The sequence below is a fragment of the Trichocoleus sp. ST-U2 genome (assembly GCF_039961875.1).
In the GTDB taxonomy this organism is placed as follows: domain Bacteria; phylum Cyanobacteriota; class Cyanobacteriia; order Cyanobacteriales; family FACHB-T130; genus FACHB-T130.
Genome location: NZ_JAMPJY010000018.1, coordinates 1 through 57,671 on the forward strand (window position 1 = coordinate 1; position 57,671 = coordinate 57,671).

Annotated in this window: 51 protein-coding genes, 1 tRNA gene and 1 pseudogene (1 of these 53 running past the window's edge); 21 read left to right on the forward strand and 32 right to left on the reverse strand. The window is 46.8% G+C overall.

Features of this window, described 5'->3' with window-relative positions; translation table 11 throughout:
* The 8 genes and pseudogenes from NC996_RS13830 to NC996_RS13865 all read right to left on the reverse strand — a co-directional run.
* A pseudogene (locus NC996_RS13830) lies at window positions 1–117 on the reverse strand (IS982 family transposase); the annotation flags it as partial.
* A gap of 112 nt (window positions 118–229) precedes the next feature.
* Complete coding sequence (locus tag NC996_RS13835) at window positions 230–1,375, reverse strand: ABC transporter permease (protein WP_190429182.1); 1,146 nt, start codon at window positions 1,373–1,375, stop codon at window positions 230–232.
* Between the two features lie 115 nt (window positions 1,376–1,490).
* The gene (locus NC996_RS13840) at window positions 1,491–2,372 is read right to left on the reverse strand and encodes an Npun_R2479 family HD domain-containing metalloprotein (RefSeq protein WP_190413028.1); all 882 of its coding nucleotides are present in this window, start codon (window positions 2,370–2,372) and stop codon (window positions 1,491–1,493) included.
* Window positions 2,373–2,943: 571 nt separating this feature from the next.
* Window positions 2,944–3,849, reverse strand: coding sequence for an alpha/beta hydrolase (locus tag NC996_RS13845; RefSeq protein ID WP_206753538.1), 906 nt, complete (start codon window positions 3,847–3,849; stop codon window positions 2,944–2,946).
* 121 nt (window positions 3,850–3,970) lie between these two features.
* Window positions 3,971–4,315 carry a DUF1815 family protein gene (locus NC996_RS13850; protein WP_190413027.1) on the reverse strand — a complete coding sequence of 115 codons (345 nt, stop codon included), beginning with the start codon at window positions 4,313–4,315 and terminating at the stop codon, window positions 3,971–3,973.
* Window positions 4,316–4,772: 457 nt separating this feature from the next.
* Entirely contained in the window at window positions 4,773–4,988 is a 216-nt protein-coding gene (locus tag NC996_RS13855) for a DUF2839 domain-containing protein (RefSeq protein ID WP_190413707.1), read from the reverse strand.
* Between the two features lie 123 nt (window positions 4,989–5,111).
* Window positions 5,112–6,740 (reverse strand): ATP-dependent DNA helicase, encoded by a 1,629-nt coding sequence (locus tag NC996_RS13860; protein WP_190438553.1) that lies wholly within the window; start codon window positions 6,738–6,740, stop codon window positions 5,112–5,114.
* A gap of 98 nt (window positions 6,741–6,838) precedes the next feature.
* Entirely contained in the window at window positions 6,839–8,419 is a 1,581-nt protein-coding gene (locus tag NC996_RS13865) for a pentapeptide repeat-containing protein (RefSeq protein ID WP_190413705.1), read from the reverse strand.
* 666 nt (window positions 8,420–9,085) lie between these two features.
* Here NC996_RS13865 and NC996_RS13870 point away from each other — a divergent pair.
* Window positions 9,086–9,931, forward strand: a complete 846-nt coding sequence (locus tag NC996_RS13870; protein WP_190688173.1) for a prephenate/arogenate dehydrogenase — start codon at window positions 9,086–9,088, stop codon at window positions 9,929–9,931.
* Between the two features lie 94 nt (window positions 9,932–10,025).
* Here the strand turns inward: NC996_RS13870 and NC996_RS13875 are convergent, their stop codons facing one another.
* Complete coding sequence (locus NC996_RS13875) at window positions 10,026–10,808, reverse strand: ion transporter (RefSeq protein WP_190688175.1); 783 nt, start codon at window positions 10,806–10,808, stop codon at window positions 10,026–10,028.
* Between the two features lie 185 nt (window positions 10,809–10,993).
* Complete coding sequence (locus NC996_RS13880; protein WP_190536637.1) at window positions 10,994–12,019, reverse strand: sodium:calcium antiporter; 1,026 nt, start codon at window positions 12,017–12,019, stop codon at window positions 10,994–10,996.
* Between the two features lie 498 nt (window positions 12,020–12,517).
* On the opposite strand from NC996_RS13880, the gene NC996_RS13885 reads away from it, so the two are divergent.
* A complete protein-coding gene (locus NC996_RS13885) occupies window positions 12,518–13,012 on the forward strand; it encodes a DUF427 domain-containing protein (RefSeq protein ID WP_190688178.1) in 495 nt (164 codons plus the stop codon).
* 62 nt (window positions 13,013–13,074) lie between these two features.
* Here the strand turns inward: NC996_RS13885 and NC996_RS13890 are convergent, their stop codons facing one another.
* The gene (locus tag NC996_RS13890) at window positions 13,075–13,371 is read right to left on the reverse strand and encodes a hypothetical protein (RefSeq protein WP_190438537.1); all 297 of its coding nucleotides are present in this window, start codon (window positions 13,369–13,371) and stop codon (window positions 13,075–13,077) included.
* 275 nt (window positions 13,372–13,646) lie between these two features.
* Here NC996_RS13890 and dapB point away from each other — a divergent pair, with 275 nt between their 5' ends.
* Both dapB and NC996_RS13900 read left to right on the forward strand, forming a co-directional pair.
* A complete protein-coding gene (dapB, locus tag NC996_RS13895) occupies window positions 13,647–14,477 on the forward strand; it encodes a 4-hydroxy-tetrahydrodipicolinate reductase (protein ID WP_190413020.1) in 831 nt (276 codons plus the stop codon).
* Between the two features lie 83 nt (window positions 14,478–14,560).
* Entirely contained in the window at window positions 14,561–15,265 is a 705-nt protein-coding gene (locus NC996_RS13900; RefSeq protein WP_190413019.1) for a phosphate ABC transporter permease, read from the forward strand.
* 40 nt (window positions 15,266–15,305) lie between these two features.
* On the opposite strand, the gene NC996_RS13905 is transcribed toward NC996_RS13900, so the two are convergent.
* The 7 genes from NC996_RS13905 to NC996_RS13935 all read right to left on the reverse strand — a co-directional run bounded on the left by NC996_RS13905 (window position 15,306) and on the right by NC996_RS13935 (window position 20,910).
* Window positions 15,306–15,935 (reverse strand): precorrin-8X methylmutase, encoded by a 630-nt coding sequence (locus NC996_RS13905; RefSeq protein WP_190413018.1) that lies wholly within the window; start codon window positions 15,933–15,935, stop codon window positions 15,306–15,308.
* A gap of 302 nt (window positions 15,936–16,237) precedes the next feature.
* Window positions 16,238–17,041 (reverse strand): TPM domain-containing protein, encoded by an 804-nt coding sequence (locus NC996_RS13910; protein WP_190688181.1) that lies wholly within the window; start codon window positions 17,039–17,041, stop codon window positions 16,238–16,240.
* Between the two features lie 271 nt (window positions 17,042–17,312).
* Window positions 17,313–17,960 carry a rhomboid family intramembrane serine protease gene (locus NC996_RS13915; RefSeq protein ID WP_190413016.1) on the reverse strand — a complete coding sequence of 216 codons (648 nt, stop codon included), beginning with the start codon at window positions 17,958–17,960 and terminating at the stop codon, window positions 17,313–17,315.
* A gap of 26 nt (window positions 17,961–17,986) precedes the next feature.
* Window positions 17,987–18,505, reverse strand: coding sequence for a DUF948 domain-containing protein (locus NC996_RS13920; RefSeq protein WP_190688183.1), 519 nt, complete (start codon window positions 18,503–18,505; stop codon window positions 17,987–17,989).
* Window positions 18,502–18,870 carry a YtxH domain-containing protein gene (locus NC996_RS13925; protein ID WP_190688185.1) on the reverse strand — a complete coding sequence of 123 codons (369 nt, stop codon included), beginning with the start codon at window positions 18,868–18,870 and terminating at the stop codon, window positions 18,502–18,504. Before NC996_RS13925 ends, NC996_RS13920 begins: the two co-directional genes overlap by 4 nt.
* Window positions 18,871–19,000: 130 nt before the next feature.
* Window positions 19,001–19,336 (reverse strand): hypothetical protein, encoded by a 336-nt coding sequence (locus NC996_RS13930; protein WP_190429730.1) that lies wholly within the window; start codon window positions 19,334–19,336, stop codon window positions 19,001–19,003.
* A 305-nt stretch (window positions 19,337–19,641) separates the two neighbouring features.
* Window positions 19,642–20,910, reverse strand: coding sequence for an HhoA/HhoB/HtrA family serine endopeptidase (locus tag NC996_RS13935; RefSeq protein WP_190688186.1), 1,269 nt, complete (start codon window positions 20,908–20,910; stop codon window positions 19,642–19,644).
* Window positions 20,911–21,285: 375 nt separating this feature from the next.
* Between NC996_RS13935 and NC996_RS13940 the strand changes: the two genes are divergently transcribed.
* The 3 genes from NC996_RS13940 (at window position 21,286) to NC996_RS13950 (ending at window position 25,263) form a co-directional block, all read left to right on the forward strand.
* The gene (locus NC996_RS13940; protein ID WP_347275882.1) at window positions 21,286–21,747 is read left to right on the forward strand and encodes a DUF2127 domain-containing protein; all 462 of its coding nucleotides are present in this window, start codon (window positions 21,286–21,288) and stop codon (window positions 21,745–21,747) included.
* A gap of 219 nt (window positions 21,748–21,966) precedes the next feature.
* Entirely contained in the window at window positions 21,967–22,704 is a 738-nt protein-coding gene (locus NC996_RS13945) for a hypothetical protein (RefSeq protein WP_190429733.1), read from the forward strand.
* A 297-nt stretch (window positions 22,705–23,001) separates the two neighbouring features.
* The gene (locus tag NC996_RS13950; protein ID WP_190688190.1) at window positions 23,002–25,263 is read left to right on the forward strand and encodes a fused MFS/spermidine synthase; all 2,262 of its coding nucleotides are present in this window, start codon (window positions 23,002–23,004) and stop codon (window positions 25,261–25,263) included.
* Window positions 25,264–25,299: 36 nt separating this feature from the next.
* On the opposite strand, the gene NC996_RS13955 is transcribed toward NC996_RS13950, so the two are convergent.
* The 5 genes from NC996_RS13955 to acpP form a co-directional block, all read right to left on the reverse strand.
* Complete coding sequence (locus NC996_RS13955; RefSeq protein WP_190688192.1) at window positions 25,300–25,560, reverse strand: hypothetical protein; 261 nt, start codon at window positions 25,558–25,560, stop codon at window positions 25,300–25,302.
* A 349-nt stretch (window positions 25,561–25,909) separates the two neighbouring features.
* The gene (locus NC996_RS13960; RefSeq protein WP_277877581.1) at window positions 25,910–26,041 is read right to left on the reverse strand and encodes a hypothetical protein; all 132 of its coding nucleotides are present in this window, start codon (window positions 26,039–26,041) and stop codon (window positions 25,910–25,912) included.
* 81 nt (window positions 26,042–26,122) lie between these two features.
* Window positions 26,123–28,135, reverse strand: coding sequence for a transketolase (gene tkt / locus NC996_RS13965; protein ID WP_190413004.1), 2,013 nt, complete (start codon window positions 28,133–28,135; stop codon window positions 26,123–26,125).
* A 287-nt stretch (window positions 28,136–28,422) separates the two neighbouring features.
* The gene (fabF, locus tag NC996_RS13970) at window positions 28,423–29,676 is read right to left on the reverse strand and encodes a beta-ketoacyl-ACP synthase II (protein ID WP_190425191.1); all 1,254 of its coding nucleotides are present in this window, start codon (window positions 29,674–29,676) and stop codon (window positions 28,423–28,425) included.
* 205 nt (window positions 29,677–29,881) lie between these two features.
* Window positions 29,882–30,133: an acyl carrier protein gene (gene acpP / locus NC996_RS13975; protein WP_190413002.1), complete on the reverse strand. Its 252-nt coding sequence runs from the start codon at window positions 30,131–30,133 to the stop codon at window positions 29,882–29,884.
* Between the two features lie 380 nt (window positions 30,134–30,513).
* On the opposite strand from acpP, the gene NC996_RS13980 reads away from it, so the two are divergent.
* The 5 genes from NC996_RS13980 to NC996_RS14000 all read left to right on the forward strand — a co-directional run bounded on the left by NC996_RS13980 (window position 30,514) and on the right by NC996_RS14000 (window position 35,087).
* Window positions 30,514–31,419: a CoB--CoM heterodisulfide reductase iron-sulfur subunit B family protein gene (locus tag NC996_RS13980; RefSeq protein WP_190413001.1), complete on the forward strand. Its 906-nt coding sequence runs from the start codon at window positions 30,514–30,516 to the stop codon at window positions 31,417–31,419.
* 220 nt (window positions 31,420–31,639) lie between these two features.
* A complete protein-coding gene (locus NC996_RS13985) occupies window positions 31,640–32,125 on the forward strand; it encodes a hypothetical protein (protein ID WP_190536626.1) in 486 nt (161 codons plus the stop codon).
* A gap of 548 nt (window positions 32,126–32,673) precedes the next feature.
* Window positions 32,674–33,381, forward strand: a complete 708-nt coding sequence (locus NC996_RS13990) for a response regulator transcription factor (protein WP_190412999.1) — start codon at window positions 32,674–32,676, stop codon at window positions 33,379–33,381.
* 1 nt (window position 33,382) lies between these two features.
* A complete protein-coding gene (locus NC996_RS13995) occupies window positions 33,383–34,480 on the forward strand; it encodes a HAMP domain-containing sensor histidine kinase (RefSeq protein WP_190675144.1) in 1,098 nt (365 codons plus the stop codon).
* Between the two features lie 406 nt (window positions 34,481–34,886).
* Entirely contained in the window at window positions 34,887–35,087 is a 201-nt protein-coding gene (locus tag NC996_RS14000; protein WP_190412997.1) for a hypothetical protein, read from the forward strand.
* Between the two features lie 495 nt (window positions 35,088–35,582).
* On the opposite strand, the gene NC996_RS14005 is transcribed toward NC996_RS14000, so the two are convergent.
* A tRNA-Phe gene (locus tag NC996_RS14005) sits at window positions 35,583–35,655 on the reverse strand.
* Window positions 35,656–35,877: 222 nt separating this feature from the next.
* Here NC996_RS14005 and NC996_RS14010 point away from each other — a divergent pair.
* On the forward strand, window positions 35,878–36,042 hold the full coding sequence (locus tag NC996_RS14010) for a metallothionein (RefSeq protein WP_190413885.1): 165 nt from the start codon (window positions 35,878–35,880) through the stop codon (window positions 36,040–36,042).
* Between the two features lie 114 nt (window positions 36,043–36,156).
* Here the strand turns inward: NC996_RS14010 and NC996_RS14015 are convergent, their stop codons facing one another.
* Window positions 36,157–37,035: a metal ABC transporter permease gene (locus NC996_RS14015; protein WP_190688195.1), complete on the reverse strand. Its 879-nt coding sequence runs from the start codon at window positions 37,033–37,035 to the stop codon at window positions 36,157–36,159.
* A 61-nt stretch (window positions 37,036–37,096) separates the two neighbouring features.
* Between NC996_RS14015 and NC996_RS14020 the strand changes: the two genes are divergently transcribed.
* Window positions 37,097–37,507, forward strand: coding sequence for a metalloregulator ArsR/SmtB family transcription factor (locus NC996_RS14020; RefSeq protein WP_190413889.1), 411 nt, complete (start codon window positions 37,097–37,099; stop codon window positions 37,505–37,507).
* Between the two features lie 31 nt (window positions 37,508–37,538).
* On the opposite strand, the gene NC996_RS14025 is transcribed toward NC996_RS14020, so the two are convergent.
* Complete coding sequence (locus tag NC996_RS14025; protein WP_190530118.1) at window positions 37,539–38,321, reverse strand: ATP-binding cassette domain-containing protein; 783 nt, start codon at window positions 38,319–38,321, stop codon at window positions 37,539–37,541.
* A 23-nt stretch (window positions 38,322–38,344) separates the two neighbouring features.
* Window positions 38,345–39,379: a zinc ABC transporter substrate-binding protein gene (locus tag NC996_RS14030; RefSeq protein WP_190688197.1), complete on the reverse strand. Its 1,035-nt coding sequence runs from the start codon at window positions 39,377–39,379 to the stop codon at window positions 38,345–38,347.
* Window positions 39,380–39,714: 335 nt separating this feature from the next.
* Here NC996_RS14030 and NC996_RS14035 point away from each other — a divergent pair, with 335 nt between their 5' ends.
* Complete coding sequence (locus NC996_RS14035) at window positions 39,715–41,739, forward strand: iron uptake porin (RefSeq protein WP_190688200.1); 2,025 nt, start codon at window positions 39,715–39,717, stop codon at window positions 41,737–41,739.
* Window positions 41,740–42,096: 357 nt separating this feature from the next.
* Here the strand turns inward: NC996_RS14035 and NC996_RS14040 are convergent, their stop codons facing one another.
* A complete protein-coding gene (locus NC996_RS14040) occupies window positions 42,097–43,917 on the reverse strand; it encodes an NFACT RNA binding domain-containing protein (RefSeq protein WP_190688203.1) in 1,821 nt (606 codons plus the stop codon).
* 137 nt (window positions 43,918–44,054) lie between these two features.
* Complete coding sequence (locus NC996_RS14045; protein WP_190688206.1) at window positions 44,055–44,867, reverse strand: PEP-CTERM sorting domain-containing protein; 813 nt, start codon at window positions 44,865–44,867, stop codon at window positions 44,055–44,057.
* A gap of 732 nt (window positions 44,868–45,599) precedes the next feature.
* Here NC996_RS14045 and NC996_RS14050 point away from each other — a divergent pair.
* From NC996_RS14050 to NC996_RS14060, 3 genes are all read left to right on the forward strand, one after another.
* Window positions 45,600–45,866, forward strand: coding sequence for a DUF370 domain-containing protein (locus NC996_RS14050; protein ID WP_190413898.1), 267 nt, complete (start codon window positions 45,600–45,602; stop codon window positions 45,864–45,866).
* Window positions 45,867–45,897: 31 nt separating this feature from the next.
* A complete protein-coding gene (gene gmk, locus NC996_RS14055; RefSeq protein WP_190413938.1) occupies window positions 45,898–46,461 on the forward strand; it encodes a guanylate kinase in 564 nt (187 codons plus the stop codon).
* 255 nt (window positions 46,462–46,716) lie between these two features.
* On the forward strand, window positions 46,717–47,412 hold the full coding sequence (locus tag NC996_RS14060; protein WP_190688209.1) for an SH3 domain-containing protein: 696 nt from the start codon (window positions 46,717–46,719) through the stop codon (window positions 47,410–47,412).
* 99 nt (window positions 47,413–47,511) lie between these two features.
* Here the strand turns inward: NC996_RS14060 and NC996_RS14065 are convergent, their stop codons facing one another.
* Window positions 47,512–47,883: a hypothetical protein gene (locus tag NC996_RS14065; protein ID WP_190688212.1), complete on the reverse strand. Its 372-nt coding sequence runs from the start codon at window positions 47,881–47,883 to the stop codon at window positions 47,512–47,514.
* Between the two features lie 240 nt (window positions 47,884–48,123).
* Window positions 48,124–49,833 (reverse strand): AarF/UbiB family protein, encoded by a 1,710-nt coding sequence (locus tag NC996_RS14070; protein ID WP_190668278.1) that lies wholly within the window; start codon window positions 49,831–49,833, stop codon window positions 48,124–48,126.
* Between the two features lie 656 nt (window positions 49,834–50,489).
* Here NC996_RS14070 and NC996_RS14075 point away from each other — a divergent pair.
* A complete protein-coding gene (locus NC996_RS14075; RefSeq protein ID WP_190688216.1) occupies window positions 50,490–51,746 on the forward strand; it encodes a Na/Pi symporter in 1,257 nt (418 codons plus the stop codon).
* 126 nt (window positions 51,747–51,872) lie between these two features.
* On the opposite strand, the gene NC996_RS14080 is transcribed toward NC996_RS14075, so the two are convergent.
* A complete protein-coding gene (locus tag NC996_RS14080; RefSeq protein WP_190688219.1) occupies window positions 51,873–54,524 on the reverse strand; it encodes a M1 family metallopeptidase in 2,652 nt (883 codons plus the stop codon).
* 477 nt (window positions 54,525–55,001) lie between these two features.
* Here NC996_RS14080 and NC996_RS14085 point away from each other — a divergent pair, with 477 nt between their 5' ends.
* Window positions 55,002–56,237, forward strand: a complete 1,236-nt coding sequence (locus tag NC996_RS14085) for a glycerophosphodiester phosphodiesterase (RefSeq protein WP_190668382.1) — start codon at window positions 55,002–55,004, stop codon at window positions 56,235–56,237.
* A 483-nt stretch (window positions 56,238–56,720) separates the two neighbouring features.
* Window positions 56,721–57,671 carry the beginning of a CHAT domain-containing protein gene (locus tag NC996_RS14090; RefSeq protein ID WP_339380431.1) on the forward strand. Its footprint extends 1,917 nt past the window's final position, so the window shows 951 of its 2,868 coding nt (coding positions 1–951); it begins with the start codon at window positions 56,721–56,723; its stop codon lies beyond the right edge, outside the window.

The following is a 57,671-nucleotide window of genomic DNA, read 5'->3' on the forward strand; positions in this document are numbered from 1 at the left end:
GCTCCGCTCTCGTTTGCGTAGCTGTAATCCATGCCCAAGCAGTTGGCGCTCCCACTGCGGTTCAAAGCTTTGGCAGAAGTCGTCGACACAGCAAAATAGTTCTTCTAGACTAAGCATGGGGTAATTCAGATGGATGAGAAGTTAGCACTTTCACCCTACCTGTTTTGCCCCTTCCTTATCCCGAACTCAGGTTAAATATGTCACACAAATTCGCAAAAAACTTTTAAAATTACCGCCGCAAACTCCGGGGATCGAGGGCATCCCGCAGCCCATCGCCTAGCAAGTTAAATGCTAATACAGTGAGGATAATCAATAGCGCTGGAGGCCAGATCAACCAAGGTTGTAACACCAAAATTGATGCATTTGTTGCTAGCGATAGCATATTCCCCCAAGACGGATCTGGCTGCTGAATTCCTAGCCCAATCAAACTCAGCACTGATTCCGCGACGATAAAACCAGGGATTGCCAAAGTTGCCGAGATAATCACGTAGGTAGCAGTTTGCGGCAACACATGACGAATGATAATGTACAGCGGTTTTGCACCCATTGCGCGTGCTGCTTGCACAAATTCCCGCTCTTTAATGGACAGCACCTGTCCCCGAATCACCCGTGCTAACCCAGCCCAGCCGACGAATGAGGTAATCAGGACAATTAATAAGAATCGCTGGGCACTCGTTAGTCCTGACGGTAGCACTGCGGCAAGGGCAACCAACAGATAAAGGCTGGGAATTGTCATCAGCACTTCCACAAAGCGCATTAAGATGCTGTCAGTTGTGCCTCCGAAAAAGCCAGAAATCCCTCCAACCAACAAACCTAGGGGGAAAGATATGGCAATTCCCACTAGACCAATGCTGAGGCTGATTCTGCCCCCGTGCAGTAGACGGCTGAACTGGTCGCGCCCCTGTTCATCGGTGCCTAACAAATTCAGTTTGCCTTCCCCAAGGGTGCCGAAGAGATGCCAATTAAAGGGAATACCGCTAAGAATTTCCACCTCATCAAATTTGGGTGGCAGCGGTAGGCGAAGCTGAAATAGTTGGTATTTCGGTCCCCGGACAAACAGGCGAACAGGTGAAGGTTTTTGGAAGTCTACAATCACTTTGCGATCGCCCGTCTCTAAATCTGTCGGCCCCTGAGTCGTCGGATAAACGTGCGGCCCAATAAATTGTCCCTCACGGTTGCGCCAGTAAATCTGAGTTGGTGGCAAAAGTGACGTATTTGGCTGTACATCACACAGTCCTTGAGACAGGTCATAAGAGTCACATGGACGATAAGGCGCAACAAAATCAGCTGCAATAACGCTAAGGTAAAAAATTAACAGGATTAAAGCGCCAAAACGAGCTAAGGGATTGTTTTTAAGCTTTTGCCACCAGTTCATAAAGTTAGTGCTTAGGAGTTATGAGTTAGGAGTTTTAAATTAAATCATAAGCTAGAATTTAGGATTTCCAAGCTTATTTGGATTGTTCGCTCCTAACTCCCCACTGGTTCCCTTTCTAAGCTCCAACTACTAACTGTTCTTCCAGTTGCCTCCGCTCATCTTCGGCACTTTCGTGCTCAACAACAAACACATTCGAGTAGAGGTTGGCAATGATTTGCTTACCCTGCTGAGTTAGCGACAGGTAGCGCAGCGCATCTTGAATATACGGAAATACCCCATGCCAGTAAAATTTGGGATAGTTCCGCCGCAAGTCTCCAGGATGCCGATAACCTAAGGCTTGATTGACACCAGTTTCTTCAAACTCATAGTACAAGGCACCAATTTTCTTCAGGTAGCGGGGATCGCTCAGCTGACCAATCAAGTCAGATGCCCGAACCAAGCCTGGATAATTAACCGTATCTTGATGATCCTCTGCTTTTGGGACTGGAAAACGAGTGAGTTCAATATTGCGCTTGATCAATTCCGCATCAATCAGCTTATGACCGCCAAAGCGCTCTTCAATAAAGAGTTTGGCTCGATCGACGTGATACGGTGTCAAGCTGGCATCTGAAGATCCACGAGGCACGGAAACCATTTCTGCATCCTGCCCCGTCGCATACAGTCTTTCGTAGTCTCTATCTAGGCGACACACGCCCTTCACGTAGCCAATGTCATGGCAAACCAAGGAGAGAATGAAGTGCAACCAGTCTTCACAGGACACCCCGCCCTCGCGGATATGTCTACCGCGCAAGATTTCTTGCCCGACCAGAGCGACTAAAATCGAGTGTTCAACATTGTGATAAAGGGCGTCGCTGTTGGCAATGTTTTCCAGAGCCATACCCCCCGCCCAGGCAATAATATCTTCGTAGTCGGGCTTGTAGCCGCCGTAAGTGCGTCGGTAGCCTTCACGAATTCTTTGAACAAAAGAGTCAATTAGAATTTCTGTAGCGTTAAACATCCTTAGTTCTCGCTGATACTGAGTGCAGTGAGGGGGCGTTGCTGATTTGGGAAATAATTGAGCATGAGGCGATTGCTCTCACGGTACCCAATCATTTTGCTGGTGGCGCTACGCCATAAATCGAGTTAATCCGAGGATACAACCTTGTCCTCTGTCGAACGAAATAGATACAACCCCTACCCTTCCAGGATGCAACAAAATTTGGCGACTGGGGTTGTTAATTGTCATGGTTGCTCTGTGTTTCGCATCACAATTCGTTCTTTGACCGCCAGATGGGGGTTTGATACTGCCTTATGACTTGAGTTTGTTGAAAAATTGGAAAATGAGTCTCAACGCGATCGCCTAAAATTCTGTAGTCGAAGAAACTGGGACTATAGGGCTTTTGGGCTATTCCGGTCAATCAGCTTAGTTTCTTCTAACTTTTGCTAAATTAACATTTCCAAAACCAATAGCGCCAATTAATTTGGCGCTATCAAGCGTGTTGTTAAAGATTGTTGACATGAGCGAAGTCGCCAGTTTTAAATCTCACCACACTGGCAGCAGTTTCTTCGATAGATTTTTACCAATAGATTTAGAAGTTTTTTTTGCCACCAGTTAATATTGGGGAGCGGAAAAAGTTTAAGAGTTCTCGATTGACGGTTTGAGGAACTTCTTGCTGCATCCAGTGACCGCAGTGACTAATAAATTTTAGGTTGAAAGGAGCAGCGATTAAGCGTTCCATGCCTTCGGTGAGTTTTCGAGTCAAAAAGGCGTCTTCTTCGCTCCACAAAATCAAGGTAGGCACAGTGACGGGATCGGGCGATCGTCCCCAGTGATGCAGCCAATTTTGAGGCGACAAAGACGATCGATAGTAGTTAATTGCCGCCGCCAAAACCCCAGGCTTTGCCAGTGCTGCCTGATACACTTGGGCATCCTCGGCAGAAAACGCGCCTTTGCGAACCGCCTGTCCCCGAAACACGTTATTTACAAAATCTTTTAAATTTTGCTGAATCAGCCACTCTGGCAAACCAGGAATCTGAAACGCCAGAACGTACCAACTGCGACGCAGGTGATCTAGGTTTCCCGTCAATTCCTGCCAAAACCTGTACGGATGCGGCGCATTCAAAATAGCCAGACGATTCAGAACGTCTGGAAATTTCTGCGCTAGATGCCATGCGATCAATCCGCCCCAATCGTGACCAACAATATGTGCCCGGACATACCCCAAATTCTCAATCAGACCCCGAATATCGGCGCTAAGAGTATCCAGGTCATAACCACTGAGGGGCTTATCCGAATCATTGTAGCCCCGCAAATCGGGAACCACCACCTTAAAATGGCGAGCCAGTGCTGGGATCTGATGCCGCCAGGAATACCAAAACTCTGGAAACCCGTGCAACAGGATAACTAGCTCTCCCTCTCCTTGGGTGACACAATGTAAGCGAATGTTGTTGGTCTCAATAAAATGGTGTTGCCATGCACAATCAAGGGCGGTCATAGACATCTCTTCCGGCATCCATCGCCAGGGGTTAGCACGTAGGTTTCTCACTTTTCAGATTAGCAGTCCTAGGAGCTAATCTGTCTAAAGAGAGTGGCGAAACCTTGCTACGCTAACTCCTTTAGCCTCGCTGGGGCACGGCAGGACGATACTCAGAAGGTTTGATTTGGTATTTAACTAGATTGGCTAGGTCTTGTAGCTGACAAATCGCTTCAGCGCCCTCTAGCTTCATTAATTCACGGTCATCCCGCATTTCTGTCCAGGTAATCCCATAATCCGATACTAAAAAGCGAATTAGATGGTTGTCACCAAGACTAACCATAAATGATGCGCTATTCATTTGGCCTCCGCAGGTATAGCAAGAAGCCAGATAGCCCCGCTGCTCTAGCACAATCGCCAGAGCTTGGAGGTTCATCACTAGATCCTGTACAAATTGACGGTGTTGCTCTGCAAGTCGTAGAAACACGGTTGTCCTCCAACCACCACACCTTAGTTTAAACCTTTTATACTTTCTTAAGATTTTGCTCCCCAGGCATGACGGTAAATTAATTGAGGAGCATAGGAAAATTTAGAACTTGACGGCTCCCTGATTTGCACCAGGTTAACTTGACTATTCAGAAAAGCCAAGTATCAACAATAACAGTTTGAATGATACTCCTGCATCCTAAACAGCAGTGCTAAAGGTTACTTCTAACTAAAGACGGACTTAGCAGTAAAGTGTTGCCAGGGGCAGAATCATCGCTGCATTTAAGGGGATCGCTCGCTAAGGATAAGAATAATCAATTAAATCTAGTCCTATGGGCGAAACTTACTTATAGATTTAGAGACAAAGCCTCTGATAGCTTTGGTTTACCTGTTGGCAAGACAAATCTATCAAATACTTTGTCTCTAAGCACTTCACCCAACCAGATTTTTAGGAAGGTCTAGTTGACGACCTGCCACCAACCAAAGGAAGGTCCGATGAAGCGGATAGTTATCCAAAAAAGGATCAGGAAACCGATACCGTACCAAGCCCCCTGACCGGAGATTTTCACAAACTGTTGTGCCTGAGTTTTAGTGATCGGCACCCAAGGAAGGATGTAGGTATCTTGACCATACTTCTCTTTGAGTGCTTCTTTCCGACGCTTGGATTCACCCATAATTTTTGGTGATGCCTTTAGACATTTGTTTATCATAACGCTGGCGTGGGAGCCGCAGCTGAATGATTGATTAAATTACAAGTATTGAGACAAAGCGATGAGCTGCGAGGGGTGTGGGAGAAGCTAGCGATCGCTTGTAAACCAGTTGCTGTCCAAATAGTTGATCCGAGCCAAAGGACTCAGTGCTTCCAGCACCTGAGAGCCGTAGCTGCGGTTATTTACGCGACCATCGAGGAGAGCAACGACGCCCCGACATTCTCGCACGGGGGCGATCGCTCGCTGCAATTCACTCAAAGCCACGGGCAACAAATACAAGCGAAACCAATCTTTACGCTGTTCCTTGTAATGAGCAACCCGACCCGCTACCAGGGGATTTTCTAGAGAGGGGATCGGCAACGTCGCCATCACTAGCAACTGGGGCGCAGGCAACGCCTCCTGATAATGCCGCCAAAATTCCCATCCCGTAACCAGAATGCCATTGTTTGACAAACTGGTTTTTTCTACTTGCACGCGGGAGCCAAACTCAGCCGCCATCACAGACGCCACCTGGGCTTTTAAAGGCGTGTCCTCGACCAGGATCACCGCTAGTCTTTGAATGTCGGGATTTTCTCCCAGCGACCGATCCATTGTCTCAACTAGCATCTGGACTTCTTGAATCAGAACTCCCTGAAATTGAGGCGTATTTGGCATGGGCAGCCGATCGGGGAGATATAGCTGAATCAGTTCGTTCTGCCTATCTGGAGAAAACTTCAGACACGTTAGGTTGCCCAATCCTACCCGCTGACGATAGGCGATCGCTTCTGTCTCTAAATCCAGTGCCGCACCAATCAATACCACCGGCTCGTGGTGCCAGATTTTTTCTAAAGCAGTTGCCACCTCAACGGGGCCGCAATACAAAGAAAATTGGCCCTGACTCCGAGCAATTTCTGCCCACATGAGTTGGTCTTCTGCTTGCAACCGATGCCAAAAATTTCTCCAAGCCGGGGGTAAATTTGGCGAGGCGGGAAATTCTCCCCCTCTCCCACTCCCCTGCTCTCCAGACGGGATCGTTCTTGTTTCGACAAGATTCTGTCTGCCTTCAACTCCTATCGCATTCTCTAAGACCGCATAGAGACGCCTCAAGATGTCTTGCTCAGCAGGTGAAATCAGATAGCACTCGTAAGGATTGGCTGGATGCTGGAAGACAGCTTTTGTTAGCTGTACCCGCGCATCCCGGATTGCCTTTACCTTACGGGGAAAGGCCAGCATCAACTCTTCCCAATCGCTGGGTCGCAAGCTAGCAGTCAGTTGGTCGCGTGCCCACTCTTCCAAGTCATCGGCACCATCAAAAATAGTCGGAATGCCAAAGGGTATCCGATTTAGCCCTTTGAGGCGGTCAGCTAACCAAACCTCTGGAGAGATTAACAGCAGTCCCTGAAAGTCAGCGTCAGGCCATGCATCGCCTGTTAGGATGGCTTTTTCCCTCCCCATCCACTGTCGCATCTGAGGAATTTCCACCTCTAGCAAGCGTTGCTGAACTGATTCTGGAGCCACCAGGATGACAGATTTCGTCCATAGCAGTGCCGGTGCTAGGTAACTCAGGCGATACTTCCCCGTACCGTGCGAAGAAACTCCAGTCTGAATCAGGGCAGAACGCCCTAATCTTAAAGCCCGTGCCACTAGCCTCGCCATTGTCAGATGATGAGGCCAAGAACGATTCTCCTGCTCGCGAAGGAATGCACGTAGTGAGGAATGAACTTCTACCTCTATCACTTTAGATTTGAGACTTTAGAGTTAGGAAAGCAAAAAGTAAAAAAGATCGCTTTACATATTTTCTCTTTTTTTTCGCCTTTTGCCTGCTGACCCTTTGTTCAACTTTGCTGTAATTTTTCTAAATAATCAAATTCCTTGACAAATTCAACCAACGTACCCACAGGAGGGAGAATTGAGCCTTGCGCTTCAACTAAGTTGTTTTTTGGCAAAGCCCTGGAATTAGATTGACTTTGATTCATAAACCGTTTCCCAAACACTGGGTGATGATAAACATTCAAGGTTTGATCCGTAGAATTATTTAGCACCGTCTGGGTTGGAGCCTGGAAGAAGTTTAATTTTCTTTTCAGTTCGGGCACCATTTTGCAAATATCGAGACTACCGACTTGATCGATTGTTTTATTAAGGGAGGCAGTTAATTGCTTGACCCGCTGAGCATCTTTATGCCCTAGTGATGATTGATTTTGAGATTGAAGTAGGTTCACTAGAGCGCTGATATTTTTCTGAGTTGCTACTGCATCGTTGAAGGGAAAAATAGCCACGTAAGCCAAGGGAAATAATTGATCGTTGCTATCAATTCTGAAAGTGAGAATTGTTTTTCGAGCGCTGACTTCCAAACTGGGAGGATGAGCGATCCCCGGATAATGCTTAGAGAGGTGATGATAAGTAGTGGCTAGTGCTAAATTTGCTTCTAAATCTAACGGTGCATCTACGATAATTCGGACGGTTGGCAGCGTTTCATTGAAGAACTTTTTTGATTCTTCAGTGGTAAGACGAAAAATTTCCGTGCGATCGCCATCCGGACTCAAGTCAACCCACTCGCAGGTCACTCCTTCGGTTTTCAGGCCGAAACGGGAGACTGCATACAGTTTTGCCCCGGTTAGAATCGCCCCGGTCAAGTCAGCTCCAATCCAATCGGCTTTAATCAATCGAGCTTGGGTAAGATCGGCGTGAACTAAGCTGGCATTGAGTAAATTAGCATTGCTAAGGTCTGCGCCGATTAAGTTAGCTCCGCTTAATTTTGCGCCGCTTAAGTCTGCCCAACGCAGATTTGCACCGCTTAAGTCTGCCCAACGCAGATTTGCGCCGCTTAAGTCCGCTCCGCTGAGATTTGCGCGACTGAGATTGGCTTGTCTTAGTTCTGTCTCTCGGAAATTGGCACCGCTCAAGTCGGTGCGGCTCAAGTCGGTGCCATTTAAGTTTGCCTGCTCCAAGTTGGCTCCCGTCAAAAAGGCACCCCGGAGGTTGGCTTCATTCAAACTGGCGCGACTGAGATTGGCTTCTCTAAGAGTGGCTTCACGCAAATCAGCACCGCTGAGGTTCGCTGATTTGAGATTGCATCCACTCAGATCGGCGCGAATTAGCTCGGCTCGAATCAAGACGGCTTGAATGAGCTGCGCCCCCCCCATATCCGCTCGAATCAGGTTAGCAACGTTGAAGTTTGCCTGGTTTAAGATGGCATTGCTAAGATTGGCTCCACTAAGCCTCGCGACATTAAGTTTGGCTTGAGTCAAGTTAGCGGCTTCGAGATTGGCACCGCTGAGATTCGCCACGCTTAAATTAGCGCCTGTCAAATTAGCGCCGCTGAGGTTGATGCCACTCAAGTTTGCCTCACTCAGGTCAATTGCCGCGAAGTTTCGCGCACCGGCTGCGTATCTTACTATCAGTTCATCGACATTCATTTCGAGCCACCTTGCCAGCATTCTCATTTTATGGTTAGGAGGAGGGCGCTACCAGCAAGCCTTGAGGTTCATTTGTCGTTTTGAGTGGCTGGGTGAGTTTGCAGCAGATGAACCCTGGCTTTGCTTGCGTTGAGTCGGGATTTTTCCCCGGCATCTATCTAAAGTTGTACAAAGTTGTACAAGCACTAATCTAGCGTGCCCCTCTGTAAATCTTAGAAGTAAGTTCAGTGAGGGCATCCTCAGAGTGATGAAGGATGAATGAAGAAATCTATTATGCTCCCTACCTCATCTGTTTGGAAGGGCTTTACTTTAAGAAAATAGTCGTCCAGCCATTTTGACAGAAGCCTAACAAGCGGCTGATTGGATCGTGGGGTAAGTTGGCACTGTATGCTAGAACATCATGCTAGAACATCGGTACAGTAGTCCCAGAGAGAACCCCTCTCCAGCCCTCCTTGTTTCGGGGAGACAGCTAAATTGCTCTTGTTTTCCTCATTTTGAGGAAATTTAGGAGCTTATACCATTTTAGATTTTGGATTTGAGATTTTGAACTGTAGAAGACTTGCGGTGATAGCGAAGCGCTGACTTGTCTGTTCGCGTCTGAGCCAGTAGCCATTTCCAGCAAGTTATTTGTGCCGATTTTACGGTGAAATAGTATTAGACAGAACCATGAATATTGGGATTGTAGGGTTGGGGCTAATTGGCGGCTCGCTGGGTTTGGACTTACGAGCGGCTGGCTATCAGGTTTTGGGGATCGCGCGTCGAGAGCAAACCTGTGTTGATGCGATCGCGCGAGGGGTTGTGGATGATGCGAGTGTGGATCTGGCACTCTTGGCAGCTGCCGATGTAGTTTTTGTGTGTACGCCCATTAGCGCGATCGCCCCAACCGTACAGCAGCTGATTCCTCATTTGTCTGCCAACGCCATCATCACAGACGTGGGTTCGGTCAAAAAGCCGGTGGTGGAAGCGCTAGAACCGATTTGGACGAACTTCGTGGGGGGCCACCCGATGGCGGGGACGGCAGAAAGTGGTCTGGAAGCAGCTCAGACTCAGCTATTTGCTGGGAAAGCTTATGTGTTGACGCCGGTGAAGACGACTCCCCCAGCAGCCGTGAATATTGTCGAGGAAATTGCGCGATCGCTCAAAGCTAAAATCTATCAGTGCCGTCCAGAAGATCACGATCGGGCGGTGGCTTGGATTTCTCACTTGCCAGTGATGGTGAGTGCTAGTTTAATTCATGCCTGCATCAACGAAACCGATCCAGCGGTTCTAGAATTAGCGCAACAATTGGCGAGTTCTGGCTTCCGGGATACCAGCCGCGTCGGCGGAGGCAATCCAGAGTTAGGCGTGATGATGGCGCGGTACAATCGCGGGGAATTACTGCGAAGTCTTCAACAATATCGAATCGGACTCGATCAAATTATTTCTCAAATTGAACAAGAAGACTGGAACGCATTGCAGGAGAAACTTTCTATCAACCAGCAGACACGACCGAAATTTTTAAACCTCGAATAGGTTTCTTGCAAAAAGCGCGATCGCTCTACCGGACTATCGCCCATTAGGCAACGACAGCAGAATATGGCGCAAATGCGATCGCTTTCCTTCGCTACTAGCTACCTGTTAGTTTTTCCAACTTTGCTCCGCAAATTTTGCAAAACCGAGCATCTGTATCATGGGATGATAAACCGCAAGTAGGACAAAGGGTTTCTACCTGATTAGCTGTTTTAACCAATCGCTTGATCAAGTCGCCCAATTGCCAAGGAATCAGAGCAATTCCGGTCAAAATCATTAAGACTGTCATCAAGCGACCTCCTTGTGAAATTGGTGTTACATCGCCAAATCCAACTGTTGTCATTGTGACAATAGAGAAATATACAGCATCCAAAAAAGTAGCGAATACTTGAGGATTTACTGGATGCTCAACTTGATAAATCAAGCCGGAATAAACAAATATGATTGCTAATAAAGTAAATAATATTCGAGCTGAAATCTCTCCATCTTCATTGATGGTGCGACCAAATAATCTTTTACCTTCTATAAATCGAAGAAATCGCAAAATCCTAAACCATCGAAATACCCGGATAAAGCTGATATCTACCACTCCTAATAAAAATGGCAATATTGCTACTAAATCTATAATTGAATAAACACTTAATATATGTTGAAATTTATTGTCTGCACACCATAAACGAAGCAAATATTCCCATGCAAAAAGTAGGAAAATTGCATAGTCTATAGTATTAAGATTAATTCGGACGTAATTTGGGAGTGGATAGGTTTCGATAACAAAAATTGCTGAAGACAGCAAAATCATTCCTGTAATTAGGAAGTTGAACGCTTTTCCTGTTGGTGTTTCAATGTCTTCTAAATAAAAAGCAATTTTTTGCCGCATCTAGATAAAATCACAAAACGAAAAGTGGCAGCTTGATATCAAACAGGAGAAAGTCGGGTAATCGATAATCGGTAAAAATCTTTAAAGATAGAGCGATAAATCACGTTTGAATTTTGAATTAATTATTTTGAATAACTCAAAGTTTTTGTTTCTTTTTTAACAAAGCAAACCTCAGTGATAGTTGCTCAACTCCCAAAAAACAGCAGCGAAAACCCACTTAAGTATAGGAGCAGAATTAAAAAACTCTCGAAGCTAATATTTCCAATTCCATGTGTTTCCCGCCGCAACAAGCCCAAAACTAGAATGACGGTCATCAGGATCGTCAACGCGATCGCAAAAATCTGAGGCTGTGCCAAAGCATGATAAATCGAACCCTGCCGATAAGCAAAGTCAGAGAACGCCACCAGCATCACATCGAAGCTATTTCCCCCGATAACGCCACTCACCGCAAGCGTCAGCGCCCCTCGTCGCACCGCCGCGATGGTTGTTACCAGTTCCGGTAGGGCAGTTGACAAAGCGGTAAAAAGCCCTCCTACCATCGTTTCAGAAAGACCGCTGTGCATAGAGATCGAGATTCCAGCTTCCGCCACAAAATAACCGGCACCGGCAAGCAGCCCCGCCAGCAAAGCGAACCTTAACCACAACACAGTCAATTTAGTACCCTCGGAATTATCTGCCTCCGGTTCGTCAACTTGCGTTTCCGCAGTCCGCCGAGGCCACCACATGGGCGTAGTTTGAGCCTCTGCCGCCAAACGTAAGCCAAAGATATAAGCGGCTGGGATAAGGAACGAGGCGGGATGAATTCCAAAAAAACTGACATCTGGCCCAGACATTGCCATCAGAGGAATTGCTAATAAAGCAACCAGAAGTGTTGCCTGCATCAGATTTGGCACGGAGGCAGCTGCGTGTGTCAGGTTGGCTTTCCCATAGGCAAGATCGGCAATGCTAAGAAATGCTGTTTGGGCAGCAATCCCTCCTAAAGCACTACTGATGGCAAGTTCGGCGTGACCTCCGGCAGCGGCGGTGACAGAGGTAACAATGCCTGCTAATGAGGTGCTACCGCCGAGGAACAAGGCACCCATCAGTGCTTCTCCAAGACCCGTTTCATCCGCTAGACGATCCGCTGTGCTTGCCATCATCGTTCCTACAACGGCAATCACCGCAGCAGCGATAAAAAAAACACTAATACTCAGGGTTAAGGAATCAAACACATCCACCTACTATGGTTCGGTTAATTTTTTCAATGCAAAATATTTGATTGCCCCAAGCAGAGTTTCTAAGGGGAAAATTTCTCCACCCTTTTGCAAAGGAGGGAAATTGGCTCATAGCAATGTTTTCCAGAGGGTTGCAGGATCTCCCAATCCGGAAAAGCAGACCGTATTGTGTTTAGGGATATCTCCTCTAGAGTTTTGGGTTTTTGGGTATCTAACCCGAACTGTATTGGTATATCCACCGCTTTTGTCTGCTATTTATTGTCAAAGTAAGCACCCTGAGAATGGCTACCTAAGCTTCATTATTCCTTGCACAGCTTGTCAGGTGCCTGTACTAGAAGTCAGATTCAGCAAAAATTTCTCTTGGAGCGATCGCTCTTTTTGTATGCTCCTATACACGGCTTCTCGCGTTTCTTATCGCTCGCTACAACAATCAGCAAAGCGACAGCGCGACACATCTAAAATAGCGAGTGTGATTCTACAACAGAAGAAGCCAGCATGAAACGCGATCGCATTGCACCCGGACCCGGTCAAGAGTCAGTCTGGGATTACCCTCGTCCCCCACGTCTTGAGGAATCATCCAAGCACATCCAGATCGTCTTCAACGGCGTCACAATTGTTGATACTCAGCGGGCAAAGCGCGTACTAGAAACCAGTCACCCGCCTGTCTACTACATTCCTCCCCTAAATATCAAAATGGAATATCTGGTGCGAACTCTTCAGGAATCGTTTTGTGAATGGAAGGGAGGCGCTTTCTACTACACAGTCGTTGTCGGTGACAAACAGGCACCGAATGCCGCTTGGGGTTATCCCAATCCCACACCAAACTTCGCCAGCATCAAGAACTATCTCGCTTTCTATCCCCAGATGATGGATGTTTGTTCGGTCGATGGAGAACAAGTGCAGCCGCAACCTGGAGGTTTCTACGGCGGTTGGATCACCAGCGATATTGTTGGCCCGTTCAAAGGTGAGTCAGGAACCTGGGGCTGGTAGTATTTTCCAGGGGTGTACACCAGATGTACAAGATGTACACCCCTACTCTGCCTAGAACTCATTTAAGAAAATCCGGTCAATCCTTGGCATTGCCGTCTCTTCCACCATCGTTCTGGCGTGCGTTCCGGGTCTTCATCCTCAAAATAGGTCGGGACGCTACTCTCCGTAAGCGGGAGGTTTTGATTATTAAGAGTGGAATCCTCTGCTGACCCGTTTTTGTCGAGGTTACAGAAGAGTGGCGAATCGACAGAGGCGGCGTCAGTCTCATCCGATCGGTTCTCTATTTTTGCAGAGGTGGCATCAGGTTTATTGCCAAAACTTCTCAGATCGTAAGTAGCCGAATTGTTAGGGAATGGCATTGTTTTATAACCGCTGAATAAACTAAATTTGAAACTTTTAAACAGAAAGATGTTCTACTTTGGAGTATAGCTTATTGAAAATTACTTTCAATAAGTTTTGTGACTTAAAGCTAGAGAAAGCCGCTGCTATATCCTCAGCCGTTCTAGCGAGCAGTGTTTGCGACAGAAAGAGAAATTACAAAGAATATCGTCTTGCACGCGATCGCATAATTCAGTTATCGTGGGAAGCCCTTCTTGGTCTAGAATGCGCTTGTCGAGAAGGGTATTCTTAAATCATGGCAAATCAACAGTATCCGATTCCCGTTGTCGTCAACGGTGCGGCTGGAAAAATGGGTCGCGAAGTCGTCAAAGCCGTTGCTCAAGCAGACGATATGACTTTGCTGGGGGCAATCGATCGCTCTTTGGAATACCAGGGTCAAGACGTTGGAGAAGTGGCGGGTTGCGAACCCTTGGAAGTTCCCATTGTCAGTGACTTACAAGGGATGCTGGTGCTAGCGACCCAGGAAAAACAACAGGGCGTTATGGTGGATTTTACTCATCCTGACTCAGTTTATGAAAATGTGCGGACTGCGATCGCTTACGGCATCCGACCTGTCGTTGGCACAACTGGACTTAGCCCGCAGCAAATCCAAGAGCTTGCTGAATTTGCCGACAAAGCCAGCACGGGTGCCCTGATTATCCCCAACTTTTCCATTGGCATGGTGTTACTACAGCAGGCAGCTGTCCAGGCGTCCCAATACTTTGACCACGTTGAAATTATCGAGTTACACCACAACCAAAAAGCCGACGCTCCTAGCGGTACCGCCCTTCAAACTGCCCAGATGTTAGGCGAACTGGGTAAAACCTACAATCCACCGACGGTAAAAGAAACTGAAAAACTACCCGGTGCTAGAGGTAGCCAAGCCGATGAGGGGATTCGCATCCACAGCGTTCGCTTACCCGGTCTCATCGCTCACCAAGAAGTGATGTTTGGGGCACCGGGTCAAATTTATACCCTACGCCACGATACTTCAGATAGGTCTTGCTATATGCCTGGTGTTCTTCTCGCCATCCGCAAAGTTATCCAGCTCAAATCCCTAGTCTATGGGTTAGAAAAGATACTATAAGTGGCTAATCCCTAATCGAAGGAGCGAAGGATTGCTCTTAAACAATTAGCCATCCTTCAATTAGCAATTCGCTTTTGAACAATATGTTAGTCCCATTAACGCGCAAGAAATTTGAAGACTTGATTCCCCAGATTGCCACTGGCCCGCAGTATGCGTACTGCTGGGGCAAGTTCCCAGACTTTTTAAAGCGATTGCTAATTTCTGTAGTAGCTGTGGTGGTGGTTTTACTCGTCGGCAAGTTTTTGCTGGGCGAGGATCTGAGCGCGATCACCTTTTTTCTGGGAATCATTGCGGGTCTTTACTGGTTGTGGGCACCCGTCTATTGGGCGAGTCTCCGGAATGCTTCTTATCGCCGCTACGCCTACAGTGGATTCTGGCGGGGTGAAGTCGTGGATATCTTTGTTTCTGAAGAGTTAATTGGCGAAGAGCAAACCGTCAACAATCGCGGGCAACTGGTGATTGTTGAAAACCGAGAGCGTCGGTTGAACATCGAAGTTGGGGATGAAACCGGATTTACGACCCAGATGCAAGTACCGCTTCGCCGCATCCATAAAGCAGTTAAACCCGGTCAAGTTGCTGAGATGGTCGTGCTGTCCAATCAAAAAGACTTGGGTCGGATTGCCAAGGTGACAGACATTTATATTCCCAGTCAGAATCTCTGGGTGAGTGACTATCCTTATCTGCGGCGAGACTTTTTTGAGGATGTCAGCCGTCAGTTAGGAGACAATGACGATGTTTCCTATCCTGAAGACCGTACTCCTAAGCGTAGGCGATCGCGTCGCCCTTGAATCGAGAACCGGCTAATGGCTAATGCCCGCCTCCCTGCCCTTAGCCGACACCATTCGTATCCTGCCCATAAGCTTGCCATGCTAAGTCAACTAAACCATTGACAATCGCCGCTGCTACCACCGCACTACCTTTACGTCCATCAATTCGGATGTGAGAAACTAGCGAATCATTCAGCCGTTCCTTGGCAACATCCACATCCACAAATCCCGAAGGCGTGCCAATCACCAATGCTGGTCGAATTTCTTCTGCCTCAATTAGCTCGACCAGGGAAATGAGAGCCGTCTGAGCCTGACCTACCACAAAAATTCCTTCTGGATAGCGTCTAGCGAGGGTTTCAATTCCCCAGGCAGCGCGGCTTTTGTCTTTTTGGGGCCGCGTTAGGGCTTCCATACTGCAATACACCGGATTAGCAAAAGTACTTTGGATCGTGGGGCTAATGCCGACTTGCACCATTGGCACATCTACCACGATGGTACTACGGGCTGCCAAAGCAGCTGCGCCAGCTTGGAGTGCCCGCTCAGAAAAGCGAATTAAAGACCGATATTCAAAGTCAGCGGTTGCGTAAATGACTCGACGCACAATCTCAAATTCCGCTGGTGAGAAGATGTGGTCGCCAATTTCTCGGTCAATGATTGCCAAACTTTGGGCATCCGTTACGTGCCATTCCATAGCGATTCGCTTTCAGCTTTTAGCTATCAGCTTACCAGCTAGCAGTCCGAAATGATTTTTGAAAACCAAAAGAGTGTTATTAAACGACAAAGAAATAAAGGAAGAGAAAGAAGATAGAAAGATGTTATGAAATCTTCTTGCTGTATGCAGGTATGTTTAGCAATTCGTTAAAAAAATCTGACAAATCAAATAGGATTGCGATATCAGCTTTTTCCGGGCAAGAGGTGTGAGGGGATGCCTCTTGCCTCTTGCCCTCATTCTCTGGCAAAGCCTGGAAATATTCTAGACACTGACGGATTTTTTCAAGTTTCCGGAGCCGAAGACTGAACGATCATTGGTGATAGGTAAGCGACTAAAGCACCGATGAAAAAACCGGCGAAGTTGCGAAACAGGGGCAACCACTCCGAGGTGCGAGTGACAACGGGGCCGAGACCAAAAGCAATGAATAGAATTCCCCACAAGGGAGAGAATATTAAAGCCCACTGCCATGCAAAAATTTGTCCCTCTTTGCGGGGTACAGCGGCAAAGCCGCAGATAATTCCGCCCACAATGGAGGTAATTAGAGTGAGAATCCACTGTTCTCTGGGCAGTCCGGGTACAACCCGGCAACCTCCCTGACGCAGACAGGTTTGAATGGTTTCTAATGATTGAATGATGGCTTGGTCTTCGCCATTTTCGCGCACGAAGTAGAGATTGCCGAAGCGCGTTTGCAACTCAATCCAGAAGGTTCGGGGCATGAGTTTATAAGCGTCATCGCCTACATTAAAGTTGAGAATATTACCGCCGCGTTGGTCGGCAACCAGCAACACGCTTTTATTATCCAAGCTCCAATAATCTTTTAAGGCAAGACCAGGGGTGCGGTCGTATTGAGTTAATACCCGCAGCTTCCAACCTGTTTCTGCTTCAAAACTCTCTATGTTTTTGACCAATACCTCTTCCTGAATATTTGTCAAGGCTTTGGCTAAGTCAATGATCGGGGTAGGAGTCTCCGGCAGTAAGTCGGGATTGTTATAGGCGTGAGCAACGGGAGCGATCGCCCAAATGGACAAAGCCAGGAAAAATGCGACTAAAGATGCCACAATTCGTTGTTTAGGAAGAGGCTTCATTGGCAGTTCGGTTTCTTTAAAAGCGAATGGGTTAGGTAAACTAATATTTCTTTACACTTGTTTACCATATTTTAATACAAGGAGTATCTAGGGGTATCTATTCAGGAGGGGAGAGGGAAAAGGACTAAGGATAAGGACTGAGGGCTGAGGGAAAAGGGGAGAGGGAAGAGAAAAAAGGGGTGATTCCATGCCAGCTTTGATGTTGCATGGAATCACCCCTGACTCTTGTGCTGCTCTGGTGCGATGTCTACTGCGATGTCTACTGCACTAACTAAGTTTTCCGAAACCGGGTGGGGTCAAGCCGCATCAAACCCATAATCAGCGCTACTCCTACAACAGCGCCTCCTAAGTGAGCAAAATGGTCTACCCCGTCTTGAATCCCAGTTTGTTGAAATTCAAAGAACACTCGCTCAATCACAAACTGACCCAAAATCAGAACTTCCAAGACTTTGCGCCAATTCCAGCTCAACTTAATCAACACGCTGACCGCGAATAAGCCAAAGACGGCTCCCGAAGCCCCTAAAGAATAGATTGGCCCATGCTGGAAAAGCCAACTCATCAGACTAGCGCCCAGTCCGCAGATGATGTAGGAAGCGACCACCCCGAAGATCCCTTCCTCTTCCTCAACTAGGCGACCAAAGATATAAAGAAAAAATAGATTTCCCGACAAGTGCGCCCAGCTGGCATGACAAAACATCGCCGTGAAGAACTGATAAAAGGCTGGGCGGGCATGATTGAGATATAAACCTTGAAGATTGAGGCTGAGAATATGGTCAGCAATAAAGATAACTAGGTTGATCAAAATCAGGGCAAAAACACCGTTGTATTGGGTGTTTCGTCTGCGGTTTGATGAACGATCCTCTAGTAGCAAGTCAGTTGCAGAATCGGTCGGTTCTGAGTTTCCCTGATTCTTTCTCATAGCTGGTATTCTCAACGGCATCTGTATTAATAATCTTCTGAGTCTGACGACTCCCACCCCTGATAATTTTTATGAGAAGTGGAGGCATTTTCAGTGTCTTGATAAGAATCACCGTATCCACGAGGCTCAAAACCATTTCTTTGCCCTGGTGGCAAACGATCGATTGACCTACGCCCTCCCGTAGGACGCTTGAAAGTTTTCCAAGCAGCTTTCACACCGGCAAAGACGCTGCGGGTGCCAACTTGCACGTTTTGAGCCTGCTTCTTAGCACCGCTAATGCTTTGATCGACTTGTTTAACAACTTGACTGGCGCTCTTGACGCCTTCATTGACATCATCGGTCAAGTCACTAATTTCCAAACCCGTCAGGCGAATTGATTCTAGTGTGGGGGGCATTTCTCGGTTTAGCGTATCTGCTAACTTTTCTACGCTGCGAGCTGCCCGCGCTAATTCTTGTACCGCTGGCAGCAGCGATACTAAGACGGCAGCTAAGCTAACCGCCACCAGTAAAACCGACAATCCTAACCAAAATAAGGGTTCAGTCACTCTTGCGATCGCCTATCGTCTGTGGTTACAAGGGGGCGTGCATCAGCCTGGACTTCTTCCTCCGTGATTTGTTTGAGTGCTTCTTGTTCGCGTGCAGAGGCTTCAATTCCAGCAGTGATCGCCTGTTTTAATCTCAAAAGCGTTTCATCCCAGTTTCGCAGTGCTGATTCTGAGAGGCGGTCAGCTTGCAGTTGCACGCTGGTCGATAGGTCTTCGGCTAATTCTGGTAAGGCATCGGCAGATTTTTTTAACAGCCGCCGCGTGTCTCGACCTGTACGAGGGGCAACCAATAATCCGGTAATGGTTCCAAGAGCGCTGCCTAGCAGCAGACCACCAATAAATGATCCAGCACGGTTGTTTGACATTTTCTAGTCTCTATGTCTTAATTCCAATTTTAGGCAGTTTTCCTTAATCCGTCGTCGGTACAGGCAGCAATACGAGTACCTTTGGAAAAAGAAAATCGCCCTTATCTTAACAGCAGTGGTTTAGGTAGTTTCAACTTCTGCGCCAGAAGCGCTGCGTTATTCCTATGGACTTTGGCTTATTCCGCAGCCAGAGTTTTTGTCCCAAACCGAACAATGCCAAAATTTTTTGCACCCGTTGTAGTTGAGGATCGAGTTGCTGATATCGCTCTGTGAGCAAATTAGCCCCAAGCTGACCTTTAGAAAGAATCTTGGGGGCACCCCTTAGCACGTTATAAGTATTCCGCTCGGCCGCGAGTACAATCTTTGTAATTTTTGCCAGACGCGATCGCAGTTTTCGGATTTTCCAGGCAACATACAACAGCATCAGCGAGAGCAGCACATTGAAAACCACAACAATTGTCACCATCTCTCATCCTGAAAGCACCCAGCCTCTCTAGTTTCCCTCATCTACCGCTTTTTGAGCGTTCATTTTCTGCTTCATCGAGTCCTCAGCCACCGTGCTAGTAGTTAGTGCTTAGGGTTGGATAATTTTCTGGGTTGAGGAGACTTTAAAGAGCGTGGATTTATTAATCTCCCATTCCTGACCTAGGGGCGTGTTTGTGCCATGCTCTTACCGAATCTGATAATACATACAAGATACAAAAAGGATGGGCAAAATACCCATCCTCAGAAACCTTGTCTTACTCACTGTTTTAGAAAGCTGTTAACAGACTACTCGCTCTGGGTCGGGAGAGCGGCAGTGGTTACAGGTAGGTTAATCGTTTGCCCATTCCGAAGCACCTCCATCTGCAAACTACTACCCACCTGACTCCTTTCTACTTGCTGTTGTATTGTGTCTGTGTCTGTGACCGATTGACCGTTGATTTTTTGGATAACATCTCCCGTGCGTAACCCTGCATTAGCTGCGGGGGAGTTTCGCATGACTCTGACGACAAGGATGCCGCGATCCGCATCGATATTCACGCGACTGTTGGAATCTTCATTGATTTGCTGTTTAACTTCAGGCGTGAGTTTCACCATCTGGATGCCCAGATAAGGATGTTGCACGTTGCCAGTCGTCGCCAGCTGATTGCCAATGCGTTGAGCAGTATTGATGGGAATCGCAAAGCCTAATCCTTGGGCACCCCGAATAATTGCTGTATTCATACCAATTACTTCACCCTTGGCATTCAGCAGTGGCCCGCCAGAGTTACCCGGATTAATCGCGGCATCCGTTTGGATAAAGTTTACCCGCTTATCGGGAACGCCGACTTGAGAGCTAGAACGTCCGGTGGCACTAATGATCCCTGTTGTGACGGTATTATCTAGACCCAAGGGGTTGCCGATAGCGATCGCCCATTCCCCAGGTCTCAGCCGATCTGAATCACCCAAACGCACCGTCGGCAGATTATCCGCCTGAATTTTAACGATGGCGACATCTGTTACCGGATCTGTACCCATCACCTTACCTGTAAAGGTGCGCCCATCCTTGAGAATGACGTTTACAGTGTCGGCACCAGCGACTACATGGGCATTGGTGAGAATTTGACCATCCGTATTGATAATAAAGCCCGATCCCGTACCCCGTTCCACTCGCTCTTGTGGGCCAGTCGGCAACTCAGCGCCAAAGAACCTGCGGAAGAGGGGGTCATTGAAAGCGTCAGGGAGTTGTTGTGTCACCGTGCGGGAAGAATTAATCCGCACCACTGCTGGTCCCACCTTGTCCACAACTTCTGTAACAAAGTTAGTGTCTGTGCTAAGTGGTAGTTGTGCCTGAGCAACCGCAACTCCTGGGGTTAGAGACACTTTAGAAGTAGACTCCTTGGAGGACAGCAGGGTATTTGACCCCAGATAGCCGCCTGAGAAGGTGACACCAGCTCCCAGCAGCACCAGCGATACATAGGTGGCTGCCTTTTGCCAGGGTTTAGGTGCCGAAGCGTCAAATCCTTTCTGGTTGGGTTGCCTGGAATTATAATCGCTATCTTGCTGTTTGCTTTTCATTGTTGACACCTGCGACAAGGAAGTTAAAATTCTGTACGCTTGGCTCTGGTGAAGACAGCTCTGTTATCCGCTGGTTTACCAAGTGCGTCCGCGTGAAAACGCTATGTAAATTTGCCTGTATAGATGCTTTGTTTAACATCTCTACATCTCTTAATTTAGACATCTCATGTGACGTGCTTGTGACGTTGATGTTGCACTCTAATGAAAATTCTTGGGGCTGGAGAGGAGATATCTACTTTTTGGAATACCTCTCAAAGGAGCAGCTTTGCCCCACTCGCCCGCATACGATCAAACGTAAGCGAGTGCCTAATTGTTCGGGCGTCCCAGAAGCGGCTGACTCATTCACCAAAATCACGGGTAATTCATGTGAAAAATATTACTAAGCGCCCACCGGGTTTAGTGGCAATCGTTATTTACAAAATCTTCAGTGCTTTACTGCTTGCGGTGATTGCGATCGCTTTAGGATTAACAGTCAAAGAACATCAGCTTTTGGTTGATTTTTCAGAATCTTGTGCTTTAGAAGGTAAATTAGACATTATTAAATGGACTTTGGACAAGATTTTAAATTTTAACCCTAAAACTTTGCAGTTTACCAGCATAGCTGTTGGACTCTACGCGATTTTAACTGCGATTGAGGGAATCGGTCTTTGGTATCAAAAAGGTTGGGCAAAAATATTAGTTTTGGTACTGGTAGGGATTAGTATTCCACCTGAAATTTTTGAGCTATTCCGCAGAATATCGCTACTAAAGCTAGCAGTTTTTTTGGTAAATTTAGCTGTGTTTTGGTATTTGTTGCGTCATTCACTCTCTACCCGCGATGATGGGCAATCGCAGTAAAAATTGAAACCCGGCTTGAGCAGACAGCGATCGCTAACTTTAAAATCCCAGATTGGATATTTTTGATTAAAAGTTACTTGACTTAATTTAGCTGACCCCTGTTCTGACAGCTTTAGGAAGCGTTTACATGGTAGCCAGCCTTTTTAGACCCTACTCAGAAATTGGACTGTTATGATGGACTGACAATCCAGCAGTTTATATTGGCTATTTTCTGACTCTATGAACCGTTTAAAAGCTGAAGTTGTCCCTAAACCAAAAATCCAAACGTACCTAATCCGCTTGATGTATGACTTATATACCCAGTATTACGATGGCAGCAGTTGGGAAATTTTTCAACAGGATTTGAGTAACAAAGATTATGTAATCCTGCTGTGGAATGAAGAGGAAAAACTTCAAGGTTTTTCCACACTGGCGATTCTTTCGTTTGAATTTGAAGGAAAGCCGAAACGTGCTATTTTCTCCGGCGATACGATTATCCATCATCAATATTGGGGAGAACAAACCCTGCCATTGGCGTGGTGTCGTCTGGCTGGGAAGATTAAAGGCGAAGCAATGGAGCAACCTTTATATTGGTTTCTAATTGTTAAGGGATACCGGACGTATCGCTACTTGTCGGTATTTGCCCAACGTTTTTATCCGACTTGGCGATATCCAACGCCAGTAAATTATCAGGCGTTGATGGATTACCTAGCTCAGACAAAATTTGGAGATGACTACGATCCTGCGAGTGGGTTAATTCGCTTTCCCTCGTCGCTAGGGCATTTGCGAGGAAGCTGGGCAGAGATTAAAGAAGGATTTCAGCATAAACCAGATGTGCGCTACTTTTTAGAACGGAATCCAGAATATTACAAAGGACATGAATTGGTGTGCTTGATGGAGTTGAGCGAGGAGAATATGCGATCGCACGCTCAACGCGGCTTCCTAGAAGGCTTGAGGGATGCGCGGAGTGAGGGATGAAGGGATACGCGATCGCTAGTTGAACCGACGCGCCAAGACGATATCTGCATCAGTTATGAGTTGGTGCAAAATCACAACGAATTGACTGATTTTACCTTTGAGAAAAAGTGGGAAATCGGCCAAAAATGGAAGCTGAATTTGACATAAGTATACATTAAAAAAAATAAGCCAAGATTAAACGAATTAATAGAATAAAAACTGGATTTTTTTAATTAGCTATACAAACTGAATTGCATTGTGGGCTGTTGCAAATATAATTAATGTAAGCCTCAGCTATCTACCAAAGGAGCAGTGCTTTTGATTATTCTTTTTTCTTTCACCCTTTTTGTTAGTGCTTTCCTCCTTTTCTGGGTACAATTGATGGTTGCCAAGATGATTCTGCCTTTATTAGGCGGATCTCCATCAGTATGGAACACTTGCCTATTCTTTTTCCAAGCAATTTTATTACTAGGTTATGGCTATTCCCACATCACAACGAGTTGGTTTGGGGTTCGCCACCAAGCTGTTATTCACACTATTTTTCTGCTATTACCAATAGCCTTTTTACCCGTTACTCCTGCTAAGAATTGGATTCCTCCTCATGATGCCAATCCTATCCCTTGGCTGTTATTTTTGCTGCTTTTTTGTGTCGGATTTCCCTTTTTTGTGGTTGCTACCAGTGCGCCTTTAGTGCAAAAGTGGTTTGCTGAGACAGGACACCCAGCGAGTTCCGATCCTTATTTCCTCTATACTGCGAGTAACCTGGGCAGTATGTTAGGGGTTCTCAGCTACCCCATCTTAATTGAACCAAATTTTTCGCTGACACACCAAAGTTGGCTATGGACAATCGGTTACGGATTATTGGTTTTGCTCACTCTAGGATGTGCAGTATGCCTATGGCGATCGCCTGAAAAATTCAACAGTTTACAAGCGGGTAACGCCGGGTTTATTCAAAATGCTTCTGGGGACGCCAATGTAGGCAACAAATCCGCGCTTACAGAAGAAACTCCCACGATTCGACAGAAAGCACAATGGGTATTACTATCATTTTTACCCTCTAGTTTACTTCTAGGAGTTACCACTTATCTAACGACAGACATTGCAGCAATTCCGCTTTTGTGGGCAATTCCTTTAGCGATTTATCTATTAACATTTATTTTAACTTTTGCCCGTAAACCACTTTTGCCTCATAAAGTTTTAGTGGCAATTTTACCTTTATGGTTGACTATACTAATAATTTTATTTTTAATTCAGGTGATGCAGCCAATATGGGTATTATTTCCCTTACATTTGGCAGGATTTTTTGTGGCGGCTTGTGTTTTTCATGGAAAATTAGCTCGAAGTCGTCCCAGTACGCAGTATCTCACTAATTTTTATCTGTGGATTTCTGTCGGGGGTGTCCTCGGCGGATTATTTAATGCAATCGCGGCTCCGCTTTTATTTCAATCTGTCCTGGAGTATCCTCTGATTATGGTACTTTGTCTCCTCCTTATGCAAACTTCTAAGGAGGCAGACGATCCCCTATCTAACCTACAGCGACGTTTAACTTTTCCCATCAGTTTAGGTCTTTTAATCGGCACTTTGCTGGTTGGTTTTACTGGCAAGAATTTTACGAATAACCTGATAGGCGACCTTATCGGTTTTAGCATCCTAGCTGGCATTTTTTACGCCTTCAATCTACATCCAATCCGGTTTGGTTTAGGCTTAGTTTTGGTTGTTTTAATTAGCCAGTTTTCGATAGGAACTCTCGGTGGTATTCTCGATACCGAACGCAGCTTTTTTGGCGTCTATCGGGTTTTAGATGATAGGCGCGGCAGCTATCATAGTCTTTTGCATGGAACGATCCTGCATGGGAAACAAAGTCTCGACCCAAAACGGCACAATGAACCTTTAACTTATTTTTATCCTACTGGTCCCATTGGGCAATTATTTAGCTCTTTGAATCAAACAAAACCTCCAAAAAATGTTGCGGTGCTAGGGTTGGGAATTGGGACGCTAGCTGCGTACTCAGAATTGGGGCAACAATGGACTTTTTATGAAATCGATCCGACTATTGAAAGGTTAGCTCGTGACACTCGTTACTTCACCTTTTTACAGAATTCAAAAGCGCCATTATCTGTAGTTTTAGGGGATGCTCGGTTGCGATTTACTGAAGTTCCAGATAATCGCTATGACCTGATTTTCATGGATGCTTTCAGCTCGGATTCAGTCCCCATCCACCTAATAACGAAGGAAGCCATTCAGCTTTACTTGAGTAAGTTAGCTAAAGAAGGGTTAATTGTCATTAACATTTCTAATCGATTCCTGAATCTTGAGCCGGTTTTGGGCGCTTTAGCTCAGGATTTAGGATTGTCTACACTGAGGCAGAGAGAAGCAGATATTTCTGAATCTGAGCGGGAAATCGGGAAATCTCCTTCTCACTGGGTGCTATTTGCTCGTAATCAAAAAGATTTGGGCAATCTCGTCAGTGACTCGCGCTGGCAACCCATTCCGGAAACAAAATCAGCGCCTCTGTGGACAGATGATTTTTCTAATATCTTCCGAGTATTACGTGCCTTTGCAGCTAGAAAAGCCGGGTGAATGACAGATGCGATGCGATCGCACGCCGTATACAATCTACCGTAGCTGCCGTAATACTTTGATTTGTGAGGTGTTGAGTGTGGATGAGTTGGTAAAAGCATCGAGATAAGGAGGCTGATTCAAATAAATTGATTGAGGCGCTGTCTCGGTAGCCATTCTCTTGGCTTTTTCTTTAATTGATTTGAGTACCAGACGAACGACCCATGAAGAGAGTTGTGGATTTTCATCTATTTCGGTCATCAGAGCATCTAAATCGTTAACAATCGCCATCATTGGGTAGTTCAGGTCTTTTTGCATGACTTTCGCTCTTTATTTTCAATATTTGCTCGATTTACGCCTAAATCGCTCAGATTGAGCGAGCAGCGTGTTCTTGTTGCGGTACTTACTTAAAATAAAAAACTTTCGCATAGCCCACAATCGTTGTTGTGTCACTCTCTTAGCCGACTTTCTACCCTGATGCTATTTCTGTGTTCTTTTTTAGCCGATGTAGTTGGCTACTCCTTGCTGTATCAACACTTGCGGCTTGGGGAAAAACGAGCGAGCGCGCTTTGAAGTCCAAACAACTACTGCCTCTAGCAGTAGACAATTCTTCAACCGGCACACACAATCAAATTGAAATTTTTTTTCCTGAAGTTGAAGATGGGAATCAATCGAAGTGACAATGCCATGTTAAATCCGCCTGATTCCCCGCCATTAAGCGCAACCCTACCCTGATAGAGCCTGCGGCTCCAGCTTTCCTTGCCAAGAGCAGGTAGGGATTAGGATGAGGTTCTGGCATTGCCCACCCCTACTTAACTCAGATGTGAATAAAAAAGGGGGGACTTTTCAGCCCACCCTACAAGAGACTATTTCCTAGCTATTAGCCCAACAGAGCCTTCGCCTTCGCGACTACGTTATCAACATTGAAACCGAACTTCTCTAGAGCAACTGGCCCTGGAGCAGAAACGCCAAAGCGGTCAATGCTAATCATCGCGCCTTCATTTCCGAGGTAACGGCACCAGCCGAAACTAGAAGCGGCTTCTACAGCTAGGCGCTTAGTGACAGCCTTGGGTAATACAGATTCCCGGTAAGCTTCATCCTGCTCGTCGAACAACTCCCAGCTGGGCAGGGAAACGACACGGACTTTCTTCCCTTCACCGCGCAACTGGTCTGCTGCCTTGGCGCAAAGTTGCAGTTCGCTTCCGTTGCCAATCAAGATAATCTCAGGCGTGCCATCGCTATCGGAAAGGATGTAACCACCCTTAGTAGTGCCTTCAATCGAAGTGCCAGCCAAGTTGGGCTGTGCTAAACGAGACAGCGCCAGAAGGGTCGGACGATGCTGGTTAGCTGCCTCAATCGCCACTTTATAACAACCAGAGGTTTCGTTTCCATCAGCAGGACGCATTACCGTTAGCTGGGGAATAGCCCGCAGGGAGGCAATCGTTTCCACAGGTTGGTGAGTAGGGCCATCTTCACCTAACTGGATTGAGTCGTGGGTCATTACCCAGATCACGCCCGCATGAGAGAGCGCTGAGAGACGAATCGCTGCCCGCATATAGTCAGCAAAGACTAAGAAGGTTGCCCCATAGGGAATCAAACCTGTGCCGTGCAGAGCAATGCCATTACAAATCGCTCCCATACCGTGTTCGCGGACGCCAAAGCGCAGGTTGCGATTTTCGTAGTGACCTTTGAGGAAGTCCCCAGAACTCTTGATTAAGGTCATGCAGGAACCAGCCAAGTCAGCTGAACCACCCAAGAGTTCGGGTAAAATTCCAGCTAGAGAATTCAAGCATTTTCCAGAGTGATTGCGGGTAGCATCTGCTTTGTCTTCTGGGGTGTAGGTGGGGAGAACTTTGTCCCAACCTTCTGGCAGTTTGTTGCTAATTAGCCGTTCTAATTCAGCAGCTTCCTCTTCATATTTGGCTTTGTAATTTTCCCAGTTTTTATTCCACTCTTCCTCATACTTAGCACCGCGCTCGATTGCCTTGCGCCAATGGTTGAGGGCATCTTCTGGAACTTCAAAAGGCTCGTATTCCCAACCCAGATGCTCGCGAGTTGCTTTCACTTCATCCCCACCCAAGGCAGAACCATGTACGCCGTGGGTGTTGGCTTTATTGGGAGAACCGTAACCAATGGTAGTGGCAACTTTAATTAATGAAGGCTTATCAGTAACAGCTTTAGCGGCTTCAATTGCTTTGTGAATTGCCTCTAGGTCGGTGTTGCCGTCTTCTACGGTTAGGACGTGCCAGCCGTAGGCTTCATAGCGCTTGCCGACATCTTCGGTGAACGATAAATCGGTGTGACCGTCGATGGTGATTTTGTTGTCATCGTACAGGGCAATCAGTTTGCCCAGCCCCAGGTGTCCGGCTAGGGAACAAGCTTCGGCAGAGACGCCTTCTTGGTTGCAACCATCACCCAAAATTACATAAGTGTAGTGGTCTACGATCGTATGATCGGGCTTGTTAAATTTAGCTGCTAGATGAGCTTCAGCCATTGCTAAGCCTACAGCGTTAGAAATTCCTTGACCGAGGGGACCTGTAGTGACTTCTACGCCTCGAGTCATGAAGTTTTCCGGGTGACCGGGAGTTTTCGATTCCCACTGCCGGAACTGCTTGAGGTCTTCAATCGTTAAATCTTCGTAACCAGTTAAATACAGTAAGGCGTACTGTAACATGGAGCCGTGACCGGCAGAGAGGACGAAGCGATCGCGATTGAACCATTTGGGATTTTTTGGGTTATACCGCATAAAGCGGTCCCAAAGCACAAATGCCATTGGAGCCGCGCCCATCGGTAGCCCTGGATGCCCTGATTTTGCCTTCTCTACGGCGTCAATCGCCAGAAAGCGGACGGAGTTAATACAAAGTTCTTCGAGTGATTGGGTTGCAACGGCCATAATCTCTTCTACTTAACGACGGTTTAGCACGCTAATTGGCTGAGCGGGAAGTTGAATGCTCTGGATCGCCCTAAGCACCCATTAACCGATCATCCCATTAGCCGGATGGATGGGCAAGTCGTGGGCAGTATTAAGGGATCGCCATTCCATCGAAATAGGTGGTCTTGCTTACCCCATGTCGATTCGGAATGGGAGATCCCATACTTTGTGAGAAACAGGATAAATTATAAAGGGTGAAGGATTAAATTTTTTTCCCCTCACCCGACCCGCTGATATTTTTATCGCCCCTATCTGTACTTTTTAAATGCGAGTGTCACGTTGTGACCGCCAAACCCGAAAGAGTTCGACAGCGCCACCTCGACGGTTTGAGAGCGACTTTTGTTGGGTACATAATCCAGGTCGCAACCCGGATCGGGGTTTTCGAGGTTGATGGTGGGAGGAATCTGGTCTTGGGCGATCGCCATCACCGTAGCAACTGCTTCAATCCCGCCAGAACCCCCTAGCAGGTGCCCCGTCATCGATTTGGTGGAGCTAACCGCCACTTTGTAGGCAACACTCTCACCTAAAGCCTTTTTGATCGCTGCTGTCTCAGTCACATCGTTGGCTGGTGTGCTGGTTCCATGAGCATTGACGTAGCTAACTCGATCGGGAGCCAATCCTGCATCTTTCAAAGCTAGCTGCATGGCTCTACTAGCTCCTTCACCACCTGGAACGGGTGCAGTCATATGGTAGGCATCACAAGTCATGCCGTAGCCAACAATTTCTGCATAAATCCGAGCGCCACGGCTCAAGGCGTGTTCCAGTTCTTCCAACACTAAAATGCCAGCGCCTTCACCCATGACAAAGCCATCGCGATCGCGATCAAAAGGACGACAAGCATGAGCCGGGTCGTCATTGCGCGTCGAAAGTGCCCGTGCTGAAGAAAATCCAGCCAACGATAAAGGTGTCACGGCGGCTTCGCTGCCACCACAAATCATCGCTTGGGCATATCCCCCTTGAATCAGGCGAAAGGCATCTCCCACCGCGTTAGAGCCAGAGGCACAGGCTGTCACCGGGCAAGAGTTTGGCCCTTTGGCACCCGTGTGGATTGCCGTTAAACCCGCTGCCATGTTGGCAATCATCATGGGAATCATAAACGGGCTACAGCGGTCGGGACCACGACTCAAGTAGATTTCTTGCTGGTCTTCCAACACTTTAAGACCGCCCACCCCGCTGCCAATGATGACGCCGACTTGTTCTGCGTTCAGCTCATTAATGACAAATTGAGAGTCTGCGATCGCCTGCTTGCTCGCAGCTACCGCAAATTGAGCAAAGCGATCCATCCGCTTTGCTTCCTTACGCTCCAGGTATGTGTGGGGGTCAAATCCCTTGACTTCACCAGCGATGCGACAATCATGCCGGGAAGGATCGAACAATGTAATCGGACCAATGCCATTTGTGCCGCTCAACAACCCTGACCAATAATCTGTCAAAGTGTTGCCTATCGGTGTAATCGCGCCGAGACCTGTTACAACAACGCGCTTCCGTTCAAAATTTGTCATTATGCCAGTAATAGATGGGTTTTGCACCCAAAACGCAAAACAGTAATAGGACCGAGGAAAGAAGACTCAGAACTAAGTATCTATTGTTATTTTCAACTTAGGACTTCCCTGTGGGCGAGTTTTGCACCGAGTTTTAATTAGTTTTAATTAACGCGCCCGAAGAAAATTCTTCTTTACCCGCCCCTACAGCATTCAGCACGATTATTTATGCCGAAGCCGCCACTTTGCCACTGATGTAGTCCACAACGGCTTGAACGGTGGCAATTTGCTCAGCTGCCTCGTCTGGAATTTCGATATCAAACTCTTCTTCCAATGCCATTACGAGTTCAACCGTATCGAGGGAATCCGCTCCCAGATCGTTAGCAAAGTTAGCTTGTGGCGTGACTTCGTCGGGTGCAACCTCCAGTTGTTCCGCCACAATCTTCTTGACTCTTGCAAAAATTTCCTCTTGGCTCATATTGATCCTCTACCCATTCCCTCAAGCTATGTTCTTAGGGTTATACGGTTCTAAGCATCTCTTCATCTTATCTGAAAGAGGGGACAACAAAAACGCTAGATAGTCGCTTCTCCAAGTGGCACTGTTCTATTGAAACTTAAACGAATGTCACCAGTTACCCCCAGTATGGGATGGACAAGCGATGATAGGGGTAAAGGGAGTGCTGAGAACTGTTAGCGTAGAGGCGTGAAAGTGCGGACTGAGTGAAAAAAAGAAAAAAGTAATTTTTTGCTCCTCCTGATTCCTGACATTCCTCTGCTCAGTCCGAGCTAACGCCCCGCTACGCTAACAGTCCTGAAATTCTCAGTCCTTCTGAATTGCCTTTGGTCTTTCGTCAAAATATGGCATCCCCGACTCTTAAATATGCTTACTTTCCCGGCTGCGTTGCTCAAGGCGCTTGCCGGGAGCTTTACCAGTCTACAGCAGCCCTCACCCAAGCCCTGGGCATCGAACTGATTGAGCTAAAAAAAGCTGCTTGTTGTGGTTCTGGTACCTACAAAGAAGATTCTCAACTGCTAGAAGATACGGTAAACGCTCGCAATATTGCTCTAGCAGAAGAACTGAATCTGCCGTTGTTAACCCATTGCAGTACCTGCCAGGGCGTAATTGGTCATGTGGATGAGCGTTTGAAGGACTCCCAACAATCAAACCCGGCTTATATAGAACAGGTGAATGGCTTACTGAAGAAAGAAGGCTGTTCTCCTTATCAAGGCAATACAGAAGTCAAACATCTGCTTTGGGCATTAGTCGCCGATTATGGACTAGAGGAGTTGCAAAATCGAGTTAGCCGCAAACTAGCTGGCTTGAAGTGTGCGGCATTTTATGGCTGCTATTTGCTCCGCGCCCAAACTCATATCCCCTATGACGACCCTCTCCAACCCGAATCGATGGAAAATGTGTTTCGGGCAGTAGGGGCGACGCCAGTTTACTACCGAGGACGCACCCAGTGTTGTGGATGGCCTCTTTCCAGCTATGCCACCACGCAATCTTTCAAGATGGCTGGGTCGCACATTCAAGAAGCCCTCGATGCAGGTGCTGATTGTATGGTGACGCCTTGTCCCCTGTGCCATCTAAATCTCGACTCTCGTCAACCGGAGGTTGAAAAAACGATCGGGCATAAGTTAGGTTTGCCAGTGCTGCATTTACCCCAGTTAATTTCTCTGGCGCTGGGGATTAGCCCGAAGCAGCTCGGTTTGGATAGACATATTGTCTCGACTCATCCAGTGTTGGAAAAATTGGGCTTTTAGGGGATAGGGTGGGCTACTTTATTCCTTGTATCGGTGTCGTCTAAGTTTAGAAAATTCACCACTTTGATTGTTTCCTAGAAACTGTCTCGGCGGCTTGGCAGCGCGAGGCAGTTTCTACAAAATCTGACAAATTTGATGTGACATGACAAAGGGTTTCAGGTTAAAAGAATGTTAGGCGTCGGCATAAGTTTATAATTCCGATTAGGGATTGAAATAAGCGATGGATTTTGAACCAGAAGTTACTGCAACCTCAATTCCCGAAGCAACTGAATTTGCTGAACCACCAGAGCGAAGCGCCTTTGGAGCTGCCACGCTAACACCTTTGGAGTTTCTGCGAGACACCGAAGGGTTGCTGCGACGCAAAACCTTAGCAACTCTGTCGCCGGTGTTGCCGCCGCCAGTGGCAATCAGTTTGCAAGATGCTTCCGAGGTGGCTGATGAATCTCTCAACCAACTGGCAGAGATTGACTTGGATGAAATCAGCGATGAGGAATTGAAACCAGCTCGTATTCTAATTGGTTTGACTTTTTCGGGATTTGGGGCGCTTTTTCTGGTTTTGTTGCTGCTTTATCTGTATCTCTTGCATCCAGAACTTAGCCCTGTTGAGCAGGTGCGGGAACATTGGTATCAGTATATTTGGTTTGTCTGTTTGGGCGTTGCCGGAATGATGATGCTAGGTCGAGAGGCAATGCGTCCAAAAGATTAAAAATTAAATTCCTTAATTCTTAATTATCAGGGTTCTGAAAGTAACCATTGTGGCTAAACCAAATATTCAAAAAGTAACCGCTATAGCTAAAGCAAATATTAAACTTATCCAAGTAGCTTAGCTCAATATTACAAGCTTCTCAACTCCCGGAAGCCTTGTCTTTGATTGCCCAACGCTGGGGCTATGTTAACGTTCGGTAGCGCGTTTTCACCATTTGCACTACAGCGGCTTGAACTCTAGCGAGGTACAAAATGATAGGCTAAAATCCTTGCTGAGTCTGAGTTTGGTGTATTCGCACGAGAAAGAAGCACGATCGATTGGAGCCTATCAAAGCCCCGAATTCCCCTTAGAACTATCGAAGTATTGAGAATCTCAGAAGGAACTGGTTTAACATTACTTAGCTTAGGATTGAGTAAGTTAAGGTTTCATAGTTTATCATCACTGAATCCAATCCTTGCAGAATTATTTGCTGGTTCTGCACCAGATGGATGAATTTAAAATGACATAGAAAGAATTTTTTTATTATCTTTATATGTTTCTTGAGCAATATGGATATTTTGATTGTTGAGGATGAACCGGAAATTGCTAAACTCATCCAAATAACTTTAGAAAAAGAGGGGTTTTCCTGTCATCTGAGTCGCGATGGTCTGAGAGCTTTACAAGTTTTTCAAGAGCAACAACCAGATTTAATCATTCTCGACTTGATGTTACCGGGTTTGGATGGCCTGGAAGTGTGTGCCAGAATACGGCAGAAACCAGGAGCGAAAGATCCCTATATTTTGATGCTAACGGCTAGAGGGGAAGAAATTGACCGGGTAATCGGTCTGTCTACGGGTGCTGATGATTACCTTGTCAAGCCGTTCAGCCCTAGAGAACTGGTTGCCAGAGTTCGGGCGTTACTGCGGCGTAGCCTGCGTCAGGGCGGACAACATCAGGTTTATCGCACTCAGCATTTCACGGTTGATGTAGAGCAGCACTCTGCCTCTCGTCAACTGAGTCCCCATCCTTGGGAAGCACTTGATTTGACTACCTTAGAATTTAATCTCTTAACAACCTTTATCAGTCATCCCAGTCGCGTCTGGAACCGAACGCAACTCATTGAGAAGCTTTGGGGGAACGATTTTTTTGGCGATGAACGGGTGGTGGATACTCATGTGGCTCGGTTGCGGAAAAAAATTGAACCAGACCCAGCGAATCCTACCTTTATTAAGACAGTAGTTGGTGTGGGCTATAAGTTTGAAGATTCACCTCTATAAAATGCCCCGGAATAAAATGGGACTGCGATCGCGCTTGTTTCTTTCCCATCTCTTAGTAATGATGGTAGGAGTGGGTAGTCTACTCGTTATCAGTAAACTGTCTTCTCCCCGCTTCTTTATCGTCCAACTCGAACAAATCGAGGTCAGCGGCATACAGGTACGCTATGCTCGCAGGCAGCTGGTGAGAGGGTTTGAAACAGCCTGGAGTCGCAGCACGTTCTTGTCATTTATCGCGGGTGCTACAGCTGCTGGTGGCTTGAGTTACTGGGTATCTCGCCGAATTACCCAGCCTTTGACCCAGATGGAACAAATTACCCGCAAGTTTGCTGCTGGGCATCTAGATGAGCGACTACCAAAAAGTGAAATTCCCGAACTCAACCGCCTGGGTTCTAGTTTTAACCGCATGGCGTCTAGTCTTGAAGGTGTGGAACAGCGGCGGCGAGAACTGATTAGCGACCTGACCCATGAACTCCGAACGCCCCTAACTGTAATTCGCGGATACCTGGAGGAGATGGCTGATAGCAGGATTGAACCATCGCCAGAGATTTACCAGCGCTTGGTGAGGGAAACAATCCGGCTAGAACGGTTAGTCAACGATTTGCAAGAACTCTCTAAGGCAGAGGCGGGTTATTTACCAATAAATCTCCAGACGGTCAATCTACGACCTTTATTAGAGTCCCTGTTGGAAAAATTTTCTGACCAAGTGCTGGACGATGGGCCGGTGCTGCGCTTAGACTGTCCGCCCCAGTTGCCCCCGGTCTTAGCGGATATTGACCGTGTGGAGCAGGTTCTGGTCAATTTGTTGGGAAATGCGCTGCTATATACCAGTGCTGGTTCGATTACGGTCAAAGCTTGGAATGAACCAAAACGCCTCTGGATTGCGGTGGTGGATACGGGTCAAGGAATTGCACCAGAGGATTTGCCCCATATCTTTGAGCGATTTTGGCGGGCTGAACAGTCTCGAAGCCAAAATTCTAGAGGAACCGGCATCGGTTTAGCGATTTCCTCCCGGTTGCTCGAATTGCAAGGCGGTCAGATTGAAGTAGAAAGTGAACTGGGAAAGGGTAGTACGTTTCGTTTTTTCTTGCCTTTAGCTTGACGGTCATACTTGAGCTAATGGCTGTATGGGGCTTTTGTTGAAGCGCTCAATTTTTATAGATTTCCGGACTAACGCACTGTTGCTTGTTGCGCTTTCTACTGCCTACGGTTGGAGGGAACGTGTGTAATCTCGGAATTGCTTGCGTAAATGGCAAAGCAAGCGTTGATAAGTAATAGAGCGACCTAGCAAAGCAAAAATTAACTTTAGCAACAACCTTGATGGTTCGTTACTAGATCCTTGAATTATGAATTTTCGACATAACTTGCTCCTGTTGTTGGCATAACAGGCTTTGCCTCTGAGAAGGGGAGAAAATGCCTTAGTGCTAAGTTTTGTTAAGCAATAAAAATTCTCGATCTCTGGTATGGGAATGCTCAATAGAGAGAGATAAAGGACTCCGGATAAACTTATGATCTGTATAGAAGTGATTTACCTGTTGATAGCTGCTACTTTGTTTACCCTCTGGCTAGAATTGTTTAAGCGCGATCGCAGTTGGAATACGGAAGAAAGATTTTCCTCTTTTATCACTTTGACGGTCGCAACAGTTTTCTGGCCTGTGGTTCTTCCCATCGCTTACATAGAAGTCTTAAAAACTAAACAGAAATTATAATATTGCGCTGTCGTAACAAGTGCGAGTGAAATTCGCCTAAATCCACTTGCGCGGGTTTCAAAAGTTCGCGTAAATTAATCGGGCTTGCCAAAACCAAGTGGTTTTGACAAGCCCGATTGCGTGGATATTAGAGTTAAGCCAACTCTAACCAAGAGGCGCTACTTTCACGCGCTCTTGGAGAGCCACTAATCCCGGATTTCCAGATTGTACTACTGGCATAGGGATTTTATTTTGTCTGTTAAGCGCGATCGCACGCTCTCCGGCAATATCACTACGCAATCCGGTACGTACTGCATAGACCTCTCGAATAAACCAGAAAGAGCAGGACAAAGCCAATCCAGCAGAAAAGCGGGTTGCCGTGAATCTAAATTCCTTAATTTATCGCTATATAGCTATTTATTATTAATCAGGATTTATGTAGACTCTACAGAATCCCGATAAGAATGTAGCAGTGACAATCAGCTAAAATTTGTGCTGAATCTACGTTTTAGAAAATGCCAGGACGGAGATTTGAACTCCGGACACGAGGATTTTCAGTCCTCTGCTCTACCAACTGAGCTATCCCGGCGCACTTTTTTTGGTGCTTTATTAAATTAACAAAGTTAGACGGTGTTGACAAGCCCCTAGTGGCAGATTTGGTAATATTTTTGGTTTTTGTCAGAGATCCCAGTTCCAGCAAGGGCGATCGCTATCTCTGTATCGCTATCTCTATGACGATTCCTGAAAAGGACGGATATCTGAATATCTGTTCAGATGTTATAGTAAGTGAAGAGTTGACTAGGACAAAGTGATGACTACCGTAACTTCGATGAAATGTGCCTGTGAATCTTGCCTGTGCGTTGTTTCCATCAGCGAAGCGGTGGAAAAAGGTGGTAAATACTACTGCGGCGAAGCTTGTGCCAATGGTCACGAATCTGGACAAGGCTGCTCCCATCACGGCTGTAACTGCGGCTAACTGAAGGTTGAAAGCTTACAAGAGTTGAAGGTTGAAGGTTTACAGCAGTGGAAAGTTCTTATAAACTGGCTAACCTTCAACCGGCTAATCCACAACCCGCTAACCTTACTTGTCTCAGCTAGTTTGCAGATTCAGCTTTGCCCAGCCAAGAACGGCTAGAAACAGCAAAAACTGGACGAGAACAATACTAGGGCCAGAAGCAAAGTTAAAAAGACCGGATACAATCATTCCAGCAACGCTACTCATCGCTCCCAAGAAAACGGAGAGCCAGAGAAAGTAGATAAATTGGTGACTCAACAACTTGGCAGTAGAAGCGGGAATCACTAGAAAGGCATTTACGAGTAAGATGCCTACGGCTTTGATAGAAACGGCAACTGCCAGGGACAGCAGTACAACAAATAAGTAGCGATAGAGCTGAACTGGAACACCCTGAACCTTTGCTACATCGGGGTTAAGCGTCAATAAGATTTGCTCTCGCAGCGTTGACAGTAAGAAGATACCGCTGCCCACAAGCAATAGAAAAACCAGCACCAAGTCGGTGTTATTAATTGCGAGAATATCCCCAAATAGAGCGCCTAAGAGGTTGCCTCGGTATCCCTGGATAAAACTGCTGAGGATGACGCCAATTGCCAAGGCACCGGATAGCACAATGCTGAGGATGTTGTCGCTGGCGAGATTGGTTTGATCAATCAAGTAGAGAACCGCTAGACCAAAAATTACCGTAAAGGGTAGTAGCATCCAGGTGGGATTTAGCTGCAATAAGACTCCCATCACCAGCCCGACTAAAGCCGCGTGACCAACGGCGTGGCTGAAAAAAGACAATTGGCGCAAAGTGACAAAACTGCCAAGAAATCCGCCGAGAAGTCCCATCAGGACGCCACCTGCGATCGCTCGTTGCATGAAGGGAAACTGCAACAAGGTGATTAAGTTAGCGCTATCCGCGATCGCTAGGCAGTGAAAATGAAATGAGATCGACCAATCTAGGAGAGTCATGAGCTTTCCATCCACGTCAGCGAATCAGTTACGATAAGAGTATCTACCTATAGCTTGAGAAATGTCAGTGCAACTTTCATCTGATGAAGCTGTAAATAGCGACCTTCAGAAGACAGAAACTTTAAATTGTAATCCGCCACATCCGGTTGACATAGATAACGTTCACCAATTGCAAAGTCAGATTCTCAGCACCGAGAAGTCCCAGCGAATGGCGGAGTTCTTTAGTCTCTTAGGAGACGCCAATCGCCTGCGGATTCTATCAGTTTTGGCACTCAAAGAACTGTGTGTGTGTGACTTGGCAGGAGCGCTGGCAATGAGCGAATCAGCGGTTTCCCATCAGTTGAGAGCCTTACGTGCCCTGCGACTGGTTAGCTACCGCAAGCGTGGGCGCAAGGTCTTCTATAGCCTTCAAGATAATCACGTTTTAGACCTCTATCGCTCTGTTGCAGAACATTTGGATGAAGCCAATTAAATATTAAAAACTCCTAGCATTTTGATTCTTTTTAGTGGTGATGATGATAGCGACTGAAACTTGGGCCATAAGTGGCTAGCAGGTTTTGAGGGGAAAGGGCAATTTCCGGGGTGCCAGTGCAGACTACCGTTTGATTGAGGCAGAGAACGCGATCGCAGTGGTGACTGACCATGTCGATATCGTGAGAAACTTGCAACACCGTCCAATTTTGCTCGCGTTTGAGTTCATTCAGCAAAGCATAAAAATCTGCTGCACCCTGCACATCCACACCGGCAAACGCTTCATCCAGGACTAGAAGTTGACGAGGCATCACCAGACAATAAGCCAGCAGAACTCGCTTGAGTTGTCCACCACTCAGAGTACCAATGGATTGACGGCGCAGGTGATAAGCGTCTACCCGTTTCAAGGCAGAAGCAATCGCTTCTGATTTCTTTTCATCTTTCCGCCAGAATGACAAAAAGTTTTGAGCCGTGAGTTTTCCTGACTCCTGATTTTTCTTCGCCCATCCCAACCCCACCATTTCGGCGACAGAAATTGGAAAACTCCGGTCAAAGATAAAATTTTGCGGCATATAGCCTAACCAGTGACACCAATGCCCCAAACGTTCAACTGGACGGTCAAAAATTTCTACTTTTCCGGCACTTCGCGGAATTAATCCCAGAATTGCTTGCACCAGCGTACTTTTACCCGCACCATTCGGGCCAACTACTGCTGTATCAGTTCCGGGTAGCAATTCAAAAGAGACATCCCGAAGCGCCAGATAGCTGCCTAGATATACAGTTAAGCCGTCAACTTTCAGAATTGGCGATGGGATAGGGGCGTCAGAGTTTCTCACGTCTACTTGCAGGCAGCTTCCAGGGTTTGCAGATTTTGCTTCATCGCGGTGAAATAATGCTCCGGAGTCAGGGGGCCATTTTCCAGAGGATCGATGGTTCTCAGGGTTAATTTCAAGTCGGTAGAGAGACTTTCAAGCAATTTATTGTCAGTTCCTGGTTCGCCAAGTAGGGCTTTAACATTGTACTTTTTCACTGCCCCAACCGCCTTTTGGATGTCAGCAGGCGAAAGGTTATCTTCGGGAATCTGAACTACTGCAACTTGCTGAAGCTGGTAGCGTTGAGCAATGTAAGGATAGGCGTCATGGAAGGTGACATAAGTACAACCGCGATAAGGTTGCAGACGCTGCTGAAATTCTTTGTCTAGCGCCTTCAGTTGCTGAATGTAGGCGGTGGCGTTTGCTTGATAAGTCGCTTTGTTCTCAGGATTGGCTGCAATTAAACCATCCCGAATATTCTCTACTTGCTGTTTTGCTCGGACTGGATCGAGCCAAACGTGAGGATTACCTTCTGCATGGTCGTGTTCTTCTGCCTTTGCACCGGCTTCTCCCTCGTGGTTGTGGTCTTCGTGGCTAGCTGCTTGACCATTCACCACGGGTGAGGCGTCTTCTAAGGCGTTAATGCTTTTACTACTATCAATTTCTTTAATCTGAGCGTTTCCAGAATTTTTGATAGTTTCTTGAAGAAATTCTTCCAAGCCGAAGCCATTTTTTACCAGCACATCTGCTTGAGCGATCGCTTGCACGTTTGCGGGTGTCGCTTGATACTCATGCACTTCCGATCCGGGTGGCACCAAAATTTCTACCTGCGCTTTGTCACCCGCAACTGCCTTGGTAAACCAATAAATCGGCAAGAATGTTGCTACCACCCGTGGAGACTTCGGATTCTGCGCCCCCACTGCCGACTGCGGCGCAGCACTCTGCTGTGGGGATGGGACAGAAGTATTTGATGAGCTACACCCAGTAGCAGCGAACACTGGCAGCAGTAATAAAGGTAGGGCAAGCTTGCTCGAATAATGTCGGATTCTAAGGCACGTCACGGTTTATCTCCTGATTGACGGTGGAAGTGTCAATCTACTTTTTTTGAGAATGAGTCTTGTTTTAATATTATGAGAATAATTCTCATTTTAGTATGATATTGCTGCCGATAGTTGAGTTTTGACTGGTAAATGCCATCAGGGGGGATTGTAAAAGTTGGAGAAATCTTGTCTCTTAAGTGTTTAAAAGCAAAATTTCTCAGCAGCAACGGATGCTTTTCATTGGAAAAAGGCAATTTATAAGCAAAATTCAGCAAAATTGTCAATAAATTGTCTTTAGCAAACTGTAGAGCAGTCAGTCGCAGCGGAGAATCTTGAAAGGGTGTCAGGAGTGAGAAATGAAATTTAAAAACCTGTGGAATGCGCTGCTGGTAAGCCCAGCAGTGTTCGGTGCAATGCTGTTAACGGATGCGGGGGCATTCGCAACGGAAACCCCGGCGGTGATGGAAGTTAAGGAGAACGCAATCGAGGATGCGATCGCTCCGACTCTCCCAATCAAGGAGGATCAAGAGGAATCTCAAGCGTTACATCAAAAAAATGAAGAATTGGTATCAAACTCGGTAGCCGTGGCAGCTGCCCCAATTACCACTTCTGAGATGAAGCTGGACGAGACATCTGCTGTCAAGGTAGAAACACCCGCATCAGCGGCGATCGCGCCGAATCAGTCAACAGTGGCGGATTTAGCCCAAATCCCAGCTACCACCCCGACATCAGTAACGGCTGATGCCGACGTTTTAGAACAAATCGATGTTTATACCAATCCAGAGGACACGGATAGTTCTCTGGATAGTTCTCTAGAACAAGTCACGAATGTTTCCCAACTGCAAGACGTAGAACCGACAGATTGGGCGTATGAAGCACTGCGATCGCTTGTCGAACGTTACGGTTGTATTGCAGGATATCCCGATGGCACCTTTCGCGGCAACCGGGCACTCAGCCGGTATGAATTTGCCGCCGGTTTGAATGCTTGTCTGCAACAAATCGAGAAATTGATTGCCGCCAGTTCGGCAGATTTCGTCACCAAAGCAGATTTAACTACATTACAGCGACTGATTGATGAATTTGGCGCGGAATTGGCGACATTGGGGACGCGGGTTGATAATTTAGAAGGTCGCACCGCTTTTCTGGAAAGCCATCAATTTTCTACCACCACCAAACTACAGGGAGAAGCGATCTTTGCGCTGGCAGGGATTTTCAAGGGAGAAGATGCGACTGGCGATGAGATCGACGATGTAGCGATTTTTGGTCATCGGACCCGTCTGAATTTTGAAACCAGCTTCACCGGGAAAGATGTGCTGAGAACGCGACTGCAAGCGGAAGGACTGGGTTCTCTTACCGAACGCACTTTGACACCAGAAGGCAACCTGTTTTTCTCAGGTGATACCGACAGTAATGTTTTCGTGGATGCGTTTCTTTACGCTTTCCCCATCGGTGAGAGAACAGAAGTGGTGGTTGCGGCAAATGCAGGTGCGGCAGATGACTTTACCGATACCGTCAACTTCCTCGACGGTGACGGTACAACTGGGGCACTCTCTACTTTTGGAACGCGCCCGCCGATTTATTACCTAGCAGAAGGTGCTGGAGTTGGGCTAAGGCAGCAGTTGGGCGATCGCTTTGAACTCAGCTTAGGCTATTTAGCAGGGGACGCCGCTAACCCGGAAGAAGATGGTGGTTTGTTCAATGGCCCTTACGGTGCCTTAGCACAGCTATTGATCAAGCCAAGCGATCGCTTGAAGCTGGGCTTGACGTACATTCATTCCTACAACAACAATGACACCGGCACTGGTAGCAATCTCGCGAATTTCCAGGGCGGACTTGCCCGCTTCTTCGATACCGATATTGACGGTAGTTCGGTCGGCGGGGGTTTAACTAACTTAGGGTTCAGCACCAATCTCCCCGTGATCAGCAATTCTTATGGGGTAGAGTTATCTTGGCAACTGAGCGATCGCTTTGTTTTGGGTGGCTGGGTTGGCTACACCAACACGCGCAACCTCTCCACTTTAGGCGGACTCATTGAGCGCGGCAAAGTTGACATCTGGAACTGGGCTGTCACCTTAGCCTTCCCAGATTTGGGTAAACAAGGCAACTTGGCTGGCATTATCGTTGGGATGGAGCCGAAAGTCACTAACTCAACCATCGATATCAATCCCGGCGCAGTCGCCGCATTAACCGCAGCAGGCATCCCCACCCCGCCCGTGGGAGACAATGACGATACTTCACTGCACATTGAAGCGTTCTATCAGTATCAATTAACGGACAATATCGCCATCACGCCTGGGGTTATCTGGCTTACTGCCCCTGACCACAATAATCGTAACGATGATATTGTGATCGGTACTATCCGCACCACGTTTACATTCTAGTTAAGAGTCAACCGTCATTGGTCGTTTCTTAATTGTGGATACAACCAGATCTGAGATAGCACTCCTAAAGGATTCGTGAAGACGAGATCCCCGACTTCTTAAAGAAGTCGGGGATCTAAACCCTGGCAGCTCACAACTCTGAAGCGGATTGCGATATGACTAATGACCACTTACCACTGAAAAAAAACCAGCTGATGTGACAGCTGGTTGAACAAAATCTTTATTTTTGTTGTCGTTAATCCGAGGAAATCCAGAGCTGCGCGTTCCCATCCGCCAGCCGTAAGATTTCTTTAATATTTACTGTAACAGGAAATACACATTTTTTGAAAGAAATATTTACATTTTTTTGTAAACTTCTTACCTTAGATAGTTGATTCCTGTTTGAGGACTCCCCCAGATAATGCGCTCCTGCTTATAAATAGCGATTCCCGGTTTAGCACCCTTGGGTTTGTAGACGTGCTTGGGTTCCGTGTAAACAACTGGCACGCGATCGCTTTGTCTGGCACGACTGTAGTAGGAAATTAAATCGGCGGCAAATTGCAAATCGGCTTCTTCCGGGACGGAACCCGGAGCGACACGCAGCAATCCATGACTTCCGGGAATTTCCTGCGTGTGAAACCAGAGGTCATAATCTCCAGCCATCCGAAAGGTTAGCTGGTCGTTCTGGCGGTTATTGCGCCCAATCAATAACTCAAAGCCGCTGGGCGTCTGGTAACGATAAGGGTGACTTCCCTCCTCGTCCCTACGGATGCGGTTGTCCGGATCTTGTAGATACTGCTGCTGTATCAGCTCATCGCGGATTTCTAAAAGCGTTTGTAAATCTTCTGGGTCATCGTAAGAATCCAGCTGAGTCAGGGTTGCTTCTACTTGCTCCAAGTAGTCTATTTCCGCTTGCACCTCGTTAAGTAACGGTTCAACGGCTGAGCGAGCGCGTTTCAGCTTCTGATGCCGCTTGTAGAGGGATTGGGCATTTTGGACGGCATTTTTTTCAGGGTCGAGGGGAATGGTGACAGGTTTGCCGGTGTCAAACTCATTGAGGTCAATTGACTTCATCCCTGGTTCCCAGTTCTGAAGGTAAGCCATCAGCAAATCTGCCTGTTGCCGATATTGGTCTGCTTGATCGGATTGCTGCAAGCGTTCCGTAAAAGTAGACGCCTTCAAGCGTAATTTTTCCAGAACGTTGTTGAGTTTCTGGCTCAACTGATGATGAATCTGGTTAAATTCTTGTTGATTGAGCCGATCGGTGTAGTAGCGGTTGAGTAATTCTTGGACTGATTCAGCAGGCTTAACAATGCCCCAGCCCAAGACGTTGTATCCTTCAGGTGTCCAGCCGGGATGAAAAACTGCCCCAGTCTCCTTCTGCGTCACGAGTGTCGTAGGCGAGGGGATAGAAGACTGAGAGGATTGGCTTTTCAGAATTGCTTGCAGCCATTCTTGCCATCGGAGAAATAATGCGTCCCAGTCAGATTGTGTGAGGGTATCGGTAGATTGCTCTGGATCTAGACCAGCGGCTTGTACCATTGAGACAACCAGCGCTGGACTCAAACCCCGGTAATTTTTCAGCATCTGACGCCGCAGTGCTGCGGGAATTAAACTCAGCCGTTCTTGCCAGCGTTCTTGGGATTCGCTTAAAGTCGGGATGGTTGCAGTGAGGGCGGGTGGAGATTCGTAGGGCTGTCCGGTCAGGATGGTACGGACGCTAGATTGTTGGGCGTTGACTTGATGGGCGGCGGTGACAATCAGGTTGTCTGCACCTGTAAGGATGACGTTACTGTATTTGCCCATGATTTCAACGTACAAGTGCCAGATAGCCGGATCTCCTGGGCGTTTGGCAAATTGTAAATCGATCACTCGTTCCCAAGGCGCGATCGCTGAAGGTGTATTTGCGTCAGCGCTACTCGCTTCTATCGCCACCAAGGCAAAGCCCCCCAACTGATGCCGTAGCTGGTCGCTGAAGGTAAAGGTATCTGGCGTGCGGGGAGGTGGATCCCCAATGCAAACACGCGCTGCTTGCGGATGCCAAGAAACTGTCAGCCAACTCCTCCGCTTCAGGGTTCGCAGGGCTATGGAAATTGTAAAGCGATCGCGCTGATAAACTTGTTCCAGCCGCGCCGGTATCCACTCAGCACGCAGCTCAGAACAAGCGGCAGTTAAGGTAGTAAAGTCAACGAGTTGCACGCGCGATCGGTATTTTTTGTAAAGATTTCGAGGAGCGGTCTCTTTCTATCCTCTCAGTTTCAGGCTACTTCCGACAAAAAACGCACAAAGCTATTTTAAAACAGCCTTGTGCGTAGATGAATATGACTCGTTTCTGTTTAGACAGATTGGCGACGGCGGCGAGTTTTTAAGCCGAGTGCGATCGCGCCCAAGGTCAATCCTAGCGTCGCGCTGGGTTCTGGAACGCTCTGTTGGTTTTTCCAGTCATCGGTCGTCCCAACTTTGATTTGGTAGGCGAGATTGGATTGGGTAGGCATTTTTCCCGTCCAACTCATAATTGAATTCCCTGTAAGGCTGAAACTCCCCGATACATCGCCGATCCGAAGATATTGCACTCCCCCCTTCACATCCTCAAAAATATTGCCATTGGCATCCTTGTACCAGGTTGTGCAATTAGGACTCAGGGTACATGAAACGCTAGAAGTTTCGGCGATGGACTTCGTACCCGACGCATCTTTCAGCAATAAGTCTTTGACCATCATGCTGCTATTCGTGTTATTTGCTCTAGTGCGGACAAAGATATCTGTGACGCCTTGAGTAAATTTCGATGTGTAATCGTAAGCTAAAGTTTGGTTTCCGACTTTGTAGGTAACGATCTTTGTGAGTGCGTCGTAAGCCAAAGTGAAAGCATCCACTCTTCCACTTTGCCAGTAATTTGAATCTGTTAATTCCTGTTGTTTCTGCACTGTAAAATTAGTGCTGCCAGTATCATCGTGCAAATCGAGTTCGTAAGTGCTGTTATTGCTACTGCCAATCCGACCCTCCGCAACAAACAATAAATCTACATTTAAATTCTTAAAGGCTTGGTCGGTTTCTAAATAACTTAAAGAAATTGCTTTTGCATCAGATGGAGCCGATAATATCCCTAAAGTGGCAATCAATAATCCAATAAGTGTTTTACGAATAGCCATTTTTTTATTCCCTGGTTTTGGTAAGTGAAGCACGGTATATCAGGATTGATCTTTACGCCCCCGCTTGCCGTGCTTTGGTTGGCGCTACTTTTTTAGCATAAATGACTCATGCCAATAAACGCTGCTAAAAATAGCTTATTTTACGAAAACTTTATCGCTATAGTTTGTATTTTGAAGTTATGGAAAAACCTAGATAAAAGCATTTTACTTTCGATATCTTGGGGTATAAAAAAATATTTTTCTCAATAAAAATACTGTAGTTAATTTTTAAAAAAGGTTAAAAAAGCGGATTAATTGTAATTCTACTGAGAAGCGATCTATGTAAAATCTCGTAAATAGTTGCAACCAGCCATCCTCTGGTAGAATTTGATTTTTATAGGAATACAAAGAAATACTTCCCACCCCGTGAACGGAGAGCGATTCTACAGACAATCGTGAAGCGATCGCGTCGTTCAACCTGTTCCAGCCACGCTAGTATTTATTTTTCATCTAGTTCACAGCCAGCGGCGGGAAAGATGAATTAAACCAAATGTGTTGGTTAACCATTGACGTGGCTGCCAAACCTGCCTCTGCCTTTCGGAATAGATAATAGGGGTAAAAGGGAAAAAAAAGCAGCGATCCCGTAAAAACGCGAGTTTTTGTGGATTTTAGGCTTGTAAGTCAAAAATTTTGTAGATAACATGGGAACTAGACTTAAATAAGCTTTTTAGGCGGTTATGCCGCTAGTTTTATATGGACATTCAGTTAATCAATATCGGTTTTGGTAACATCGTGTCTGCAAACCGAGTGGTTGCCATTGTCAGTCCAGAATCTGCGCCCATTAAACGGATTATCACCGACGCCAGAGATAGAGGGCAGTTGATTGATGCAACCTATGGGCGTCGCACTCGCGCGGTAATTATTACCGATTCCAGCCACATCATTCTCTCCGCCATTCAGCCTGAAACCGTTGCTCATCGCTTTGTGATTGGCAAAGACGTGAATGCCAGCAACAATTAAGGCAATAGGCATTTTCACGGGTGATAGGAGCATGAAAACTGGCAGGCTGATTGTTTTGACTGGGCCGAGTGGCGTAGGCAAAGGTACTTTGCTGCGATCGCTCTTGCAGCGTCATCCGGAACTGTATTATTCTGTATCCGCGACGACTCGCGCCCCTCGTCCCGGCGAAATTGAGGGAAAACACTATTATTTTGTTAGCCGCAACCAGTTTGAGCAAATGCTGGAAGCTGGTGAATTACTGGAGTGGGCTGAGTTTGCTGGTAACTGTTATGGCACCCTACGACGACAAGTGGAGGAGCAAATCCAGCAGGGTCAGTGGGTGATATTAGAAATTGAACTAGAAGGGGCGCGGCAGATCAGACAAAATTTCCCAAGCGCCCTACAGATTTTTATCCTACCGCCTTCCGTCAGCGAACTAGAAAATCGAATCCGAGGACGCGGGCAAGATTCAGAGGTGGCGATCGCGCGACGGCTTAACCGTGCCGAAGCCGAAATTGCGGCAGCGAGTGAATTCGATATTCAAATCATGAACGACGATCTGGAAAAAGCCCTGAATCGTATCGAAGCCGCTATCTTCACACCGGCAAGCTGTTGAATTTTTTCCCGCTTTAAATCATCAAGGCGATCGCTTTCAGTTGTAAAGGCGATCGCCTTTTTCTATAGCCGGAAAGTTGGAATAAAGATAAAAATTAGAATCAAAAAGTTCCTAACAAACTTCTAAATCTACCTTTAGATGGATATGTAATTCTCGATTCTAGGCAAGTCCGAAAAATCAGTTTGCAGCACTGTGTTTAATAACATGCGGAAGGAAAACGACCTTCACGGACTGATTTAAAGGAAAAGAACTGCTATGCGCCTTGGATCTCTTAAAGTAATTGGTGGATGTGCCACAACGGTTACGCTACTAGCCCTTGCAGTAGGTTTGTCCGTCCCCAAAAATTTAGCTGAACCTTCTCAAGATGGTAACAAATTTGCTCCCAGAACTGTCGCACCAGAACAAGCGGGAGGTGTTACAGAAGCTCAGACAGCCCGCGAAGCGATAAAAGCTAGAGTTGGTACGGCAAACGCTCTCGGTGCAAGTGTAGCTGGCACGGCAACGGATGATGGTCGAGTTTATAACGTCTTGAGTACCGTGAATATTCGCTCTTGTCCCAGTACCAGCTGCCGTGTCCTGCGGGTCGCTAGACCCGGAGCTGATGTTCTCAACGATCCTAGCGGAGGTACTCAGCAAGGCAATGGTTATACTTGGATTCGCGTAACTTACGGATTCAATTCTACTAATGCTTGTGAAAGCAATCGGGCTCAAGGATGGATGATAATTAATCCTCTCGCTCCTGGAAAGGTTCGCGTTACTAAAGGACCGTTAAACGTTCGGTCATCGCCATGTTCGGGTCGGATTATTAAAACTTTACCCACTGGCACAACACTGGACTTCCATCCAGACCAAAACCAATGGAGCAACAAGTGGTATAAAGTTGTTGTTCCTGGGGCGACACCAGGGCCTTTGGGCTATGTTGATGGTTGGGACTTCGCGGATGTCTACTAATATCGTTTCCGAATAATCATGGCTATCTAATCTAAAAGAGAGAGGGTAAGCAGTTGCTTACCCTCTCTCTTTTAAATAGCAAAGCGAATCGCTAATCGCTTATTCCCAAGCATCTAAATCAAGTGCGCGAGAGCCACCACGTTCTAGTTGGCCTAAAAGACTCTTGAGTTGCGACCAAACTAACAAGCCAATAAATAGAGTAAGTGGCATCGAAGTCCCAAAAGATAGCCATCCAGGAAAGCCAAAAATCTCTAATCCAGCTACTAGAAACAGACAGATTCCGCCACAAATTCCCAGGAATGGCAACTGTAATTGTATCCCTTGCATCTGAGCCAAAGTCCGGGTAGAGCGATTCTTTGACCATTCCCGCACTTGCTGTTTGAGGGTGGCTTCAAAAGCAAGACCACAGGTTATTCCAGCAAACAAACCGAAAACAAGTAAAAAATACGGCGGATCTGGGAAATAGTACACTAAAAACTCCTAATGGGTAACGGGTAAATGGGCAACGGGGAATCGGTAATGGAATTACCAATTACCGCTATGTGCAACTTTTTCTCAGCCTCTAATTTATCAGGGGTTGGGGCGATCGAAATGTCAAGAAAATTTTGTCAGCTCCCCCAATCCCCCCCTTAATTGGAGGGAGAAAGACACAAAGTTTCACACTGCGCCAATTACCAATTACTCATTACCGATTCCCTAAGACCCAACGCTTTATTCTCTCTCCTGCAAGGCAGCAAGTGTGGCAAAAGAAGGTAATAGTGCGGCGACTCCTTCAGTGGAGAGTTCCGTCAAGGCTCCGAGGGCTACATTAAACAACCGTGACGGCTTCAGGTCATCTTTCACTAGATTCCATAGACGTCGCACTTCTTCGGTATGAAGTCGGTCATCTTCTGTCAAAGCGATTAGCACCTGGCGTCGCAGAAATTGTCCTTCTTCAGAGAGGAGAAACTGTAATCCTAGTTGAGCGGTAGGCAATAGATCGAAGTTATCATCTGAGCGAGCGATCGCAATCATGTTCTCTAACCGCTGCCATTGGAATTTGCCGTCTTTGAACAAGACTTCAATTAAACGTCGCCGCATTTCTGGAGATTCGCCAGTCAGCAAACGCCGCGCTACGTAGGGATAGGCAACTTCGACAATTTTGAAATTGGGATTTAAGCTGAGAGCCAATCCCTCTTGTGTCACCAAGGAACGAATAATTAAGGCAAATTTCGCCGGAATTCGGAACGGATAGTCGTACATCAGTTCCGAGAACTTGTCTGTAATTGTCTTAAAGTTAAAGTCTTGTACACTTTCGCCGATGACATCTCCCAGTACGCTTTCTAGCGCTGGAATGATCGGAACAATATCCGTTTCTGGCGTCAAAAAGCCTAGCTTAACAAAGTCTTTGGCTAACTCAATATAGTCTTTGTTAATTAGGTGAACGACAGCACTGACGAGGGTTTCTTTGGTATCCTCCTCCATCTGATCCATCATGCCAAAGTCTATATAAGCCATACGACCATCTGGCAGGGCAAACAGGTTACCTGGATGGGGATCAGCATGGAAAAAGCCGTATTCCAATAGCTGTCGTAGACCGGCGGTGACGCCAATCTCGATCAAGGTATCGGTTTCCAAATCGGCTGCTTTAATGCGCTCGGTATCGTTCAGTTTGAAGCCGTCAATCCACTCTAGAGTCAGGACGCGAGTGTTGGTGTAGCGCCAGTAGATGGCTGGGACTTTAACGCTGGGGTCGTCGCGGAAATTAGTGGCAAATTTTTCGGCGTTTCGTCCTTCGTTGAGGTAGTCAATTTCTTCAAATAACTTGTAACCGAATTCATCGACGATCAGAGTCAGGTTATGCCCTAAATTTAGGGGAAGCCAAGGACTCAACCAAGCCGCCATCCATCGCATCAAGTAAAGATCGAGGGTGATGGTTGGTAGCAAGTTGGGGCGTTGCACCTTGACGGCGACTTCTTCGCCGGTGTGAAGACGCGCTCGATAAACTTGACCCAGACTGGCGGCAGCAAGTGGTTCTGGGGATATTTCTCTATATATCTCTTCTACTGAGCGTTCTAGCTCGGTTTCAATGATATTGAATGCGATCGCATTATCAAATGGCGGCAGTTGGTCTTGTAATTTGATGAGTTCTTCTAAAAAGTCTTTCCGCACTAAGTCGGGTCTTGTGGAGAGAGCTTGACCGACTTTAATAAAGGTTGGACCCAGGCGAGTGAGGATTTCCCGCAGTTGAGTGGCGCGTTTCTCTCGATTCTTCCAGTCCTGGTTCAGCCAATCGTCCCACTTTAAGCCCAGAACAAACCCTGCAAATAACCAGATAATTTTGATGGCTCGCCAGAGAATTCGCCAGGGACGATAGCGGAAGTACTGGGCGATCGCTTCGGGATCGTAGCGCCGAGACTGGATGAGGGAGTACCGATTCACGCTTGTGCTTGCCTCTTTTAACCTAACTTAATTCGCCATTAGCGGCTTCTGGGAGTATTCAAGCCACTATTTAACCTAATCAATCGAATAACATTAATTTCCAGGGATTTCGACCGCATTCTTTCGTAACTTTACTCATTGATTTTTACCAGGTTTTTAACGTTTTATTAACTATAGTATACAAAACTACAGACACTTGCGGGGATCGCCCATCTGCTTTGAGAGAGCAAACAGTTCCCTCACTTGCTATTTTTTCTCTGTCAAGGTTCCATGACAAAACTGCTAAAGTCTCCTATCAGCAAAACCAGCAGCGACTAATTATTCTTAAGGAAGAAATTAAAATAATCTTAAGTATATTTTAAATTACGAATAAATAGTGTAGTAGAGCCGTGAATCTCCCTCTGAAGAGGTAAGCACCGTAGGGGAGAGACATCGAAAATCTTTAGTGTCTACCCAGCAGCTCGAAAATGCTGTTTCGAGTCTAGACGCTTGGCAAGGTAGTCAAAGCGCAGCGCCAGTCCGATAGCGAGTTTTATCAGTATCAATTTGGTTTAGGTCAGCATGACGAGTGCGATGGCTTTGCTTTGCTATGAGCGTTTACTTAGTCCTTAGCGGTAATTGAGAACTTATCTAGCCATTGTTTTGAGGGGTCATTCATGTTGTTTTCAAGAAATTCAAAGAAAAAAATACTCAAGTTGTTGGGTTTGAGCCTTGTAGTTACAGCTTTGATTGTTAGTCCTTCCCTATCAGGCAATAATTTTCACTTCTTTAACACACCGGCGTTAGAAGTCAGTGTCAACGCTCAGCCTCCGGCTGGAACTGATGCGGCACAGCAGAATCCTGCTTCCCCTGAAGGCGAAGAAAAGGGAAAAAGTGACAAGGCTGAGAGTGCCTCGTCTGAAGGAGAAACGAAAGGAAAGATCGATATTTTCAAAATTGTCATGGGTGTGCTGGCGGGTCTGGTGCTGTTTTTATATGGTGTGACCCGGCTTGCTGAGGGACTCGAAGCGATCGCAGGCGATCGCGCAAAAAATCTCATCGACAAGTTCACCAGCAATCGCTTTGCCGCAGTGGCAACTGGCACGGTGGCAACAACCATATTAGATTCATCGTCGGTCACGATCATCATGACGATCGCGATGGTGAGTGCTGGGTTGTTGACGTTCGTCCAGTCTCTCGGCGTGGTTCTAGGTTCCAACATCGGAACGACTATCGGCGCTGAACTGATCGCTTTTAAGATTAACGAATATGCACCGATAGCCTTGTTCCTTGGTTTCTTGTTGCATTTTTTGGGCAAGACAGACCGGTGGAAGAACATCGGTTTAATTTTATTGGGGATAGGCTTGCTCTTCTTCGGTCTAGACACGATTGACGAGGCGATGAAACCGTTCCGGGACTACCAACCCTTTATTGATTGGATGAAAACCTTAGGGGAAAATCCGCTGCTGGGTGCCTTAGTTGGGGCGCTGTTTACCGTCTTGATTCAATCCTCTTCCGCCACAGTAGCCATTGTCATTACGCTGGCAGCTTCTGGCTTGATCTCATTGCCCGCAGGCATCGCCTTGATGCTGGGTGCGGAAGTAGGCACCTGTGCTGACACGCTGGTAGCGACGATTGGGCGATCGCGCGAAGCTGTGCGGACGGGTGTCTTTCATGTGATTTTCAATGTGCTAACCGCAGTCGTGGGGATCTTATTTGCGGCTCAATTAGCAGGTCTCGCTCAGTGGATTTCTGGGGGGGCTGATGTTGCCCGCCAAATTGCCAATGCTCAGGTGATATTCAACGTATTGGGCGTAGTGTTGGTTATCGGGTTTCTACCGTTAATCGCCCGTGGATTGGAAATGCTAATTCCCGGCGGTCAATCGAACCGGCAACTCGCAGAGGAGCCTCAAAGGGAACAAACTAAAGTGTAGAGAGGCAATATTTATCGGTTCTCTCCCCCAACTCCACTGTGACAAGGAAAGGAGATCCTAGTTTCCCGGTTAGGGGAGATTGGGGGAGAGATCGGGTTGATGCGATCGAGATCGCTTCGGAGTTAGCTAGCTGCTGGATTTAGCTTCTAGGTTTTCCAAGCGGCTTTTGAGTTCTTGGTTTTGCTTCTTGATCAGGTCGAGTTCGTCTCGCAGTTGCTTGATCGCTTGATCCGATCCAACATTTTTTTGCACCCGCTCAACCGCTTCTTCGGCAATCCGACGGACTCGCCCATCGGGAGTTTGGTCGGCAAGACTTCGCAAAATCCCAATCGCTTTGGGTGTCTCCATTTGCCCTAGTGCGATCGCGACTGATACTTGGGTTAAGAAAAATGTCTCTTTGGAGAGTGCGGCAAGTTGTTCGAGAATTCGTTCCAAGTTGACATTATTCTGACCCGTTGAAATGGTTCCCAAAGCGCGAATCGCTGCTAGACGCAACGCTTGCGGGACGCCTTGGGCAGTGTATTCCAGAATCAGATCCAGCGCTTGGGGTGAAGTTTTCAGTTGAGACAAACCAGCGATCGCGCCAGTTCTCACAACCTCATTCCAACCCGCCTTTTCTTTGAGTACTGTTTGCAGCAGCTTCAGCACTTTCTCTTCTTTGGGCTTTTCGTCCAGATTTGCCGCCCCAATTCCGCCAATCGCATTAACCGCTGCGGACTCCACATAATAGCTAGGGTCGCCATCTTCTACTAATGGTTTCAGTGCTTTATAGCTGTCATGGGTTTTGATCGTTCCCAATGCTTGCACCACTGCACGACGCACTAAGGCTTCTTTATCTTTTAGACCCGCAACTAGACCGTCAAACGCTTGATCGAGTTTAACTTCTGCCAACTGTTTAGCAACTTCCGCCCGAACGCCCCAGAAAGAATCGTTCTTGAGGGCAAAAGAAAGCGCTTTTACGACCTCCAATCCGCCTTTTTTCGCCAACGCCTCAGCCGCGTAGATGCGAGAGACGGGATCGGGATCGGATTGCAGTTGGGCTTTGAGTTCCTGAACTGGATACTCTAAGGACACCGTTTTTAGGAAATTATTCCCGATGTCAAAGCTAATAAAATCTGGTTTCTCTTCAAGGGGGAAGTAAAAGCTTTGTTCCCGTTCGTGAACCCTGACTGCGAAAGTCTTGAAATTGACGGTGGAGGATTGTTCAGACGAGGAATCTCGCGTCTCTACATTATTCTCGCTGGGGGAATTTCCTGGGACATAGCCAAAGGCGATGGGAATTTTTAGGTCAAATAAATCGCTACGGCTGCCATTTGTATCGCTGGTGGCTTGAGTTTGAGTAACGGTAACTTTAGCCAACTTGCTATCAGTATCCCAGGAATAAGCAACTTTGAAATCTGGATGACCGCCGCGATAAACGTACTGATCAAATAAAAATAGGAGGTTGCGACCCGTCGCTTTTTCAATTGCCCGTAGCAGGTCAACAGTTTCAACTGTTTTATGGGCGTTGTCCTGAACAAAGGTGTGGATGGCTTTAAAAAATAGCTCGTCTCCCAACTCCGCCCGAATCATGTGATAGACACAAGCACCTTTTTCATAGAGGTGGCGGTCATACAGTTCAATCGCCTCGCGGTAGACGTGAGTGACAATCGGGCGACGGTAACGGCTGCTGTCTTCTACAAGGTAGCTACGAGCTTCATTGAGCAGGTAATAGGCTGCGTCTTGCGAACCGTACTCTTGTTGCGTCCATAGCACTTCTGAGTAAGAAGCCATCCCTTCTTTAATCCAAGCATGAGACCAGTGCTTGATGACGACTAAATCTCCAAACCACTGGTGGGCGAGTTCGTGAGCGACTAAGCTTTCTGTGGTGCGATTATCTAAAGATGCCCGTTTATCCAGCAAGCAGCGGTCGGTTAGCAGCGTGGTGGAGGTGTTCTCCATCCCGCCAAAGATGAAGTCATCAACGCAAACTTGGGCGTATTTGGGATAGGGGTAGGGATAACCAAATTTTTCGCTGAAAAACTCAATCATTTCCGGCGTTTTGCCCATACTGCGGCGGGCGTCTTCTTCTCTGCCCTTCTCCACATAGTAGGTGACGGGTTTGCCGTTCCACTCATCTTGAATTTCGGCAAAGTCACCCACCGCGAGAGTCATCAGGTAGGTGGGATGAACTTGCTCTTGTAACCAGTGATAAGTTTTGTAGTGGTTATCTTCCTCGGTTTTGATGAGCAATCCGTTGGAGATGGCGACCAGGAGTTTGGGAACTTTGACCCGAATTTCTGAAGTGGCTAACTGTCCAGGATAGTCGAAGCAAGGGAACCAGAAGCGGGAGTCTTCATCTTCTCCCTGCGTCCAAACTTGAACAGGTTTGTCGGGATAGTGTTTATTGGGGGAAATAAAGTAGATACCGCGCTGGGGTTTTTCCACCGAGTAGGCGATCGCTATCTCGATCGTTTTTCCCACCTGAGTAGGTGTCTGCATCTGGATGTGCAGTTGTTCGCCGTCATAGTCAAAGCTTTGCGGTATTTCGTCAACCTGCACTGACTGAATATTTAGGTTGACGGCATCTAAGGTTAAACGGTCAATCCCACTCCGCACCGGCAGTAAGGTAATGGCGCAAGTACCTCCGACGGTTTCATTAGGAATATCCAGGGCTAAATCCAGGAAAATATGCTCGACTTGTCCGGGTCGATCTGGGTTGTAGTGGGGACGGGCACCGGGCAGTTCAAAGGATTTGTGACCGTCATTTTCTGAATCGAAATAAGTCTGCAACTTCATGGTGAGATTGACCTGTAAGACTCCGAAGTATAGCCGAGAATCAGGGCTAAGGAGGTTATTTCTTTAGGTTAACGCCTTCAGACTGGGTGGACTTCTCTTCTAAGGACGGCGACGCGCGGGGTATCCAAATTTGTAGCGAACACCCAGATGCTTTGTCACTTCAGGCGCGATGATTTTCAAACTTCACTTAGCGTTGTGTCTACTTGCGCTCTCAAAAAAGTGCTGGCTAGAGGGGCGTGTTTATGCCCATTGGCGTCAACTTGAGAAAAAGCAGAGCGAGAAAGGGTGGGATCGCAGATTCTATCCAAGCGCAAATGCTATATTTCTGCTCTTTTAATCAATCTTTAAATGGTATTTATACTTAGCTTTACCCAGCCTAATGCTCAAGCTTAATCTCGGCACCGTACATTTACTTAAGTACATTTACTGATGAATTTCATATCAACCAAGCTTGAGCCGATTGGTGAGGAAAGCAATATGTGGCGCGTTTTTAAGCTAGCTTTATTAACAACAGCAGCTTTGGCAGTTTTTCCAGTGGGTGAAGCAGCAGCAGCAACTTTGACGGGTGCCCCTCCAATTGTGATTGGACACCGGGGCGCTAGCGGCTATCGTCCAGAACATACGTTAGCAGCCTATGAGCTGGCAATTGAGATGGGCGCTGATTTTATCGAACCTGACTTAGTTTCGACAAAAGACGGCGTTCTTATTGCTCGCCATGAAAATGAAATTTCTGGAACGACAGACGTTGCAAATCGCCCAGAATTTGCTAACCGCAAGACAACCAAAACAATTGATGGAAAACCAGTCACCGGCTGGTTTACCGAAGATTTTACCTTGGCTGAAATCAAGACTCTCCGGGCGAAAGAGCGTATCCCTGAATTGCGCCCCGGATCGGTTAAATATGATGGTTTGTATGAAATTCCGACTTTGCAGGAAGTTATCGACCTAGCCAAGAAAAAGAGTGCCGAAAAAGGTCGCACGATTGGTATTTATCCGGAAACGAAGCATCCGACCTACTTTGATTCCATCGGATTATCGTTAGAGGAACCTTTGGTAAAAATCCTCAGCGAGAACGGTTACACCGATGCGGATGATGCGGTTTTCATTCAATCTTTTGAAGTTGCAAACTTGAAATTTCTCAAAACACTGACGAATTTGCCGCTGGTTCAGTTGTTTGATGCAAGTACCGCCAAGCCGTATGATTTTGTTGTCAGCGGTGATTCTCGCACCTATGGCGATCTCATAACTTCTTCAGGATTGAATGCGATCGCTCAATATGCAAGCGGAATTGGCCCTTGGAAACGCCTGATTATTCCATCTGAGACGGTCGATAAAAATGGCGATGGTCAACCTGACGATCTCAATGGAGATGGGGTGATTAGCGATGCTGACAAGCCATTGTTACAACCCACATCCCTAATTAGTGACGCCCATGCGGCGGGTTTGCTGGTTCATGCCTACACTTTCCGCAGTGAAGACTTCTTCCTCGCTCCAGACTACAACGGTAACCCAGAGCTGGAGTACGAACAATTCTTTAAATTAGGGATTGATGGCGTCTTTAGCGACTTCCCAGATACCGCTGTTGCAGTTCGCAACCGGATTGCTGGCGATCCCAGCAAAGACGTTCCCGAACCCACAACCTTACTGGCGTTTGGTATTCTCCCAATCGCAGAAATTTTGCGCCGTCGCCAAAATAAATTCAAAAAGGCTTGATTGAGTAGCCGTCTTACACTCGCGCTACTCAGATCACTTTCCTCTATTAGCTTTCCTCTGTAGATGCTGAGCTAAACATCGCCGAACGCATCTATCCGAACACATCTATCCGAACGCACCGATAAAGTCCGCTTCAGCGGGCTTTTTTTATGGCTATTGAGTAATTAGACGGTAAACCCTAGTCACAAGGATCGCGAGATACTTTTGAGTTTCACCAGCAGCATTTAGCGATCGCGTAATTACTCAAGACGCAAGCCATTATCGGACAAGTTACTGGATAATCTTAACGGGAATGTGTACCGAGAGCGATCGCGTTTTCTTTCCCCTGCACCACTGGACACTCCCTATCAGTCTGGGCTAAGACTGTAAGCTGCACTCAATCAACATCTTCTTTCAGCTATGCGCCCTCAACTCGGAATCTTTGCGCTTATCGCTTTCCTAGCTACCATTTCAGCGCCTTTGAACGCGCCTTCCATAACACAGGTGTTAGCACAAACTTCAGAATCCCGCAAAGTAGAAGCTGAACGCCTTTTAGAGCAAGGTATTCAGCAGATTGATAACCGTCAACTTGACAAAGCCTTACAGTCGATACAACAGGCATTGACAATTTATCGAGAACTCAAAGATCGTCAGGGAGAGGGAACCGCTCTAGCAAACCTGGCAAGTATTTACTATTGGGTGCAACAGTACTCTCAATCAATTGATTTCCAACAGCAAAGTTTAGCGATCGCGCGAGAGATTGCAGATCGTCCCTTAGAAGCGAAGAATCTAAGACAATTGGGAAGTACGTACTCGGCGCTGGGACAACATCCCCAAGCAATTGAGTATCTGCAACAAAGTTTAACTCTTGCACGAGAAATTAAAAATTCTAAAAGTGAAGCAGCCGCTCTTGGTATGCTGGCTCTTGCTTATCAAAAAATAGGAGACTATCAGAAGGCGATTGATTCTTGGCAGCAAGCACTCCCTATTTTTCAGCAACTCAAAGAACGTAGGGCTGAAGGAGCTGCTCTCACATCTATTGGAAGTTACTATCAGTTGCTAGAAAACTACCCTGAAGCTCGAAAGTTCTTCCAACAAGGTTTAGTTGTTGCCCAAGAACTGAAAGATCGCTCTAGCCAACAGGTAATTCTTGCACTTCTGGGTCATGTTCATGAATCCCTCGCTGAATACTCCCAATCTATTGATAAATATCAACAAAGTTTAGTTCTGGCGCGGGAAATGGGGGAATCGGCAATTGAAGTAGAAATCTTGAACAATTTAGGCGGTATTTATGCCAATCTATCAAAATATCAGGAAGCAATTGAATATTATCAGCAAAGTTTAACCATTGCCAAAAAAATTAACGCTCGCCAATCAGAAGCGGGGATTCTGTCTAACTTAGGTACTGTATATAAAAATTTAAACGATTCGTCCCAAGCAATTCGCTATTATCAA

Excerpts from the sequence above, each read along its gene's own strand:
- NC996_RS13835 (WP_190429182.1), bottom strand. The coding sequence starts at position 1,375 with ATGAACTGGTGGCAAAAGCTTAAAAACAATCCCTTAGCTCGTTTTGGC.
- NC996_RS13840 (WP_190413028.1), bottom strand. The coding sequence starts at position 2,372 with ATGTTTAACGCTACAGAAATTCTAATTGACTCTTTTGTTCAAAGAATT.
- NC996_RS13845 (WP_206753538.1), bottom strand. The coding sequence starts at position 3,849 with ATGACCGCCCTTGATTGTGCATGGCAACACCATTTTATTGAGACCAAC.
- NC996_RS13855 (WP_190413707.1), bottom strand. The coding sequence starts at position 4,988 with ATGGGTGAATCCAAGCGTCGGAAAGAAGCACTCAAAGAGAAGTATGGT.
- NC996_RS13865 (WP_190413705.1), bottom strand. The coding sequence starts at position 8,419 with ATGAATGTCGATGAACTGATAGTAAGATACGCAGCCGGTGCGCGAAAC.
- NC996_RS13870 (WP_190688173.1), top strand. The coding sequence starts at position 9,086 with ATGAATATTGGGATTGTAGGGTTGGGGCTAATTGGCGGCTCGCTGGGT.
- NC996_RS13875 (WP_190688175.1), bottom strand. The coding sequence starts at position 10,808 with ATGCGGCAAAAAATTGCTTTTTATTTAGAAGACATTGAAACACCAACA.
- NC996_RS13885 (WP_190688178.1), top strand. The coding sequence starts at position 12,518 with ATGAAACGCGATCGCATTGCACCCGGACCCGGTCAAGAGTCAGTCTGG.
- NC996_RS13890 (WP_190438537.1), bottom strand. The coding sequence starts at position 13,371 with ATGCCATTCCCTAACAATTCGGCTACTTACGATCTGAGAAGTTTTGGC.
- dapB (WP_190413020.1), top strand. The coding sequence starts at position 13,647 with ATGGCAAATCAACAGTATCCGATTCCCGTTGTCGTCAACGGTGCGGCT.
- NC996_RS13900 (WP_190413019.1), top strand. The coding sequence starts at position 14,561 with ATGTTAGTCCCATTAACGCGCAAGAAATTTGAAGACTTGATTCCCCAG.
- NC996_RS13905 (WP_190413018.1), bottom strand. The coding sequence starts at position 15,935 with ATGGAATGGCACGTAACGGATGCCCAAAGTTTGGCAATCATTGACCGA.
- NC996_RS13910 (WP_190688181.1), bottom strand. The coding sequence starts at position 17,041 with ATGAAGCCTCTTCCTAAACAACGAATTGTGGCATCTTTAGTCGCATTT.
- NC996_RS13915 (WP_190413016.1), bottom strand. The coding sequence starts at position 17,960 with ATGAGAAAGAATCAGGGAAACTCAGAACCGACCGATTCTGCAACTGAC.
- NC996_RS13925 (WP_190688185.1), bottom strand. The coding sequence starts at position 18,870 with ATGTCAAACAACCGTGCTGGATCATTTATTGGTGGTCTGCTGCTAGGC.
- NC996_RS13930 (WP_190429730.1), bottom strand. The coding sequence starts at position 19,336 with ATGGTGACAATTGTTGTGGTTTTCAATGTGCTGCTCTCGCTGATGCTG.
- NC996_RS13935 (WP_190688186.1), bottom strand. The coding sequence starts at position 20,910 with ATGAAAAGCAAACAGCAAGATAGCGATTATAATTCCAGGCAACCCAAC.
- NC996_RS13945 (WP_190429733.1), top strand. The coding sequence starts at position 21,967 with ATGAACCGTTTAAAAGCTGAAGTTGTCCCTAAACCAAAAATCCAAACG.
- NC996_RS13955 (WP_190688192.1), bottom strand. The coding sequence starts at position 25,560 with ATGCAAAAAGACCTGAACTACCCAATGATGGCGATTGTTAACGATTTA.
- NC996_RS13960 (WP_277877581.1), bottom strand. The coding sequence starts at position 26,041 with ATGCCAGAACCTCATCCTAATCCCTACCTGCTCTTGGCAAGGAAAGCT.
- tkt (WP_190413004.1), bottom strand. The coding sequence starts at position 28,135 with ATGGCCGTTGCAACCCAATCACTCGAAGAACTTTGTATTAACTCCGTC.
- fabF (WP_190425191.1), bottom strand. The coding sequence starts at position 29,676 with ATGACAAATTTTGAACGGAAGCGCGTTGTTGTAACAGGTCTCGGCGCG.
- acpP (WP_190413002.1), bottom strand. The coding sequence starts at position 30,133 with ATGAGCCAAGAGGAAATTTTTGCAAGAGTCAAGAAGATTGTGGCGGAA.
- NC996_RS13980 (WP_190413001.1), top strand. The coding sequence starts at position 30,514 with ATGGCATCCCCGACTCTTAAATATGCTTACTTTCCCGGCTGCGTTGCT.
- NC996_RS13985 (WP_190536626.1), top strand. The coding sequence starts at position 31,640 with ATGGATTTTGAACCAGAAGTTACTGCAACCTCAATTCCCGAAGCAACT.
- NC996_RS13990 (WP_190412999.1), top strand. The coding sequence starts at position 32,674 with ATGGATATTTTGATTGTTGAGGATGAACCGGAAATTGCTAAACTCATC.
- NC996_RS13995 (WP_190675144.1), top strand. The coding sequence starts at position 33,383 with ATGCCCCGGAATAAAATGGGACTGCGATCGCGCTTGTTTCTTTCCCAT.
- NC996_RS14000 (WP_190412997.1), top strand. The coding sequence starts at position 34,887 with ATGATCTGTATAGAAGTGATTTACCTGTTGATAGCTGCTACTTTGTTT.
- NC996_RS14010 (WP_190413885.1), top strand. The coding sequence starts at position 35,878 with ATGACTACCGTAACTTCGATGAAATGTGCCTGTGAATCTTGCCTGTGC.
- NC996_RS14015 (WP_190688195.1), bottom strand. The coding sequence starts at position 37,035 with ATGACTCTCCTAGATTGGTCGATCTCATTTCATTTTCACTGCCTAGCG.
- NC996_RS14020 (WP_190413889.1), top strand. The coding sequence starts at position 37,097 with ATGTCAGTGCAACTTTCATCTGATGAAGCTGTAAATAGCGACCTTCAG.
- NC996_RS14035 (WP_190688200.1), top strand. The coding sequence starts at position 39,715 with ATGAAATTTAAAAACCTGTGGAATGCGCTGCTGGTAAGCCCAGCAGTG.
- NC996_RS14045 (WP_190688206.1), bottom strand. The coding sequence starts at position 44,867 with ATGGCTATTCGTAAAACACTTATTGGATTATTGATTGCCACTTTAGGG.
- NC996_RS14050 (WP_190413898.1), top strand. The coding sequence starts at position 45,600 with ATGGACATTCAGTTAATCAATATCGGTTTTGGTAACATCGTGTCTGCA.
- gmk (WP_190413938.1), top strand. The coding sequence starts at position 45,898 with ATGAAAACTGGCAGGCTGATTGTTTTGACTGGGCCGAGTGGCGTAGGC.
- NC996_RS14060 (WP_190688209.1), top strand. The coding sequence starts at position 46,717 with ATGCGCCTTGGATCTCTTAAAGTAATTGGTGGATGTGCCACAACGGTT.
- NC996_RS14075 (WP_190688216.1), top strand. The coding sequence starts at position 50,490 with ATGTTGTTTTCAAGAAATTCAAAGAAAAAAATACTCAAGTTGTTGGGT.
- NC996_RS14080 (WP_190688219.1), bottom strand. The coding sequence starts at position 54,524 with ATGAAGTTGCAGACTTATTTCGATTCAGAAAATGACGGTCACAAATCC.
- NC996_RS14085 (WP_190668382.1), top strand. The coding sequence starts at position 55,002 with ATGTGGCGCGTTTTTAAGCTAGCTTTATTAACAACAGCAGCTTTGGCA.